Origin of the sequence: Sporolactobacillus shoreicorticis, assembly GCF_024125445.1 — a bacterium.
Classification (GTDB): Bacteria; Bacillota; Bacilli; order Bacillales; family Sporolactobacillaceae; genus Sporolactobacillus; species Sporolactobacillus shoreicorticis.
Genome location: NZ_JAMXWM010000002.1, coordinates 229,246 through 286,916 on the forward strand (window position 1 = coordinate 229,246; position 57,671 = coordinate 286,916).

Sequence of the window (57,671 nt, forward strand, 5' to 3'; positions counted from 1 at the left end):
TGGCAGCTTCCAAGTCATTTCAGATCGTCCGTTGCTGTCGTTAAAGAAAGTGATCGTCAATTGGTCCTTCAATTGATCCGAAAACCGAAAGTTCCCCTAAAAATTGAAGTTTCAGCAAGTACAATCAAAAACGCATCAGTAAAGGATAAAATTTACTTGTCCTATTCATCAAGTAGGCACTAACACGACAGATGAAATAACATTATTGCCTATATGCGTATTTATTATGGAGGGTCCTCATTGTCAAAATGAGGGACCCTCTTCTTACTGTTAGTTAAGCCTTCTTGGATATTGAGCATATAAAGTTGTTAAGTATGAAACTGCCGATGATTTTGTCGTCTACAGATGAAGACATGGAGCGGACCAATGAAATGTGAACGTGAAGACAAGAGATAATCAGATCACGATAATGGTTGAGTTTGGCTCATCATTTCGTATATGATTAATGTAAGCGGATACTTACTACGGATATCAATATGGGAGCGATCATCAAGAATGAGTGTAAAAGATAAAATTTTCCAGTATATCGTTCATCATTATGAAAAAAAAGAAATTACCGCATACGATGTGGCTGCACATTTTTCTATGAGCAGAAATACGGCAAGCAGTCATTTAAATCAACTGGTTAAAGAGGGAAAAATTAATAAAGACAACACACGTCCGACACATTTTTTTCTCAGAACAGTGAATGAGAATGATGATCAGAAAGCAGATACGTTCTCATCGTTTATCGGTTATCAATTGAGTATACGAAATGAGATTAAAAAATGCAAAGCAGCAGTAAATTATCCGAATGGGCTTCCTGTTTTGATTAAGGGAAATAGCGGTGTCGGGAAAAGCTATCTTGCGTCTCTTATTTATCGTTATGCGGTCGATCACAGCGTTATTGACGATCATGCCCCCTTTATTGTTTTGAATTGTGCCGATTATGCAAATAACGTTGAGTTATTGTCGTCCGTATTGTTCGGTTATCAGAAGGGCGCATTTACCGGAGCACAGGAAACAACATTGGGCCTGATTGATGAAGCGGATGGGGGTTATTTATTTCTTGATGAAGTGCATAATCTATCGGCTGAAAATCAGGAGAAATTGTTCATACTCATTGATCAGCATAAGTTCAGAAGATTAGGTGATAAAAAGAATTGGCAGCATGTTAATGTTCGTCTTATCATGGCAACGACTGAAGATATAGAATCGACACTTCTTTCAACCTTTCGGAGACGCATCCCCTTGGAAATTAATTTACCGGATTATGATAAACGTTCGTATATGGAACGGTTTAATATTGCTGCTTTTTTTTATAATGAACAGGCAAAAATTGTGCAGCATGATATCTATGTCGATAAAAAATATTTTGCAACCGTAATGAGTACACGTTATGACGGGAATATTGGTGAATTAAAGAATCGAATTAAAGTTCAAATCGCTGAAAATTTAAGTACGGCTTCTGACAATAAAATTGTATTAACCAAAACTGGCGCTTATAATCGATTGGCGTCGTTTGAAGTGGCATCCATGTATCGATTTATCTGGAATAATGAAAGTAAGCGGCAAAACTTTATTGGCTATCCTGATAAGCATGCAACCGCTGCAATGCAAATCGACCAGATTTTTGATTTTAAATCATTGATAAATCGGCTGCCTCGACTTATAGAAGATATAGAAAATGAATTAAGTTCTGCTCTTGCCAGCCATCATGGATTAAATATTGCGGATTTGATTCCGGAATTAACTGATATGCTGAGAAAAATGAGCAAAGTTGGCAAGCATTATGGACTTACATTTAACGATAAAGAAATCAATGAAATCGGTTTACTCATTTATATCTACGGCATCAATCCGTTGTTTATGTCGAGGACGTTTACTGTTCTTGAGAAAGATCTAATGATCTATTTTCGGAGCTTTACTATTTCAACGACGATGCTAAAAGCATGTTCAGGCCAGAATTGCCCATCAATGAGGAGTTGTCTGGCCGCAACGCTAACGGCATATGTACAGTTGCACAGTCACTTTAGTTCGAATGTTTTAGCGATTATTGTCATGCATGGGGAAAATAATGCAACAAGTCTGGCTTATACGGCGAATGAAATGATTGGCGACTATATTTATCAAGGCTTTGACATGCCAATTAATGTCGGAGTCAAAGAGATTATTCAGAGGGTCAATGAATACGTCCGGTCGATTGATACAAGTCATGGATTATTATTATTGGTAGACATGGGGTCCCTTGAGGAAATGTACGAAAAAATTATTCAAAACGTTAACGGCGATCTTTTGATCGTAAATAATGTCTCTACGGCGATGGTGCTGAATTATGGCTTGAAACTACATCAAGGCGTTCCGTTAATGGAATTAATTGAGTCTGAGATGGCTGATTTTGTTCCCCATAAACAATATTATGCTGGTTTATCGCAAAAAAAGAATGTTCTTATCTCTTGCATTTCAGGAGAGGGGATCGCCGTCAAGATGAAAGATATCGTATCAAAATATATAAATGCGCATGATGTAGAAATCATTACAATGGACTACCGCCATCTTATTGAGCTCATTAACAGGAACAAACCCCTGATCTTCAAAAATACAATTGCAATATTAACAACATCGAATTTGGATAATCGAATATTACCGATAATTAATATTGAAGAAATTGTTAACGGAATGTCCAGCCTGAATTCGCTCAGTCCCTTTCTGGTTAAAAATGTGAAAGATTGTACAAATGAAATTATCAAGCTTTTTACTTTGGAAGGAGCAAGTGAACGTTTGAATTTCTTGAACCCCGTAAAAGTAATTAATGAAGTCGATCGAGTTATTAAAGGATATGAGAAGTTCTATAATATTGAATTTAAGAATTTTCTGCGCATTAATTTATTTCTTCATCTTTCAGCAATGATTGAACGATTACTTAAGGGTGAAGGCATTGACGAGCCGCTTACTCCTTTCATTCGTAATCATAAAGAAGTATTTCAGGATTTTGTTGATTTTTCTAATCTTAATTTTAAAGAAATTCTTTCGACTTATAACCTTGTTATCCCCAAAGCGGAATATGCGACAATTTATCAAATTATTGCTCAGGTGGTAGCCAACAAAAGTTAGTGTCTGATAAATCATTTAGTGTCTGGTCATTGATCAGACACTATTTTTTGATTTTCTTTATTTTGAGGCACTTTTGATAGCTACTATGTTGGCACAATAATTGCTGGTAAATATATTGAAGGGAGGTGAGTGAATGTATCATATCATTCTTACTTCGCACGGAAAATTAGCAGACGGCATTTTGGACACACTGCACTATTTTACCGGCGATTTGTCACATGTTTCTTCCGTCTGTCTAGCAGATAAAAGTATTTATGATTTTGAAAAGGAAGCAAAGGATCTGGTTAATCACCTTCAGGGAGATATTCTGGTACTTACGGATATATTTAATGGGACGCCGTTTAAGACCTTTTTTACCCTGTTAAATGATCACGAATCGTCTGCTATCATTTCCAATATCACTTTCCCGACGGCGCTAGCTGCTGTGGTGTCAGACACTGGATCGTTGGACGATGTGCTGCCTCAAATCATGGCGTCGGCCGCACCCAAGTTGATGCTTCTGGGCGATCATGCATCATATATGTCGGAAGGAGATGAATAAGGAGCAACGAGCAATACACATGTATCGGCTGTGTGATTGGATTACTGGTTGAATAATGCACGTGCACGTCAATGAATACGAGGGAGGGAAAGAGCATGCATATTGCTTTATGGCAGATTATTTTAGTTATTTTGTTCGGATTCTTTATGAACTATGAACGATGGGTTACTGCATTGGGGTTATGGCAGGCATTAATGTGCGGTCTGATCACTGGCCTCATCTTAGGCGATGTTCAAACTGGGTTATTTGTCGGTGGAACGCTGCAATTAATGACATTGGGAATCAGTAGCTTTGGAGGAGCATCAATACCTGATTATCCCACGGCAGCCATTGTTGGCACCTATCTGGCGATTGCAACAGGTGCGAGCGGTAGTCTTGGCATAACCATTGGCATTCCTGTAGCGATTGTGATGGTTCAGCTGGATGTATTAAATAAGACGATTAACATTTACTTCCAACACAGGGCAGAAAAAGATGCTAAAGAAGGAATTTATAGTCGGCTCGGTTTGTGGCAATGGTGCGGAAACATCCTGACTATGCTGTCTACCGGTATTCCCATTCTTTTAGCCATCGTTTTTGGACAAAAGTTGGTCCAGCGGCTTTTTGAAATCATTCCGCATTGGCTGCTAAGCGGTCTTCAAGTAGCCGGTGGTCTGCTGCCAGCAGTCGGTTTAGGTCTGCTGCTTAAAACGATGCCAGTAAAAGCGCAATGGCCAGCATTATTGGTCGGTTTTGTGTTGACAGCCTATTTGAAAGTACCGATTTTGGGTGTTGCTCTCCTGGCTGTTGCCTGGGCTTTCATTAATTTTACCAATGAAAAGAAAAAACATGATCTGGAAATGCGTCTGTCGCATTCGTCCTTGAGGAACGTATCTCAGCTTTCAAATGGAGGAGGTATCGAAGGTGATGAATGATCAAATCAACGTTCCGGCTAATATTAAAAATAAAACACTCAGACGGTTTGTCCTTTTTGGGAGCTGCGGCTCGCTAAATTATGAAAAGATGCAGGGTTTATCCTATTGTTATGCGATGTACCCAACATTAAAATATATTTATAAGGATGATCCTGAGGCATTGAAAAAAGCCGTGCTGACGCATTTGCAGTTTTACAATACAAATGTTATGTTTACACCATTTATTATGGGTGTCGATATCGGCATTGAGGAAACACAAAAAAGAACCTCGTTAAAGACAATCCCGTCGATTAAAACCAGCCTGATGGGACCGTTGGCGGGTCTTGGTGATACATTGCTTCTTTCAGCGCCGAGTGCAATTTTTGGTGGCATTGCTGCATCGATGGCCGTAAAGGGGAATATACTTGGAGCGTTGCTCTGGCTGGCAGTCATGATCGTGATTAAATTACTGGTTATTCCATTTTTTAAAGCGGGCTACAGTTCTGGTGTGAAATTAATTTCCACGCTAAAGGATCAGTTGCAGAGTATTACCGGTTCAATTTCAATCGTTGGTTTGATGGTCGTTGGCTCGCTAATATCGACAGTTGTTACTGCAAATGTTACGGCGACTTATCATTCCGGGAAGCTTGCTTTAAAAGGTCAGGAAATTCTCAATTCAATTATGCCCGGATTAATTCCTGCAGCTCTTGTCTTACTTGTTTTTTGGTTGCTCGGTAGAAAATCAATGACTCCCGTTCGGATTATATTATTAGTTCTAATACTTGCTGTTGTTTTATCAGCAATCGGGTTTTTAGGATGAAAGGTGGACTGTTGAATGGACGAAATTATTGAGATTAGAGTTGATGATCGATTAATTCACGGACAAGTTGCCGGTCTATGGACGAATGCATTACAAGCAACACGTTTGATGGTTATTGATGATGCCGTATCTCAGAATGAGACGCAAAAATCTTTATTGCGAATGGTTGCCCCGGGATCCGTTAATACATCCATCATCTCGGAGGAAAAAGCATTTCTCAATATATCAGCCGGAAAATATGTGGGTCAGAGAGTTTTTGTAATCGTAAAATCACCGGTTGTAATTCTCAATTTGCTGAAACGAGGTCTGCCAATTAAGCGAATTAACATCGGCAATATTTCGGCAAGAGACGATACTAAAGTACTTAAATCGGGAATTTCCGTTACTTTGACGGAAGAAAAAGCGCTAAAGGAAATACTTGATGCAGGTGTCCAAATTACGACCATTCGCACGCCAACAGATCCCGAAGCCTTTTTGACAAAAAAAGATTTAAAAGAAAAGTCTTGAACGAAAAATAAAAAGAATGCTGGAAAACGGCATTCTTTTTTATCATCCATGCAAAAAGGGAGGACCCATTTAATGGCTTCTATTTTGAACAGCTATACTTTTGGCGATATGAACATCGACTATCTTCTTTATGAATCCGGCAATGTCGAATGGATCATCTATCCGGCTGAAATGAATGATCGGGTCCGATTACCAGAACGTAAAAAACACGATGGAATTGTTCAGATCAAATTGGTCGGCGATGATTATCCAAAAGGATTTGTCACAGGAACGACGATGCGCAACAGTCAGACGACACGTGATTTACACTACCGGAAACAAGAAAAATATGAAAATGAAGAAGCTGTACGGATCGATACAGTTTTAGAAGACAGGCATGGAAACCGTGTGACTCATCATGCAACCTGGTATAAAGGCTATCCGGTTATTGCAAGTGCTGTGACCTTTGAAAATTGCATTGATCAACTGCAGAAAATTGAAATGCTCTCCAGTTTCTCATTGAGTAATCTCAGTCCGTTTAATCATGAAAATCAACCGGGTAATCTATTTTTATCGCGCCTACGCAGTAAATGGGGAATGGAAGGACGACTTGAACGAAAGTCGATTGAGTATTATCAGCTTGAACCGTCCTGGAAGCCATCCGGGGCCGGTATCGAAAAATATGGTCAAATTGGATCAATGCCGGTCCGTGGTTATTTCCCCTACTTCTGCGTTGAAGATGAGCAGCATCAAGTTGCCTGGGCCGGTCAACTCGCGCATCCGGGTTCGTGGCAAATCGAATGGTATCGGCTTGATGAGGATCTATGCGTTTCAGGCGGGTTAGCTGATCGTGATTACGGCCAGTGGCTGAAAACAATCCGATCGGGAGAGTCTTTTACAACACCGACTGCATTGCTGACGGTGTGTTCAGGTGATCTTGATGACGCATCCGACAGACTGACCGCTTTTCAAAAGCGTGCACTTAAGTTGAGAGAACAGCCGAACGAGCAGAAACTCCCGGTCATGTTTAATGAATTCTGCACAACATGGGGAAATCCAACTGAAGCAACGATCACACGAGATCTTGAGCGGTTAAAAGATAAGAAAATTGATTACTATATCATCGACGCGGGCTGGTATGCCGATCAGACACTTGGTTGGGAGCGAAACATGGGGGAATGGGAGGTTAACCCGCAGCAATTCCCAAATGGCATAGACTTAGTTGTGCAAAAAATTAAAGAGGCCAAACTGGTACCTGGTATTTGGTTTGAAGTCGAAACCGTAGGACGTGATGCTTCGGTATTCACTCTGATTGATCATCTGCTGAAAAAAGATGGTGTGCCCATTACGACAGGAGATCGGCGTTTTTGGGATATGAGGGATCCATGGGTGCGCGACTACCTGCGGAAAAAAATCATTAATTTTATCCAAAACGGTCACTTCGGTTACTTAAAGATCGATTATAATGATAATTTTGGCGTTGGTTTTGACCATGCTGATTCATTGGGTGAGGGAAATCGCGAGCAGTTGTCAGCGACTCAGGATTTTTTCCGGGAAATCCATCAGCAATGTCCTGAATTGGTCATTGAGAATTGTTCTTCAGGGGGTCATCGATTGGAACCGTCAATGATTTCGCTGACCGATATCTCATCGTTTTCTGATGCCCATGAAACCGTATCGATCCCGATTATTGCTGCTAATCTCCATCGCGTGATGCTCCCACAGCAATCGCTGGTCTGGGCGGTGTTAAGGAAGAATGATACAAAGCAGCGAATCTTTTATTCACTGATCAATACATTTCTTGGAAGAATGTGTCTGTCCGGAGACATTCACGAATTAAACTCGGATCAATGGAAGACTATTGAAGATGGAATCCAATTTTATAACAAAATCAAGCCGATCGTCAGGGATGGAAAAACGTATCGATATGGCAAACCGGTCCTATCTTATCGGAATCCGGTTGGAACACAGGGAATTGTTCGATACCATACCGAAAAAAAGGAAGCTTTGATCATCGTACATTGCTTCAAAGAAGGGCGAAGGATCCACCTGCCGCTCAATTTTAAAAAGTACACTCTGATTGATTCATTTGGACAGAATCAACAAATTAAGATTGAGGAGAACGAGTTTGGGATCGAGTTCACATTCAGTGAGGATTACCAAGCCGTTGCCTTGATCATATCCGAAACATAGTGGTTAAATGATAAGTGAAGAACAGGTTGAATGTGCGTCTATGTGTAAAAAGTAAATATAATAAGCAATGAATGAAGCATGTTCAAAAAATATATTCAGGACTATGAACACGATATTGCAGTAGATAAATTTATGAAGAAGCAAAAAGGTCAAGGGCACTAGTCTTTGGAGAAAGTGAATACCGGCGCTTTAAGAAACGGGCCGGTAATTCAAGAGAATGTCCCAAAATCTTTTAACAAGGGCGGAGAGAAAAAAGTCTAACTTTTTCTGAGGCTACTGAAAAACTTATGCTATTTAAGTGGAACTGAATAATGCGATAAAAAAGGCGACTCAAAATTTTCATTTTCTGAGTTGCCTTTTTCTTTGAATCTGGGGTGCTTCCTCCCTTCTCGTTAGCCTATGAGCTTCAGTATTTTCTTTACATTCACCGTGAATAGCGTCGCGGATCCTTGTATGTTCATGCCAACCAGGCTCGAGGACCTCGCTGCATCATACCCGTGCCTATGTTTTTATTCACTATTCTTCGCTTCTAATTTATAGCGTTCTTTTGCTCTCTCTTTAAAGGTAAGCAAAGATGTTCAACTTAAGGAAGAAGTTCATTGAAGGGTGATTTTGATTTAAAGAATCTCTAAGTGAGTGTTTCATGGTTACTAAAAATATCGTTGAGCAGTCGACGCAGCGCTGGTGTTCCTAATTCACTTGGAATTGGCGATATTGGATCTACGCTGGTTGAATTCATATGAGTGTTTGAGTATAGATGACGGTAGGTAGTTGGAGTCACGCCGACATGTTGCTTGAAGGAGCGCATGAAGTGCTTAGGACTTTCAAAAAAGGATTGCTCCGCCACATCATTAATTGGCAGGATTGTGGTAGACAACAAATAACGAGCATAGATGATTTTCTGTTCCAAAATGTATGACTTGATACCGATACCATACTCGTTACGGAATTTGCGCGACAGATAGGTCGGATTGAGTTCAAATTGATCGGCAATGGAGGCAACCGTTGGATTGTCTGCCAGGTGCACACGGACCCACTCTGCAATATATTCCACGTTGGAAGGATTCTTTGCGTGCAGTAATGACTGAGTATTAAGAAAGTCGTTTGATAGCTCAGTCAGTAGCAGGCTCGTCATAAAATCGTTCTTGCGTCCCGAGTAACTTTTGACTGTAGACATTGTTAGTAGCTGACGAAAGAGTTGAAAAATATAGTGCTTGTTGTGAAGCATGAATTTGGTCGGTAAATAAATCAAGTGATTGATGCTTGTCGGAGTAACGTGAGCGGTGATGTCTTGAAGTCCCTTAAGATATTCCGGGTCAGTTTCAGAAGCTGGCTGACCTTTTGCAAGAAAATGCAACCAATCGATTGTGAACGCAACAGTAGAAGGAGTGTCACCGGTAATCTGAGTGAATGGTGGCAGAAGAAGGCATTCACCTTCATAAAGGGAATATTGTGTTCCATTGGCGATCAGACTGATTGTGCCGCTTGTTGCGATAATTAGCTCAAAATTGTGATCGAGAGCCATGGCCCGATGCTGCCATGAATGACCATCATCGTTAATAAACTCGCCTGACCAAATATAGATAGGTGGATCGATAGCATCGATTTTGTACATTGTTCTCATTTCCTTTAGAGGTAAGATTATGATACTTATTATACAGTTTCATCGGTTCAAAACATATATATAAAAATTGTATAATTAGAATATGGAAACGTTTCCTGTTTAATGCAGCGTGTCTATCTCGTGCACATCTACAGGCATGCTATATAGCAATTATTATTTGTATGAGGTGATTTTATTTGACTGACAAAATGAATTTTAGCATCATAGATTTCGGCGCAGAATCGAATAGTTCTGTTGTTCAGACCGCAGCATTTCAGCGGTGTATTGATGTTTGTCGGGATGCCAGCGGAGGCACGGTTATTGTACCGGCCGGTCAGTATACGATCGGCAGTATTAGGCTGTACAGCAACATTCGGCTGCTCCTTCGAACCGGCGCAGTGTTGAATGGATCGACCGACCTGAAAGATTATCAGACTTTTGATGAGGAGCCTGATATTCGCTATTTGCACGATGAGTACTTTGTCAAGGCGTGGCATTTGCCGCCGTACTACTTCCAAGCACTAATTACTGCGTATGATGCAACGAACGTGACTGTTGAGGCCGAGCCGGGAGCAATTATCGATGGCCATGACGTTTTCGATGTAAATGGTGAAGAAAAGTTCCGTGGACCGATGGGGCTGGTATTTGCCCGTGTCACTAATTTGCAGTTGCACGGATACACAATTCAGAATAGCTCGAACTGGTCTCATGTTATTGCTGGATGTGAACATGTGTCAATCAGTAGTGTGTCGATCATTGCCGGACATGACGGTTTCAATCTGCATCATTCCACTCATATTACTGTGAAGGATTGCATATTGAAGACCGGGGATGACTGCTTTGCTGGTTATGATGTTGTCGATTTGACGGTCACGGATAGTTGGCTGAACACGGCTTGCAATAGTATGCGAATCGGCGGCACTAATTTGCAGTTTAGTCACTGCATCTTTGTAGGTCCAGGCCGCAATCCGCATCGTTCGGAAAATACGTACTATAGCCATGCCTGTTTTAAGTACTATGCCATTGATGCGGATGAGGTACGTGATGAAGGCCACGACATTGTGATTTCAGATTCACTGATCACAGGGATTTGTCACCTTATGATGTATCGCTGTGGTGATAAAGTGATTATGCAAAACGGCCGTCCGTTACGCGAATTGACGTTCAAGGGTAATTTGATCGACCATATAGATGCGACTTCAGAGCTCATTGGAAATGGTGAACAAGTGCGCTTGAATTTGCACGATTGTCGAATCACCCCACCGGAAAATGGACCGCTACTGGTGATTGATAAATCCGTCGAGTTAAGCATTAAGAACGTGACATTTACGCGTCCGACTGTGATTGCGCAGCAGAATGGGGAACCGCTTCATTTCGATGGTTATACGGTATCCGCGTACATCAGTTCAAATGAACAAGGAGAGTGAACTTTAAATGACAGTAGTACTAGCACGAGTCGATCAGCGATTGATTCACGGAATCATCGTGAATCAGTGGGGCCAAGCGCTTGATGTAAAACGATACATGGTTATTGACGATGCAATCAGTCAGAATGAATCAATCAAAGCGGGTATGCGGATGTCAAAACCTGCAGGGACGGGTATGTCTATTATCGACACCGAAAAGGCTATTACAAATTTTAAGGCGGGCAAATATGATGCTCAGCGGGTTTTCATTCTAGTTAAGGAGCCTAAGACACTACTTAAGCTTATCAATGCTGGTGTGGGAATTCCAAAGGTCGATCTCGGTATCATTTTTAACGAAGATGGTCGTGAGCCTATCACGAAGTTTGTTGCTCTAAACGATGAGGAACGTGCTGATATTGGGATGATTCAACAAAAGGACGTTCCTGTTGTGATCCAGTATATCCCAGGTGATCCAGAACAGCCGTTTAAAGCAAGGTAAGGGGTGATTGAGATGGAAATTGTCCAAGATATTCTAATCATTGTCTTGGCCGGTCTGATGATGGTCGATGAGAATGGTCCGGTTATTATTTCATGGTTTCCAGTTATCGTTGGCATGATCGTCGGGATCATTATGGGCGATATGCAAACAGCTTTGGCCGTTGCGGGGACATTCCAGTTGATGATGTTAGGGGTTGCAGCACTTGGTGGGGCCTCGGCCCCTAACTATGGGCTTGCGACTATCATTGGCGGGTTCGTTGCAATTCGCACGGGCACAGGGATCAACTCTGCAGTCGCTATTGGAATTCCGGTTGGATTGTTGGCAATCCAACTGGAAGTTGTTGCCCGAATCATCTGCAACTTCTTAGCGCACTATATGGTCCGTTTAGTCAGAGAGAAGAAATTCATGAAGATGCGTAAGATCGCGATTCTAGGTCCAACCCTTTTCTTTCTACAGACGGCGCTGCCGACAGTAATCGTTGTAGTGGCAGGCCCCATTGTTGTGAAGCAATTGCTGAAAATAATTCCGGCTTGGGTTACCGATGGTCTGACTGTAGCCGGTGGTATGCTTCCAGTCGTTGGTATTGCATTATTAATGCACTACATGCCAGTTAAGAAGTTCCTGCCGTTCATAATTGCCAGCTTCGTGCTTGCAGCATACGTGAAAGTGCCGTTGCTTGGTATTGCCTTGATTGGTTTTGCGGCATCGTACTGGTACTTCTTCCAAGAAACAAAAAAAGGCAGTACCCCAGCTGTAGTAGGGGTCACTAACCAGAATGAGGAGAATGACGATTATGACGAATAAGAAAGCAGAGAATCAGTCTGCTACACCGCCGCGTTATAGGGTCACAAAAAAAGACCTCCGCCATGTTGCATACCGCTGGAATATGGTGCCAGCAAATTTGTTCAACTATGAAACCCAGCAGGGAACTAGCTTTGGGTGGACACTAGCACCACTCTTGCGGAAAATCTATCCAAATGATGATGAATACCAAGAAGCGCTTCTTAACCATTTTAATTACTACAATGCAACCCCCCAGATGACTAATCTTGTACTGGGTGCCGTTGTCGCGATGGAACAGAAGGATGGTATCAAGGCTAAGGATACAATTCAGTCTTTTAAAACTAGTATTATGGGACCATTGTCCGGCATTGGGGATACCGTGTTCTGGGTTCTATGGCCAACGATTATCGGATCGATCTCCGGATATATGGCTTTAAAGGGGAATCCACTTGGTGCGATCATCTGGCTCATTGTCAACATTTTGATCTATTTCCTAAAAATTTGGTTCGTACAACTCGGCTACACTTCTGGAACGAAAATTATAGATACGCTTGGCAATAAGCTTTCTATTTTTACCGATGCAGCATCAATCACAGGTTTGGCTGTAATCGGTGCCTTGATCGCAACAGTCGTGAAGATCAGCACGCCGGTTGTATTTGAGATGGGAAAGGTCAAGTTGAATCTGCAAACAGGTGTGTTTGATCAGATCATGCCTTGTTTGTTGCCAATGTTGTTGACAGTCGCACTGTATAAGCTGTTCAATCATAAAAGGTTTACACCGACGAGAGCAATTCTCCTGATTATCGCACTATCGCTTATCGGTACATTTTTCGGAATATTTAAATCATAAAGATAGAGCAGGTGGTTAGGAATGAAGAGAAAAATCATAGTCGCATCACATCATCGATTAGCAGGCGGCCTTCGGGATACACTTCGGTTCATTGGTGGAGAGGCTGCAAAGACCATTGAAGTGTTGACAGCTTATATCAATAGTCGACCAATTGACGAAGAAGTGGCGAGGCTAATGGAGGCTGACAGCGACACTGAGATTATTATTTTGACGGATATGATGGCCGGTAGTGTGAATCAGCAATTTATGCGGTATGTTTCGCGTGCACATACCCATCTGATTACAGGAGTCAACTTACCGCTAGCGCTGGCGTTTATGATGGAGACATCTAATAGCTACTTGACAAATACACGAGTACGTGCAATCGTAGCTGATGCCCAACATTCAATAATTTACATGAACGAAAAATCAGTCGAAGTCGATGCTGATGATGAGTAATAGTACAAAGTCGTGGTGTAAATTTTTGTGGGAACTAGATTTTTTATATTGATTAGGCATCGATAGCTTCTAGTATCGTAAACGCTTGAACTCGTTAGAATAACGTGATAAAGAGGTGACTTTATTATACTAGAAGATTTAAAAGTGGAGTTTATGAATCCAGCATGCAACTACTGAAGCATGATTTTCATGACCTTCAAAAGAATAATGTCAGCGGTATTTAAAAGGTATGTTTGCCATTAAACCGTTCGAAGATCCATACAAGTCCGAGTGATATGGGTGGGTATTAATTTGAACTGTTTCATATAGAAAGAATAAATGAGGCATATAAGCAGATTCGACAGTCTGTTTATATGTTTTTTTGGTTTATAAGAATTTTTTTAGTTTTTTTGCCAGCAGTGCAACTGACAGTTCTTTCATGTCGGGACTTAGTACGAAAGGGGACGCAAAAGAGCGGTCGCTTACTCTCTTTCATGCCTTGAAAGGGGGTGAGAAACGATGAAAACATCTTCACTCAATAAACATCGAAAATCAGTTTGACTACATCTGCAAACGTGCTATGGAGGACAAGCGTAAAGATTATCTGAAATACTTAGGACGTCTTGCTCAACGGGAGGCTTCTTTTTCCGACATTGGCGATTATATCACTAATCAGTTTTCAACGATTGACTCTCATCCTGCTGATTTTCATACGTTCACCCTGAATGGGCCTTCTCTTGCTGTAGAAAACAATTTGCTTGGTGAGGCCGCAGAATCTTTCAAACAGGAAACGTGACATTATCCTGCTTTACTATTTCATGAACATGAATGATACACACAAATTGCATAGTTGCTGAAAGTGACTGTTCAACCTTCTATCGACACCGAACAGTGGACTCGCTTTTATTATAAAGTTTTATGGAGGGACACCCTTATGAAAACAATTCATAAACTTAGTTCTCTCTAATGTGATTGTAGCAGCTACTGATGGTGATACAGACGCGATCAACTGCGTTGTGAAATACTACAGCGGTTTTATCGCCAAGGGCTCGCTTCGTCCGATGAAAGACGACTACGGGAATCATCGTATGGTGTGGATGAAATACTCCGTGGTCGGATTCATACCCAGTTGATTACCAAAATCTTATCTTTTGAAATCAGATAACTTTTTTCCCTTCATGGAGATCCATCAATGTACTCCACATTCCTTGATCAGGGAGGTTCGTCCTTCTATTCAAGCAATCTGCAACAGTTCGCTTGAATAGACTGACACATCAAGACCTGGTAAGGATAGCGAGCGGCTAGTGTTAGTATAGACAGCCCGACTGATCTCCGGGAAATAGGCTTGAAAGCATTGATGATCAAGGCCAATCTGAGTGGCTGGTCTTTGACACAGTTCATTCAACATTGTCTGAGGGGACAGCTGATCTCACGAGCAATCCTCGCGAAGCGTGTTGCTCGCAATGAAAGATCTGGATTTGCTACGGTTGGCAGACATTCGACTGTAATTTTTTCGCTTCCGCACCTAATGTGATTAGCATTTTCTTCGATTTTTGTGCCGTCCAGATAAATATTGCCACCACTGATAAGAGGCTATTCATAAAGTTGATCAACAACTTTATGAATAGCCTCTTTAGGTCAGCATTATTGATTTTTCAATCCTTAATTTCGAATATTCAGCAGCCTTTCTGCATGTTGAATTTGTTGTTCTGTTGGCGGTTCAGTACCTTCCAGTCTGTAGCGTATGCCAAGGCGATGATACTTTTCTATCCCTAAGGTGTGATACGGAAGGACTTCCACACGTTCGACATTATTCAATGTTTTGATAAAGGTGCCTAATGCGATTAAATCTTTATTGTCGTCGGTCCATCCGGGTACAAGGACATGCCGAATCCAAACGGGTTTGCCGATATCAGATAAGTAGCGACACATATCGAGGATATTGGCGTTGTCGAATCCGGTCAGTTTTCGGTGTTTCTCCGGATCAATTTCTTTGATGTCGACGAGTAAAAGATCGGTTACGTTCATCAATTCTTTGAACATAACGAAAAAAGGCTGTTGACGCGTGAAAGGCTGACCGCTTGTATCAAGGCATGTATGAATACCCAGTTTTTTTGCTTGGGTAAAAAGATCAATGGCAAATTCCGGTTGAAGCAGAACTTCGCCACCGCTGATGGTGATTCCACCGTCGCTGCCCCAGAAAGAGCGGTAAGGCAGTGCCTCGGAAAGCACCTGATCAGCAGTGGCACGTACACCGGTGCCTATTCGCCACGTATCTGGATTGTGGCAGTACATGCAACGCATCCGACATCCCTGAACAAAGACGACGAAACGAATGCCCGGTCCGTCGACGGCACCAAAACTCTCTGTTGAATGGATGCATCCGAGGATCGTATGATGATTTGTCTCTTTCTGTTCGGTAGTCACGGTTCACTCCTCCTCTCCGTGTCTAGACGAATCGCTCATTTAAAAAGTATTACTGTATTCGCACTCAGTTTAACATTTGTTTTCAATACATATAGCTGCATTGATTAAAGATTTTTATGGAATGTCCGTGAAATGACATCATCCTGCTGTTCTTTCGTCAAATCAGCAAAATAAACACAGTACCCGGAGACACGAATAGTGAGTGTCGGATATTGCTCCGGATGCTTTTGCGCATCAATGAGTGTGTCGCGACTGAGTACGTTAATGTTTAAATGATGTCCGTCTTTCTTTATATAACCGTCAATCATATTTACAAGTGTATTGCTGCGTGACTGAAGATCTTTGCCGAGCGTCGACGGAGTTACGGCAAATGTGTTGGATATGCCGTCGGTTGCATATTTGTATGGCAATTTTGCGACAGAAAGCAGTGAGGCGAGTGCGCCATGTGTTTCCGAACCATAGTATGGATTGGCACCCGGGGCAAACGGCTGTCCCTTTCGGCGTCCATTTGGCGTTGAGCCGGTATTATTGCCATACACGACGTTCGATGTAATGGTCAGCACAGACGTTGATAGTTTGGCACCGCGGTAGAGATGATGCCGGTTCATTTTTGTATAAAATTTCTTTACTAAATCAACAGCAATTTGGTCGGCACGGTCATCATTGTTTCCGTATTTCGGATAATCTCCGTCCACCTTATAGTCAACGGCAACTCCGTCCTCATCACGTATGATATGAACGGCGGCATATTTGATTGCCGAGATTGAATCGACGGCTACGGACAATCCGGAAATGCCGGTGGCAAAGGTTCGGTTCAACTGTGTATTTTTCAACGCCATCTGTGCCGATTCATAATAATACTTATCATGCATGTAGTGGATAACGTTCAGCGAATTGACATAAGTGTCAGCCAACCAGTCAATGATTGGATCGAACTTCTTCGTGAATTCATCATACGTAATGGTATCGCCGCTGATCGGTTCGTATGCCGGACCGACCTGCTGTTTCGTGATTTCATCGACACCCCCGTTAATTGTGTAAAGCACAGCTTTGGCAAGATTTGCACGGGCTCCGAAAAATTGCATGCCGTCTGCGATCGGCTGTGCAGAGACGCAGCAGGCGATCGCGTAATAATCTGTTCCCCATTGATTGCGCATTAGTTCGTCATTTTCATACTGCACAGTAGAGCTTTCAATGGATACCCGGGCGGCATAGTTCTTGAAATGTTTTGGCAGCCTTTCCGACCAAAGCAAAGTAATATTCGGCTCCGGTGCCGGTCCCATGTTCGCCAGTGTATTAAGAAATCGGTAAGAGCTTTTGGTGACCATGTGGCGGCCATCCATTGCGATTCCGGCAAGGGACAGGGTTGCCCAGATCGGGTTGCCGGAAAATAACGCGTTGTATTCAGGTGTACGAATGAATGTGACCATTCTTAATTTCATTGTAAAATGATCGACTAACTCCTGCGCCTGCTGCTCGTTCAGCACACCAAGTTGCAGATCGCGTTCAATATAAATGTCTATAAAGGCATCAATGCGTCCAATCGACATCGCCGCGCCATTTTGTTGTTTGATGGCAGCAAGATATCCGAAATAGATCCATTGCAGTGCTTCGCGAGCATTCGCAGCAGGTCTGGATAGATCAAAGCCATAACTTTCAGCCATTTTTTTGATGGCGTTTAACGCGCGGTATTGCTCGGTAATTTCCTCACGAAGCTGGATTGTGTCATTCGTCATTTCCCCATCACCGCTGTTATCAAAATCATTAGCCTTTTGCTGCATTAATCGATCGATGCCGTATAGGGCAATACGTGGAAAATCTGCAATCAGTCGACCACGTCCATAGGCATCAGGGAGGCCGGTAATGATTTTGTTGTGCCGGCATTTGCGCATGTTTTTATCGTAGACATCGAAGACCCCTTGATTATGGGTTTTGCGGTAATCAGTGAAAATATGATCAACATCCGGATTGATCTCAAGCCCATAGGAACTGAGTGCGTCTTTTGCCATCCTAATTCCGCCGAAAGGCATCAGCGCTTTTTTTAGCGGTCTATCGGTCTGCAGGCCGACGATTTTTTCAAGATTTTTGTCAAGATATCCAGGTTTATGAGATGTAATTGTTGAAACGGTCTTTGTATCCGCGCCAATGACCCCACCCTGTTCGCGCTCTTTCATTTTTAAAGCCAACAATTTATTATTTAATGTCGCAGTGGCTTCAGTCGCCTTTTCTAAAAAAGATTCATTACCATCGTAAGACGTATAGTTGCGGATGATAAAATCTCTTACGTTAATTTCATTTTGCCATGATCCTTTTTGAAAGCCCTTCCAAAAAGGATCAGTTAACGATGGATCTTGTACTGCCATCTTTCATTCCTCCAATTTAAATTTCTTTTATGGAACCATTATATCCTATAAAGAAATAAATTGCATTGCAATTATTGAAATTGTTTCTAAGTTTTTGTGACAATTGGAGCGAGAGGTAAGAATCGTCATGTCAGAAGACGTAAATGCTTAGGATGCATGGTTCATGAAAATGATGCAAATGTACGTTTCAGCATGGAGTGACAGCGTAATGAAGGGTTGCTGAAATACTTTACAGATTGGTATGTGTCGTTTATACTGGGGCTGAAATACGACATTGATGCACCGAATAATCGATGAGTAAAGGACTTGACTGAAGCTCCGTGGTTACACAGATCACGGATCATCATCATTGAATGGAGGCACCATGTATGGAACAGAAACTTGTTTTAGATCCCCAGAAGTTTGCTCAGATTGTCGTTCAGTCTCAGCCTGTTTCTGGCAGCAGCGAAGAAGAAATTGTTAAGAATAAGCTGAAACTGTATTTGACTGCTTATGTTATTGTTGAAAAATTCAATAAATTGGAGAATAGAGCTTTTTATAATTCTGAAGTAAAGAAACACAATGTTCCGAAACTATTTAAAAACATTCGAGATATCAGTGTCTATTGAGTGTGAAGGTACTTCCTGCTTGCAATACGAATCAGCAAAGAAGCTATACATGTGCAATTTTTCATGGTATAGCTTTTTTTGTTGCCACAAGCAACCCTGCAGAATTTCCCAATATAAAATCCATGAAAATTGAAATACTAGTATATTTAAATGATTGAATGTATTATAATAGTTGTTGGGCAGGATCTACAAAATAGTGGCCGCTCAGTTGATTGTTAACGGCTATCCCCATAGTCGAGAGGGGCCTTATATTGAATGATTGCTGTTTTTACGGACATTTTCTATAATTAGATCAAACTAGTCACTCGACAGAAAAGAATGATAATTAATGATGATTGTAAATCAACAAGAGTATGCCTATCGGGAAATTCGTGATCGAATCATGAATTTGATCTATGAACCAGGTGTCCGGATTTCTTTAAAGCAGATTGAAAATGATATTAGTGTCGGACGTACCCCTGTTCGCGAAGCGCTGATCCGACTTGGCAGAGAGGGTGTGTTGGAAACATTTCCGCAGCGCGGTACATATATTTCCAAAATTGATCTGCATTCTGCAATTAACGCCCGATATATTCGTGAACATATTGAACAGCTGGTGGTCATGGAAGCGACAGTCAAACTGACCGATGATGCGTGTGAGCGTTTTGAACAGATTGTCCGTCAGCAAATCACATTTTCGAAAAAGAAGGATCATGAACACTTCTTTGAAAAAGACGAGGATTTTCATCGTACCTTTTATGAAATAACAGATAAGTTGGAGATTTGGGACTGGCTGCAAATCCTCAATACCCATTTAAACCGTTTTCGCTGGCTGCGCTTAAGGGTAAAAGAACTGCAATGGGAAAAGATTATCAGTCAGCACGTTAACCTGCTGAAAGCAGTGTCAGAAGGTGATGTTGACGAAGCGAAGTTTCTGACATCGCAGCACTTACACATGATGATTAATGAAAAACAAGTTTTGATTGATCAATTTCCCGATTACTTTATTGACAGATCGTCCGTGTCCTTTCAAATGCCTGAAGATCTGAAGTTATATGAACAGTTCAGTGAGAAGTAAGGCAATCGCTTCACCTATACTATAGAATTCAAGACGTTTTGAGCAGTTGGGAAATGGCGGAATTTGTAGCGTTTTAAAAAATGAATGGTTAGTAATCTTCTTTGAAAACGCTATCAAAAAAATTATTGGGGGTTGTAACAATGACGGCATCATTACTTTATCCGGTTAACAACGGTTTTCGAAGAGACATAAAACTTGACGGTTTGTGGAAATTCAAATTTGACCCGAAGTCGGAAGGTGAAGAATTTAACTGGCAAGACGGGTTGAAAGATACGCTGGATATGCCTGTTCCATCGAGTTTCAATGATTTTTTTACAAAGAAGGATGAACGTGAGTACACGGGTGATTTTTGGTATGAGACAGATTTCTTCGTTCCGGAAGAGTGGGAGAACCGCAGGGTATCTTTACGTTTTGACGCGGCAACGCATCGTGCAACCGTTTATGTAAACGGTAACAAAATTATTAGTCATGAGGGTGGATTTTTGCCGTTTAATGCGGATTTGAAACAAGCAGTGTCGTTTGGCAAGAACAACAAGGTCGTTGTTAAAATCAATAATGAATTATCCAGAACAACATTGCCTTGCGGGGACACCGTGACATTGAAAAATGGGAAAAAAATGGTGCGCCCGTTCTTTGATTTCTATAATTATTCCGGATTGAACCGTTCCGTTCATTTGATCGCTCTTCCAGATGAATCTGTAGAAGACTATTCGGTTGCTTATGAACTCGATGGTGAGGACGCGATTGTCCGGTATAACGTGATGACGAATGGAATCCATGATGTTTCTGTTGCACTTTACGATGAAGATGGGGCAAAGGTAGCAGGAGCAACGGGAAGAGCAGGAGGCCTTCGAGTGAAGAAGGCGCATCTCTGGAATGTACTGGATGCTTACCTGTATCAGCTGAGAATTGAAATTGTCGATAATGACAAGCTTCTTGATGCGTATCATGAGGAGATCGGCATCCGGGTTGTTGAAATTAAAGGGACCGAAATATTGATTAATCAGAAGCCGGTTTATTTGAAAGGTTTTGGACGCCATGAAGATAGCGACTTCGCCGGGCGCGGCTTTAATCTTAATGCTGAGAAACGCGATTTTGAACTGATGAAATGGATTGGTGCCAATTCATTCAGAACGTCACATTATCCTTATGATGAAGCGGTCTACCGAATGGCGGACAGAGAAGGATTTCTGATTATTGACGAAGTACCGGCGGTCGGTTTTAAAATGGCGGCGGCAAGCTTTTTAGGCGGATTAAATCAATCTTTTTTTGACGGTGAATGGATCAATGACCTGCAGGTCAATCATTTGGCACAGATAAAGGAACTGATTCGTCGGGATAAGAATCATGCTTCGGTCATCGCATGGAGCTTGATGAATGAACCGGATACGGTTACAGACAGCTCGGTTCCGTATTTCAAAGCGGTTTTCGATGCGACGGTCGGACTTGATCCACAAAACCGGCCACGGACATTTGCGCTCAGTGAAGACGATACGATTACGACATCAAAAGTTCTGGAATTTCCTGACCTTTATCTGCTCAATCGTTACCCAGGCTGGTATCATACATGGGGCTATGAGATTTCCGACGGTGAACAGAACTTGAGAGATGAAATGGATCAGTGGAAAGAAGAGGGAATTAACAAACCGATTGTCTTCTCTGAATTTGGTGCTGATACGGAACCAGGCTTGCATAAATTGCCCTCCATTATGTGGAGCGAGGAGTATCAGGTTGAATGTGTTCAAATGTTTAATCGTGTGTTCGACAGCTATGAATTCATTAAGGGCGAACAGATTTGGAACTTTGCTGATTTCCAGACAGTTGAAGGGAACATGCGTGTCAACGGCAATAAGAAGGGCGTTTTTACACGTCAGCGTCAACCCAAAGCACTTGCATTTTATTTAAAGAAACGCTGGAGCGATCTTCCGCTTGATTATAAAGGATAAGATTTAACAGAAGTAACGAGTGAAAAACGGTTGTCAATGATCTCTTTTGACAACCCAAACTGCTGTCTTAAATCAATTGACGTACGGAATTGATATATCACTGATTCTTTTTGATGCCGCCGAAACAGACGGCCGATGACTATGACTGCGAGGAGCGTGTCTGATGCAAAAAAACGAGACTAATGTTGTTATTGATGGTGATGATCTTCGAACAGATAAGGCTGATGCCAATACATTTAAGGGGTTTGGATATATTAGTTGTAACAATTCGTCGCGACTGCTTGTTGATTATAAGTGGGAGCACCCGGAGAAATACAAACAGATTCTGAATCTTCTTTTTGGCGGTCCATCACCGCTAATGACTATGATAAAAGTTGAGATGGGCGTAGATGCCAACACTTCATCCGGAACCGAGCCCTCGACGATGCGAACAGCCAACGAAGAGGCCAATGTCCGAAGAGGCGCAGGTTGGCAGCTGATTGCCGACGCAAAACAAATCAATCCTGAGCTGAAAACCGCCGTACTGCGCTGGGGGGAACCCGGATGGATCAAGCAGGACTGGAAGGCAGCCCGTTCGGATCAGAAAATAAAAACGCGCGCTTTTGAATCCATGTATCAGTGGTATAAAAAATCAATTGTAGCGACCTATGAAACCTATGGTTATTTGATTGATTATATTGATCCGGATCGAAACGAGAACAAACTGGCAATGGTTGACTGGCTGAAATGGTTTGCAGAACGTCTGGCTCATGATAATGAAGGATTTCCTGATCAGTTTCCGATTCAGGCCTATCAGCAGATTAAATTAATCGCGGCCGACCAAAATTATGAAACCAATTTTGGCGATGAAATGGTGGCGGATACCGAACTGCGCAATGTGATTGATGCTGTCGGTTTTCACTATAATACGGATGACGGTCCGGAACGGCCGTTTACAAAACTAGCGGATCAGTACGACAAAGAAGTCTGGTACAGTGAAGGCATCGCACCGATGACGTTCGCAAAATATCGACAGAATGATTCTGCTGGAAGTGGCGTCGGCGGCAGACAAAGTATCCTTGATGTCGCCAACCGGCTGATTAAATCCTATTATAAATCGCGTCGCAGTCTCTACCTGTTCCAGCCGGCCGTGTCTGCCTATTATGCAGGTGTGAATTACAGTCACAAGGAACTGATCAGCGCGCAGGATCCATGGTCCGGCTACATTGACGTTGATGACGCGGGTCTTCAGATGATCCGCCACTTTACCGATTTTGCGGTTAGCGGCTGGGCAGATGGCAAGGAAAACGCAAAGGTATGGCGCTATATAACCTCTGCTTGTTTCAGCGGTGTAGGAGGGACGGAGAATCTTGATTTTGACACAGATCAGCCCAGTTACATGACGCTGGCAGCGGCGGACGGTTCGGATTACTCGGTCATTATCGTCAATGACAGCGCTGTTAACCAAACCTATCATTTCACGCTGAAAAATTTCCGCAAAGCGGCTGACAAGACGGTTTATCAATGGGAGACGCGCGCGCGTGACCAAAAGGAACAAGACTTTGATATTCGCTACAGACGGTTGACGGAAACGATCACGCCGAGTCAGCACGAATTCGTTGTTGAAATTAAACCCTATTCGCTTGTAACCGTGACGACACTGAATCCGGAGACAGTCGATCACTACCAACGCTATGTGTCGGATGTCGATCAGCATGTGCTTGACATTCAGCGGGACTCTATTCTCTATGAAGATGATTTCAACTATTCTGAGATGCCAAGTGATTATCTGACAAAACGCGGGGGTACGCCGCGCTATACGACCGATCAGGGCGGTGCTTTCGAAATTGTTCGGGAAGGTCCGGCGAATCATGTTCTGCAGCAGATGATTACTGAAGAATCACGTGCTCTTGACTGGGAATATTCTTATGCGCCCAATCTGACGGTTGGAGATAATCGGTGGATGAACTATAGTGTCGCGTTTACTGCCAAATTTGATCTTGAAACGAAGCAAAATTCGTCAACAGCTAATTATATAGGGATCGGTGTAAGGGAACAGACGGATATTAAAGGACGCCTTGAAGACGCTCCATATGTGTTCAAACTGTACAGTGACGGCTCATGGACAGTGGCAAAGTACGATCATGTTAAGCAATTCGGCTGTCTGCCCAACTTTGAAGCGGAGAAATGGCACGATTTGAAATTCGAAGCCCGCGGAAATCAGATTCAGGCATATGTTGACGGACGTAAAACGGTAAAGTGGACGGATGGTGACAACCCAGTGTATTCAGGGCGAGTGAAGCTGGGAAGCGGCTTTTATAAAACAAAATTTCGTCAATTAACGATCACGAAGATTGATGGATTTCCTCCTTATGCCAAAGAACGAATTGATGATATGGATGATCGGATCCATTATAGCGGTCACTGGGAGAACCATGCCGGCGCCAGCAGCAGTGACTGGAACCGAACATTATCGATTGGCCATGCCGAGGGGACGGAAACCTCCCTCACCTTTAACTTTACAGGGAAAGGATTTGCCTTGATCGGACCTAACTCGGATGACAGCACGCTGACGCTGTATCTTGACGGAAATTTGCTGAGCAGCAATGTTCATCCGGCTCCGGGCGGACATAAAACGGCGAATTATTTGCGTTTAGACCTATCCCCTGGATCGCATGAATTAAAAGCAGTGATCGAGTCAGGCACCTATGTTCTGGACGCAGTTGAAATCATCGGTTAAAGAAAAGAGATCATCACGTCAATCAATGATCTGAGTGAACGTTTCACTACTGGAGGTTTTCCTGTGAAGGATAAGACAGAGAATAAAATTTTTATAGCTTTAAAACAATTAGCCCCCTCGGCCACGACCACGCAGATCGCTGAACAGATTGGGCTGAGCCGGGCTGTGACGAGCAATTACTTAAATAAGTTGAATAAAAAAAATATCGTGACAAAAGAGGGACGGCGACCGGTTTATTGGTCGTTCACATCGAAACAGCAAAAATTCGCGAATGAATCAGAAAAACAAGGAAGGCAAGAAAAGGGCGCACATCATCATGAAGATGATGTGTTCCGTGCGTTCATCGGTGCCTGCGGGAGTCAGAAAAAAGTGATTCAACAGTGCAAGGCTGCGATTACCTATCCGCCGAACGGATTACCCATCCTGATTACTGGCGAAAGCGGTGTCGGCAAAAGTTTCCTGGCCTCTTTGATCTATAATTACGCAAAGCAAACGCAGATCATTTCGAAAAACGCTCCTTTCAAAGTATTGAATTGCGCCGACTACGCCAATAATCCGGAGCTTCTCTCAGGTATGCTTTTTGGTTACAAAAAGGGGAGCTTTACCGGTGCGGAAAATGATCGACCAGGCATTCTTGATTATGCTGATGGCGGCTATCTCTTTCTAGATGAAATTCACCGTCTTTCCTATGAGAACCAAGAAAAATTATTTGTGTTTATGGACAAGGGACATTATTTTAGACTTGGTGAAAGTGAGAGGTGGCGGCATGCCAAGGTACGTCTGATTTTCGCGACAACGGAGAATAGCAACACGATTCTTCTTGAAACGTTCAGAAGAAGAATCAGTGTAAAGCTGGTTCTCGCAGGACTGAATCAGAGATATGAATATGAAAAAATTGCACTGATTCGGCTCTTTTACAGCGAGGAAGCCAAGCGGTTAAACAGACAGTTCCGTGTGGATGACAGCGTATTGCAACTGCTGTCATCTGGACAGATCGAAGGAAATATCGGTGGCATTCGCAATGCCATTCAGCTTAGCTGCGCAAATGCCTTTGTCAAGGATCGAAAAAACACTAGATTAGAGATCACATTAGAGGAAATGCCTCAGATACCCGCGCATCTGTTTGAGCGGAATGCCGTATTTAATGAGATCGGATTAATTGTTGATCCGAATAATCAAGTGACTGATTTTCAAAAAAATCCTGTGCGACAGATACATCTTATCGAAAATCTAAATGATTTTATTCAAAAATTAAAAGATCTTGAAGCATCCGGTCCGTCCAGTGAATTGATTTTTGCCTTTAATAAACTGTCGAAAACGATCATGGATGAGCAGCATAGAGGATGGATCATTTCACCTTTATGGTCTGATTTTTTGTACGATAAGACCCACAGAGAAATGACACAATTTTTTTCAAAATACGGCATCACAGAAAAACAGCCTCTGGTACAGAAACTACTTCTTTATATGGAATTTTTTAACAGTTTCACCATCGATCTTCCAGAAGAACTTGATCTTCCACAGGTCATGAATATGCTGCGGATAAAATATCCAAAGGCTATTTATCTCGTAAGTATGTGGAAACAGAAAAATCAGTTGTTCAAGGAAATTTCGGGAGATATGATTGATGTTTTTTATATTCTATCAATCCATGATCAATTAGATGATAAAGTCAATCTGTCCGGATTGTTGATCGCTCACGGGAACAGTACGGCATCAAGTATTCAGGAAGTTGTTAACCGAATGTATGGCACTTTTGTATTTGAGGCCTTTGATATGCCTATTACCAGTTCTGTCTCCGATATTGTCGTTAGAGTTCGGGATTATCTGCGTTACTTTAATCGATCCAAAGGCTTGATTCTAATTGTCGATATGGGTTCACTGGGTAGACTGTATGCGACGATTAAACACGATATCAAAGGTGATTTGTTAATTATCAACAACTTGACTACTTCAATTGCGCTTGATGTGGGAATTAAAATGATTAATGATGTCCCATTTAAAGAGATCTCGGTAGCTGCCGCTGAAGATTACAAGGTCAAAACCCAATATTTTGAAGCAGTTGAAAAAAATATCATGATTTCTTGCATGTCGGGAATGGGGATTGCCGAACGTATAAAAGAGATCCTCTCATCTTTTATTTATCCTGACAAGCTAAGACTCATTACGTTGGAGTACAAGGAGATTCAAGAATTATTTTCCAGACAAAACACAGTAAATATTTCAAATACTGTGCTTTTAATCACAACAACTGATCTTGATCAAAAAAATCTTAACTTTCCTTGCTTAAATATTTATGACACACTCAGAGATAATGGTGAACAGATGTGGGAAATACTCGAATCGTTTATGAATCGTGACAGCTTCCAGCAAATGATGAAACAGCTGGTCACATTTTTTTCGATTGAAGGAGTTGCAGCACGTCTGGAAATATTAAACCCCAATATTGTGATCGCAGAATCAGAAACAATTATTTCAAATTTTGAAAGCTACTACTCGATTCGTCTTAATGGTTTTGAGCGAATAAACATATTTATGCACTTGTCCATGATGTTCGAACGGCTGATTTTAAATCACGGAGAACGAAATGTCGACGATTTTCAATCGTCGAATGCCAGTGAGCACGAACAAGAATTTTTCAAAGTCGCTCTCGGTATTTTAAACAGTGCTGAGAAAAAGTTTAATATAACGATTACCCATAAAGAAGTTCACTTGCTTTATGTGCTCTTGAAAAGAATAATATGATCGATGAACCCGTTTCGGGAGGCGCAAACTTCGGCCATCAACGCGTCTGGCACATAGTGGTCATTTGCCAACTCATCGTTCAAGTGTTTAAGTGTTCATCATTTTCTTTACCACACTGTTTAAATTGATCGTGTTGATGCCGACTAATTGATAAAACGCTTACTTATGCGTTTTCACCTGTGTTTATTCATTTGGCACGAAAATTGCTGTGCTATAAATGAAATGAGTGAAATGGAAAGGAGGTTCGATCAAATTGAAAAATCAACTATTCATTATTTCACATAATGACTTTGCTGAGGGAATTGTAAAGTCGGTTCAAATGATTGCCGGGAAGAATACGAATATAAAGGCGTTCGGTCTGCAAATGGGTGAACATCCAAGTACGATCACGGAAAAGATCGAAGCACGAATCAAACCGGATGAACGTGTATTTGTCTTGGCCGACCTGATCGGCGGGAGTGTAGAAAATGACGCAACAAGACTGTTAAACTATCCGAATGTTTGCTTGATTGGAGGCATAAATCTCCCCTTGGTTTTGGAAATTGTCCTTACTAATCCACAAACTGATGAACAAATTGATCACATTCTTGAAAGTGCTAAAGGTGGTTTGCGCCGCATTCGTTTGGAATCAGGAGAGAACAGTGAAGCGGAAAAAGCCGATAATTTCTTTCAATAAGGAATTATTTACTTTAAGTCTGTCCAATAAGTTATTCATTTTTTGAAGGGGAGTCCCGTCTGCGGCGCGTGAAGGAATATTTTCGTGTTTTTTGTTGATAGATGATAATAAAAGCTTCTTCCATTCAGTGACCGTTCATGGTGGAAAGTGAAGAAAGGATGAATAATATGCATAAGAACGGCGAATTATGGTTTGACATCAATCATCAACCGATCCAAGCTCATGGCGGCATGATTATGCAGTTTAATGGAACGTATTATTGGTATGGTGAACATAAAGGTGGACCGAATGTTCTTTCGAAATCAGGAGGACGGCGTGTTGATTTTATTGGGTTCTCCTGCTATTCTTCGAGTAATTTGATCGACTGGAAAAACGAAGGTCTGATTCTTAGAGCGGATAAAGAAAATAAGGAGAGCTTGCTTCATCCTTCTCAAGTCGGAGAACGGCCAAAAGTAGTCTACAATGAAAAAAATAACAATTTTGTCCTTTGGTTTCATAGTGATACTTGGGACTATAGCTATGCTGGAGCCAGTGTTGCTGTATCAGACAGTCCGACTGGACCTTTTCGCTATTTGAGGAGCTTTCACCCAAATGGACGGGACTGTCGTGATATGACCGTTTTTAAGGACGACAACGGCAAAGCGTATCTCTTTCACAGTACCGACTTTAATAAAACAATGTGCATCTCCGAATTAGATGAAAATTATACAGATGTGACCGGCTTCTATACTTTAAACTTTATTGAACAGCAACGAGAAGCGCCTACCGTACTGCATTATAAAAACTGGTATTACTCGGTTACCTCCGGCTGTACCGGATGGAAACCCAATAATGCCTTGTATGCCATTTCGAGGAGCCTTTGCAGTGGCTGGAAACTGATTGACAATCCCTGTACCGGTAAAAATTATCGAAAAACATTCTTCGGTCAAAGTACTTATCTTGGTGTAGCCGAAGGACAACCCTTCCTTATGCTTGATCACTGGAAACCGGATCATTTAATCAATTCAGGATACAGCATACTGCCGGTTTATCTTAATGAAAAAGAGATGGACATTCCATTCGTTCCGGAGTTTAATGGCTTTCAATAATTCAATGCAGGTGTTTAAGATTTGACTATTTGACAGGTACATCGACGATCAGCAGAATAACATATTTCTGAACGGCCCCCTAAATTGGAGAATTGACATTCGATTTAGGGGGTTTTACTATCGGTTAGGCTTTTTCGTGTCGATCGTATCGACAAACGCGCCAATCACGTAAAACGTGTCGATCAATGCGATGCTTGGAAATCAATCAGATCATAGCACGGCGATTGGACATGGGGAAATCGGATGCGTCAGAAAGATGGCCGATCCAAGCTTTGTCATCGCACAGTGAAGACTGATCATTGTGTTTAATTTTTTACTGATATATCTGTTTAATTTTACTAAATAAGAACTCTAATTTGAACAGAACAAATAAAAAATATGAAACCGCTTTCCATGAGCGCTTTTTTTATGTGTTTGAATAGTTGGCATATAATTTGCTGGCTAAAGAGAGAAGAGACAAAAGAAACAGCTAAGGAGGGATACGATTGATTTGGAAGCGTAATACTTATTAACTAACTGCAAAATGATTTTAATAAGTTTGCAACGGAACACGTCAAGGTGTTTAGGCGGTCTTAGAAAATGTCAATCTATGGACTGAATCGGATTTGTTCGCAACTACGAAAGAAAAATTCAGCACTGAAGTTTGGTTTTTTGATCACCTTTAGCCGTGACAGTTCCGTTTGGCAGCAACGCAGTTCATGAAGACAAGACGGTTTCATTATTCTTTTGTTTCTTTAGATTTGAAAACGGTTTAATAAAAAGTAAGAAGGAGGAGAATGTATGATCAGTATGCTTCGAATAGACGACCGACTCATTCATGGTCAGGTTGCCTTACTATGGTCCAAACAATTACAGATTCAGCGAATTATCGTTGCGAACGACACGGTAGCATCCAACCCGATTCAAAAAAACGCACTCAAACTAGCGGCTCCTGCGGGCATAAAAGTTGCCATTGTCAGGGTTGAACAGGCGATCAGGCTTGTTAACGACCCACGAAGTGAAACGATGAAAATTCTTCTTTTGGTTAATAATTCGAAAGACTTGCTTGAAATAGTCAACAATATTAACGAAAAGCCTAAGATCGATATCGCCAATGTAGGGCGAATTACTGGTGATATAAAGTCTAAAGTCAAACTTACGGAAACCGTATACTTTACTAATGAAGAGATTGATCAGATAAAACAGGCACTTGCTAAAAATAAAAACATGGTTTATCAACCACTTCCGGATGATAGCCCGGTTGAATTTGCCAGCTTGTTAAAGGAGAAGTGATCTTATATGTTATTACTTTATCAGGCATTAGTTGTCGCATTCATTGCCGCGTGGGGAAAATTCTGGGGCGCATACGGATCATTCGCACAGTTTCTAGGCGGATTTGATATCGTGATCCTTGCTTTGCTTCTAGGCGTCAATCCTGTGCAAGCCGTTATAGTTAACTATACGGTTGCGCTTGCTTTCTTTGGTGTGATGCAAATCGGAGGCGTGCTGCCTCAGGACACCGGTTACGGTGGTCTCATAGGGACGTCCATTGCATTAATCTTAGGTCAGACCGGTGCGGTTGCCGTCGCGATTGCCGTTCCGATTTCCATGTTGGCCGTTATTATTTGGAATCTGCTGAAATTCTGGTTTACTGCCAACGTGGAAGTATTTGAAAAGCATGTTGCCAATCGCGATGAAAAACGGTTCACTCGGCTCTGGTGGCTTCAAATTGCTGTTTATTTAGGTTCATACGCTATTATTGCTTTTCTTGGTATTCTGCTTGGGACTAATGGAATTAAGGCACTTATTGATATGATTCCGCCGATATTCCTGAAGGCCTTGGTAGTGGCTGCCGGTATGCTGCCTGCCGTCGGAATGGCAATGCTTTTGAAGTATGTATGGAACAACAGCTATATTCCTTATTTTATCGCCGGATTTGCGCTGGCCGCGTACCTGAAACTGCCGATCATGGGTGTTACTCTTTTCGCACTCGTCTTTGGTCTGATCGTCTTCTTCCTTGATCAGGAGCTAAGAAAAGTCCGAGTTAAAGCCGCCCCGGCCGGTGGCCTTTCTGATAATGATGAGGAGGGGTTTTTCGATGAATGAAGAAAATAATGCAGCTGTCAATGTTAAGAACCAAATGAACTACACGGCATCAGAGAAAAAAATGATTAAGAAGCTTTTCTGGCGAATGATGTTCTTGGGGTTTAACATGAGCTATACGCGGCAGCAAGGTGTTGCTTGGACTTGGGCTCACCGTCCAATTTATCGCACCATTTATAAGGATAATGATGATAAATACTGGGAAGCGATGAAGCGTAATCTGGAATTTTTCAATACGACACCGAACATGGCCGGCATCGTCTCCGGGCTTGCCGTTTCGATGGAACAAGAAAACGCGCGTTTGAAAGAATTTGATACGAAAGCAATCAGCGGTTTGAAAATTGGTCTGATGGGACCGATGGCCGGTATCGGAGACACACTTTTTTCAGGTGTTTTAGCACTCGTCATTGGTGCGATCGCACTCAGCTTTCAGAAAACAGGTAATCTACTGTATCTGGTGTTCGGGCTGGTCGGATTTGCAGTAAACATACTGGTGCGCTGGTATGGATTGAAATATGGCTATAAAATGGGTGCGAAATATATTCAGAAGGCTGTCGAGAGCGGCATCATGACCATGTTTACGAAAGCCTCAGCCATTGTTGGGGTTACGGTCGTCGGTGGAATGATTGCGACTCTGGTTAAGGTGCCCGTTGTTCTCAAGACGAAAATCAATGGTCAGACCTTAGACTTGCAAGCGATATTTGATCAGATTATGCCTTGTCTGCTGCCGCTTCTATTGTCACTCGGCTGCTTTTACTTTCTGCGGAAAGGTACGAGTCCAGTTCGGGTTCTGCTCGTTGTTGTTGTGGTCGGGTTCCTGCTGACGTTTGCCCAGATTACTGGAACCGTAAGTTGATTCTGGCAGGTGTCTTTTAAAGGATCAATGAACAGTTCGATTAATTAAAGTCAAAGAGAGCAATCGCCTGGTTGGACGATTGCTCTCTTAATTTTTATGGGGTCTGAGCCGCGTCTGCCATGATGCTAATGAATGGGACCTTTATCACTACTTGCGCGGGCGAGTGAGAAGTGACGGTAAATTGTTTTTTCGTGTTTCGATTGTGGAAAAGAAGACAAAGTGTGGGGCTTTATTGACGAATAATTTGTGGTTATGTCTGAAAAAAGGTGAATTTGTTCACTCTGTGGGGATGCAATAAACAGGTAAAAAAACTCCGGGTCATTGTGTTGACCCGGAATATGTTGTGATCATGTTGGCTATTTTGTTTTTCCGTTTCCCTAAATCTAAATCATTTTATCTAATGCGCGTCTCTGGACCGATTGTGCAGTCCATTTGCTTCGGAAATACGTTCTCAACTTTGATTTGTTCGCTACCAGCGATGATCCGGACACTCCTTTGCTTTCAAATTCGTCCTGAATTTGACAAAACAACCGCAAAGAGCACATGTATGGAGGTTCAGATGTGGGCAGTTTTTGCAGATAGCCATCCGTTCGGCCTTTGTCTGCTCATCAACGAGATCAAATTCGACAGACAGCTGTTCGGCGACCAATCGATTGACATCCAAATCCTGAACTTGTTGTTTTAACGTGCAATTGGCACAGCCCATGAGCTCACTTCCCAAATGTCAGTGTGATAACACTCATTGGCGGGGCAATTACCGTAACGGTGTTTTCCTGCATTTTATAGCCGGTGAATTTTTTCTTGATAACAACATTCGGATGATCAAATGTATTATGTGCATCTCTTGTCTCTGCGGCAATATACTCGCCCTGAAGCGGATGATAGGCATTGCCTACTTGAGTGAGTGCGATTTTTTCCGTACGAGACAAATCATAGTTGCAGATTGATAGTGTAAGCGTTTCACCTTTTTTTGAAGCTGTATACGAAATGGTGTCAGAAGAGGGATCGCTGTATGTGCCGATCAATTCACCATCCTGATGAGCTTTGTATAGGTCAAATACGTAATAAGTCGGTGTTTTCACCATTTGATCTCCCTCGGTCAGCAACATCGCCTGAAGCACATTAACCATTTGGGCAATATTCGCCATTCGAACTCGATCGGCATGCTGATGAAAAATGGTCAGAGTTACTGCCGCCACCATGGCATCACGGATGGTGTTCTGTTGGAACAAGAATCCCGGATTAGTCCCCTTTTCAACGTTGTACCAGCTGCCCCACTCATCAACAATCATCCCGACCTTTTTCTCCGGATCATACTGATCCATGATTTTGGCGTGACGGGAAATTAATTCATCCATACGTTTGGCACGCTTAATCGTCGTCTTCCACTCGTCTTCGGTAAAGCCGGTCGCGTTTCCTTTGTCATGCCACTCTCCAGAAGGAACGGTGTAATAGTGAAGACTGATCCCGTCCATAAAGTGGGCAGCGCGTTCCATAAGTACACGTGTCCACTGATAATTTCCTGAGTTTGCACCGCAGGCAATTTTAGAAATTCGCTGCTCTCCATATTTGCGTACGAATGTCTGATAACGACGATAGAGGTCGGCATAGTATTCGGGACGCATATTGCCTCCGCATCCCCAATTTTCATTGCCGATTCCCAAAAACGTGACCTGCCAGGGATCTTCCCGTCCGTTTTTTCTCCGCCAGGATGCCATAGGCGATTCGCCGGGCATGGTCATATATTCCACCCATTCCTGCATTTCCTGAACGGTTCCGCTTCCGACATTGCCATTAATGTAAGTATCACATGCCAACTGACTGCATAATTCAAAGTATTCGTGAGTACCGAAACGATTCGTTTCAGTGACGCCTCCCCAATTTGTATTCACAATGGTTTTCCGCTTGCTGGCTTCTCCGACTCCGTCCTTCCAATGGTATTCATCGGCGAAGCATCCGCCCGGCCAGCGAACAACCGGTACGTTGATTGCCTTTAATGCATTGACGACATCTGTACGGATTCCATTCTTATTGGGGATGGACGAGTCTTCGCCAACCCATAGTCCGCCGTATATTCCACGGCCTAAATGTTCTGCGAACTGTCCGTAAATATACTTGCTGATTCTCGGTCCCTTTTGATTAGTCAGCATGGTAATCTTCATGATGAATCCTCCTCTTTTTAAATACTGGTGAATCTAATGTATCTATTTAATTAACTGAACAATTTATTTATATAGGTAATTGTAACCGTTGTCAATATATATTTGTTTATTTTATTATTAAATAAATTTATTAAATAAACTTATTAGTTAATCATATTGGTGGTATACTATATAATAGTGAGATTAGAAGATATAAATTGAATGGGATGGATTATGATGCAGTTAGATATATCAGAGCGCTCTCTTGCGGTTTATGAAGTTCTCGCCAGCAGCGTGCGGCTTCGGATCATTCAGCTCTTATCACAGAAAAAAATGAATATAAAGGAATTGGCTGCTGAGCTGGGGATAAGCAGTGCAATTGTCGGCCGACATGTCCGGCAAATGGAAAATGCCGGTTTGGTCAAATCCGAAAAAATTCCCGGGAAATCCGGTCTGCAGAAAGTTGTTATTTTGAAAGTCGATCGAATTGACATTAAGTTTCCACGTAAAATCTATCCCGCATTTGAAACGATCACTTCACATATTCCAATCGGTCATTATTCTGACTTCAATGTCTCCCCCACTTGCGGGTTGGCCACTCGATCGGAACCAATCGGCAATTATGATGAGCCAAAGTATTTTATGGATCCGATGAAAAACCAGGCAGCTATTCTTTGGTTTACCAAGGGATTCATTGAATACCGTGTACCCAATTTACTGCCGGAGAAAAACGCTCTGCAGATGATTGATATTGTCTTAGAGATCAGTTCCGAATTTCCGTATTCCAACAATGAATGGCCATCCGATATCACGTTCTATCTTAACAGCATTAAGCTCTGCACATGGACCAGTCCCGGAGATTTTTCAGACACGAGAGGCCGTTTTACGCCGGACTGGTGGGCAAGTAATGTCAATCAATATGGGCTATTAAATACGCTGCGGATCACACAGGAAGGAACTTATATAGAGAATAAACAGGTTTCTTATGTCAAAATATCGGATTTTGATCCACAAACGACCATCTGGTCCTTTAAAATTGAAGTTAGCGAAGACGCAGAGCATGTAGGGGGTGTTACGCTATTCGGAAAAGGATTTGGAAACTATGATCAGGACATTGAATTTACATTGTACTATGGCTGAGTGTATACCGGTAAAACTTATGACCGCGATTTTGAATGATGGAATATAAAGTAAGGGACATTGGTCATTTTATTCGTGAAAACGTGTTAAGACAATCTATAATCCAAATGTGTTCCAATCATTTATGAAAACGTTTTAAATAAACGATGAAGTTGATGGATGGCATTGTTAACAGGTTTTCTTTGCAACACGTGACCTGCCTGCACAAGTAGCATGATGCAAAAGTAATGAGGAAAAATAAGGCGATGAGGGGAAGAATAAGATGATTATCTGGAATCAACAACACCATTTGTTCCATTTGCAGACAAATGAAACCAGCTTTGTTTTGCAACTATTGAACACGAAACATGTTGCCGTTGTCTATTGGGGAAAGAAACTCAATACGTCGTCGTTATCCTATATTGTAAACGATATCAAAAGAGCAAGCTATCTCTCCGATACGGATCTGATCAAGGATTTTAAGCTGGAACAGATTCCTCAAATTTTTCCCTCCTTTGGAAATACGGATATGCGCACGCCAGCATTTGAATTTGACTATGAAGATGGCTCAAGAATAACTGATTTACGCTATAAAAAGCATAGCATTAAAAAAGGAAAGAAAAAAATAAAGGGTCTTCCGACGGTGCTCGCTTCGGAACTCGAGGTCGAGACGCTTGAACTGTCATTGGTTGATCAGGTGAAGAATAATGAGGTTATCTTGTCTTTCAGCGTTTTTGAAAACTACAACACAATAACCGAATCAGTGCGTGTGGTTAATCATGATCAAAACAAGCTCTATATAAATCGCTTGATGAGTGCCAATATCGATTTTTTAGACGATCATTTTGATTTTCTTCATCTTTCCGGCGCGTGGGGAAGAGAGTGCCACGTTGTTCGGAGAAAAATGGAGCAAGGCGTTCAATCCGTTGACAGTAAGCGCGGGGCGAGCGGACACGGACAAAACCCTTTCGTTGCTTTGCTTGATCCGGCTGCTGATGAAACGCATGGCGACGTATACGCGCTGAGTCTTGTTTATAGTGGGAACTTTCTTGCCGGTGTTGAAGAAGACATGCATCAGAATGCGCGTTTTCAAATAGGGATCAACCCCTTCGACTTTCGGTGGACATTGAATCAAGGAGAGACTTTTTATGCGCCGGAAGCAGTCCTTGTCTATTCGGATCAGGGCATTGGGAAAATGTCGCGCACCTACCACAGACTTTTTATTGACTGTCTGATGCAAAGTAAGTTTAATCAGAGGGAGCGCCCGATTCTAATTAACAATTGGGAAGCAACTTATTTTGATTTTAATCGGGATGTGCTTCTTGGCATTGCGCGAGAGGCAAAAGAGGTTGGGATTGAGCTCTTTGTTCTAGATGATGGGTGGTTTGGCAGCCGCGATGATGATACGTCTTCCTTAGGGGACTGGACGCCTAACGAATCAAAGCTTGGCGGATCACTAAAAAGTCTTGCCGACGCAGTTAATGAGATCGGCCTGGGGTTTGGTATCTGGTTTGAGCCCGAGATGGTTTCGCCAAACAGTAAGCTTTATCGAGAGCATCCGGATTGGGCAATCCACGTTCGAGACCGAAAGGCTCAGCAGGCGCGTCATCAATATGTTCTTGACCTCAGTAATCCAGAAGTTCAAGCCTACATCATTCAGTCAGTGAGCAATGTATTGCGGGGTGCACCTATCACATATGTGAAATGGGACATGAATCGAAACTTGACCGATATTGGTTCGGACTATTTGGCGAGCGACCGGCAGAAAGAAGTTGCCCATCGATACATTCTTGGGCTCTATTCGATTTTAGATCGAATAACCGAGGCATTTCCGGATGTGCTGTTTGAGAGCTGCGCGGGCGGCGGTGGACGATTTGATCCCGGAATGCTTTACTATATGCCGCAGAACTGGACCAGTGATGATACCGATGCGGTTGAACGACTCTCCATACAGTATGGCACGTCACTCGCTTATCCAAGCGTTGCTATGACCTGCCATGTGTCCGTTGTTCCCAACCACCAGGTTGGACGGCTGACACCGATTAAAACAAGAGCCACGGTCGCAATGCAGGGCAATTTGGGTTATGAACTGAATCTAATGAATTGTGACGCGGATGATAAAGTGACGATAAGAAAACAAATCAGTTTTTATAAAAGCATAAGACAAGTTATCCAATTCGGCGATCTTTACAGATTAGAAGATAGAATTCATGACAGCAATGCACATGCGTGGATGCACTTATCAAAAGATAAAAAAACAATTGTGGTTGGCTATGTTCAAATTCTGTCAAAGCCGAATACAGTACCCAAACGGTTGCGGCTTGTCGGATTAAATGAAGATGATCTTTTTGAACTGTCGGAGACAAAAGAAGTACACAGCGGAGCAGAATTAATGTATATAGGGCTCGATCTCCCTAAGGTAAAAGAGGATTTCTGTGCAAAACAATTTGTCTTGACAAAAAAAGGCGAGCTGTCCAATAACAAGAAAGATTGACCTGGCAGTGATGCTGTATAACTGCGTTCGCAGTTGTGCTCTGTTGACACGAACAATCGCAGCGATGATGCAGAAAAATATAGATCAACAGTACATGGATGAAAATGAACAACCGGGCGTTTGTTTGCCCGGTTGTTCATTTTTATCAAGCACACCGTCGATCTTCATGTGTATCGTTATGATTCCAATGGTAAAACGCTGGGCGAAGGGCAGGATATTTGAAACGTTTTCTTCTGCATAGTCAAACAACAGCTCAGTGTTTTAATCAGATGGGCAACGTCCGATAAAGACCAATGCCAAATAAACGTCCGCCTTGCTGTTCTCCCGCCAAGAACATTAATTTAATCATATCTTTATTGGTTATCCATTCTTTAGGCAGAACATAATCATGATGGAAGAAGCCGTTTTTAATGTAGGGTTCGACTGTAATGGTCTTGTCTGTTTTCGGATCATCATTTACACGCAATATCATTTGCTTACCAGCATCAAGTGAATGAAACGTCAAGGTTAAAATAATTTCTTCGGTATCGGCAGGTATGGAAAAAAGATAGCTGAACATGCCATGCGGGTTCGCGACACGGAAGCTGCGATTGTGGAGCAGGCTAACATAGGATCGATCCTGAGCCAGCTGTCTGCCATATTCCGCATTATTATTATCAAAGGTGAACAATTCATCAATTGTCTGTCCGTTTACTTGGGACTTACTTTTTGGTGTGTCGGGAGAGTCAGCCTGTTGGATTGTGAAATAGATGCCATACCGCTGGTCATACATTTCATAGTAAGGTGTGAAAACAACGTCTTCTTCAATACCGGGAAGCCTGAAGCCAAACAATTTGTTGCTGAAGCAGCATCCAACGCGACTGAACTCAGAACCGGATCACGATCATTGACTGCTTCATGTGTATCAATCAATCCGGCAAATATTTTGTGCAAACAGTACCATGGGACCAAGACGTTTTCCTTTTGATCCACAGAAACATCCCGCCCCTCCACTTCGTCCAAAGCAACTTCACGAAACGCAGAAACATAGCCGCAATGTTCAGGGTGCTTTATTGCGTAGTTCGTCTGAGCGGCGGCAATACCTTCAATGGCTATATGCAGTTTATCCATGAGCATACGTTGGGTTTCGCAGTCCGATACTACATCAACCGCCTGCGCAAGTGCGGATATATAGTGGCCAAAGAAATGTCCGCGAAAATTAACCCTGTCACTGCGTTCCCAACCCTGATAGCCCTCTTCGGTCGGCGGTTCTAAGCCGGCAACCTTATACATTTCATGAAGAAAGCGTTCGGGCTCAAGTTTCAGAAGATAGTTCACGGTGTTGGTCTGCGCACGGATAATTTCAGAATCCGTAATGATGATTCGTTTCGTTTAAATATTCTTCATTGTTTTCTCCAATAATCAAATGTCTGATTCCGCACAAAGAAACCGTAAGACCGGAAGGTGCAGACTTGTGTGCATCTAATGTTCAAAATGTATTTTGTCTCATCATAACAGCGTTTTCAAAATCAATAGTTAAAATCTACAGATTAATTTCCTTTCTCCCAAGTGATCGGTTAACCTTCCTTTTTTTGAGACGAACGCATGCTAAAGCTACGAACATAATTGAATAAGAGTGTTCCTCAAGACTCAAGGCGGCTTCGGGGCATCCTATGTTCATGATCATCATCAACGATCAGGTGAATTGAGCGTTCAACTATTCTTTCCGTAGATTTCAATTTCTGTTAAAGCCGGAAATGGAGATTCGTCCTCCGCTTTGATAAGATCCTTTATTTTAAGCCATTCAATCTCACGAGATTGTACCGTAAAGGTTTGTGGTCCACGCACTTTTTCAAACGTAACAACTTCTTCAAATCCGTCTGAATATTCTACGGTTGCCTGTGTCCAGTAGCTGTCATGCGGATAATCGCCTCTCAGTACGAAAGAAAGTTTATCAATGACGACTTTACGACCAAATTCAATTTGAATAAATGCGTCAGCCTGTTTATTAATGCCCCACGATTGGTACGGATAGGATCCATGACATTCATTGGCAACCACACCATCAATTGCATTGCGGGCGAAGAATGTCGAATCATTACGTGTTTCCACATTTGCCCATGCGTGTGGATAGGCACCTGATTCTTGCTTTTGGTCATGTGAATTAAGTGCAAGATTACGATAACGGTTTATTTCCTCCTCGTTGGCAAACCGCGCGTTCATATATTTTTTCTCGCCCTTAAAAGCATTTTTTGGATAGGCGCGCAGCAGTTCTTCGTCTGAAGGGAAAATATATTCCCAAACCGTTCCCGTTAAATAGATAAAGGAAGGATTCAATGCTTCGTCCGCCTGCACGACAAGGTATTGCCCTGCTTTGTCAACAGAAATTCTGAGCCGATCACCGGTTTCTAAGGAACCAATGAAATCTAGATAGGTGCGATCATCATCAGTCCTCTCTTTTTTTACTTCTCCATCTGCGCCAAGTAATTGAATGGTTATCTCTGACATATATTATCCTTCTTCCGTTGTCAAATTTTTAATTTTGAGCAATTGAACGAACACGTATTGCTCGTTCAGACGTTTGTCATGACCATGACAGAATAATAGATTACACATGATTATTGTAAAGTTAACGCTTACAGAAAACAAGAAAAAATGAGCCGAAATCATGAACAGTTAAAAAGTCGGTTTAAGGTTTTCTGTCGTCCGCTCCCATGTCTTTGATGCTTATGTACGAAACAATGGTCAGGATGTGATGTGTTTCAAATTTTAAGCGAGTTGGCATGAAACGTGCATGAGGTAATCATGAACAGTTCGTTTCCGCCCTTTCTCAATTATCGTTTATTTGCACCATTGAAGCCTGTCTCTTAATGGTTATCGGTATGAATAACTGCTACACTTAAAAATAAAGAGGTATGCATTCATCCACAAGTAATTGAAAAGATTGGGTAAGGAACGGAAAGTTGTCAACAGGACTATATAGATAGTGCCTTTAACGATAAGTGATCGACTTGAGCACAAAAATATTAGGGGATAGGTTGTGTTTAAAAAAAATAAACACATGCGTTTAACTCAGGAAGGAAAGGAAATGGGATTTCTGGTGATTGATGAGCGATCCTGAGATTTGGGGAGAAACGAGGTGTTTGAATAGGCGTTCCAAAGTAGAAAAAAAATCACGCGATCACTTAAGTTATTTAATTCCGCAACAACGCATTCATAGGTCAGAAAAATCCTTTAGAACAGTTGAGGAGAGGTTCGTTTAATGAATCAACGCTACAAGTTAATGTGCATTGATGTAGATGGTACTTTAGTTGACTCAACTAAAAATTTACCTGATGAAAATAAAAAAGCAATTCAGTCAGCCCACAGAGCGGGCGTAAAGATTGCAATCGCTTCTGGCGGGTCCCCTTCGGCAGTAAGAGAAGTATTCGATAGTCTCGACATTGATGGATATGGTATTTGTTTGAACGGTGCATTCGTTAAAGACGACGATTATGAAGTTTCAAAATATGCTTTTAACGAAGAACAGGTCACGACAATCCGTGCGCTATCCGAGCAATTTGATGTTCAGACTTTTTTTACGACCCCTTTGTTAAATATCACGAACAGAGCTGTAGGCGACAGTCAAATGAACACGCTTCAAAAGTCCGTAGTCAGACAAAACGGATTAATTGTCTGTTCCGATCAGTATAATCTGGAAAGAGAGTTAAACACTCATATTGGTTCGATTTTAAAGGCGAGTATTAAGGAGCCAAATGAGGATAAATATCGAAAGGTGAGAAAGGCACTGGAACGCACAAAGCTTTTCGATGTTGCAAAGTCTGATACAGACTTTATTGATGTTAACATGAGAGGAGTCAATAAGTCGGTAGGAGTAAGGGATTTGGCAAACTATTTAAATATTGACTCATCAGCGATTCTTTGTGTCGGTGATAATGAAAATGATATTGAGATGATTAAGGCCGCGGGCATGGGTGTCGCCATGGCTAACGCCTGTGCCGAACTGCTTAAGGTATCTGATGCAGTTACTTTATCAAATGATGAATGCGGCGTTGCCAAGGTAATTTACGATTATATTCTCGCTTAGATTCCGCTCGCTTGGAACATGCAATGATTCATTCTGACAACAGCACGAGGTTCGGTTTGGCGACACCCATATTATTTTGTTGACTGCACATCAGCAGTGAAAATCAAACCGCAATCATTTAAATTATTCATAATCGGCATTAAAAAAGGATTTCGCGCTGATGGTTCCATTGATTGATCAATAATTCGCGATTTTCTCATTCTGCCGGAAGAACGAGAAATGTAACCCCTTTCAATATTAGCTTTTTCAACACATTGTGGCATGAGTCTTGCTTGTAAAAGAGTGACAAATGCGTTTATTAAACAGTTGATGAAAAAGGGGGTTAAATTTGGATGTGAAAAGATAGATGCTAGGGTCAAGCATTTAATGTGGCAGCAATCATTGAAAAAAACAGAAAGGGTGATGTGAAATGATCGAGCAGAGTACAAAGGAATGGAGTTCGAATCTGCTGAAAAAAATTGAAAAAAAAATTGAGGCGGAATGTGTGCGCCTTGGCGACGGAATTCCCTATATTCCTGAAAATGGAAGATATGAAGATATTGGAGCCAAGGATATTATCTGGTGGACAAACGGTTTCTGGGGCGGTATTCTTTGGCAGCTGTACCACGCAACGAAAAAAGAGATTTTCCGTACAACCGCAGAAAAAGTGGAGGCGCGTCTGGATCAGGCGTTCGATATCTATAAAGGGCTTCATCATGACGTTGGTTTCATGTGGCAGCCAACCGCAATTGCTGACTATCGTTTAACAGGCAATGAACGCTCCATGCAGCGAGGGCTTCATGCGGCGACTCTACTTGCCGGCCGCTATAATCCGCGCGGTAAATTTATTCGATCATGGAATAGAGATCGGGCAGGATGGGTCATCGTAGACAGCATGCTGAATATTCAAACACTGTTTTGGGCAAAAGACACAATTAAAGATCCTCGTTTCGGCTATATTGCCGAAGATCATGCGGACAAGGTGCAGAAGTATATTGTGCGTGAGGACGGCTCGGTAAATCATATTGCCGTATTCGATCCGACTAATGGTGAACTGCTTGAAACACCCGGAGGACAGGGGTATGCTTCAGGCTCTTCATGGTCGCGCGGCCAGTCATGGGCTATCTACGGATTCGCGCTCAGCTATTTGCATACGGGAAACCAGAAGTATCTTGACACGGCAAAGAAGGTCGCCAATTATTTTATAGCTAATGTTTCAACGACCGACTACATTCCTCTTGTTGATTTCAGGGCGCCGAGAGAACCGGTGAAATGGGATACCACGGCGGGAATGTGCGCGGCATGCGGGATGCTTGAAATCGCAAAGCACGTCTCAAGTTATGAAAAAGATTTGTACGAGGGAGCGGCAATCCGGTTATTAAAGGCGACTGAAGGAAAATACGCAAACTGGACTATTGAGGAAGACGCGATTATTGGCTACGGTACAGGTTCGTATCATGACGAATGTTGGACTCATGTGCCGATTATCTATGGTGATTACTATTTTATCGAAGCTGTGTTGCGTTTGCAAAATCTTGATTTTTTGTTGTGGTGAAGTTTTTTGAGAGAAAAAGGGCACCTTCTTAATTGAATCAATGACTGTGTAAGAGATTCTATTGTTTATAATTCTCACGTCTCAATTTAGATGGGAGCGTAAACATTTTTGCTTGACTGAAGGCATGCTGCGGATTCTAATAAATTTAGGTTAGGCATTGCCTATTTGATGGACAGGAGGAACGATTCTAATGAAAGTACAAAATCCAATACTCAAAGGTTTTCATCCGGATCCGTGCATCTGCCGCGTAGGCGACACTTTTTATTTGGCAACATCGACATTTGAGTGGTACCCTGGTGTCGAAATTCATGCCTCACAGGATTTGAAGAATTGGACGCTGGTATCGCGACCTTTGATTGATCAAAAGCATATAAACCTCCGCGGTATTCCTGACAGCGCGGGGATATGGGCACCGGCATTGTCTTATTCAGACGGTAAATTTTGGCTGATTTACACGATCTCATATCAAATCGACGGCAATTATAAAGATGTCAAAAACTATGTGACGGTCTCGGATCAGATCAGCGAAGGATGGTCGGATCCTATATTTCTTAATTCGTCAGGATTTGATCCGTCATTTTTTCATGATGAAGACAACAGGAAATACTTAGTCAATGTGTGTTGGGATTACCGGCCGCTTCCGGGTAAAACAAAATTCAGTGGATTGGTTCTGCAAGAGTACGATCATGACAAAAAAGCGTTGGTTGGAAAGCAGAAGGTGATTTACAAAGGAAGTTCAACCGGAGGATGTGAAGGCCCACATTTGATGAAAAAGGACGGTTGGTATTACATTATTGCTGCTGAAGGAGGAACGGGCAGACATCATTCGATCAGTGTCAGCCGCTCGAAAAATCTTTTCGGGCCGTATGAATTTTCACCCTTCTCACCATTAATGACCTCATATCACTATCCGGATAATGTGATTCAAAAAGCGGGGCATGGAAACCTTGTACAGACTTCAACAGGTGATTGGTTTCTTGTGCATCTTTGTTCAAGATATTATGGGGTTTCGAAGAGTTCGCCGCTCGGAAGAGAAACCGCGCTTCAGGAGCTGATTTGGGAAAATGGCTGGCCACGTCTGAAGCATGGAACCAATGAGCCTCAGATGACGGTGAACGTTCCGTATTCCACTACGGAAGAACCGAAAAACGAAACGCATGCTACATTTGATCGGCCGCTTGGTTCGGAATGGATGACCTTGAGAACTCCTTTTGATGATAAACTCTCATTGTCGGCGAATCCCGGTAAATTAAGACTGTACGGCGGCGACAGCTTGTCTTCTCTTTTTAATCAGTCATTGATTGCACGAAAATGGCAATCCGTTCATTTTTTGGCTGAGACTGCTCTGTCTTTTAAACCCAAAAGCTATCAACAGCTTGCGGGACTTGTCTGTTACTATAATACTAAATGTTGGATTTTCTTGAATGTGACACGAGATGAGTTCAGTAGTCGTCGTATTGTAAACATAACGGTCAATGATAATGGGACAATTACAGATCCGCTCAGGGGTCTTTATGGTTATATCCCGGAACAGTCGGATACGATCATTTTGCGGATGCTGGTCAAAAATGCGCGGATCAAGTGTTCATACAGCGTTGATGGTGAACACTTTTTCCAAATCGGTCAATGGTTCAATGGTGAGAAGCTTTCCGACCAATACCTTTCGGGATGGGCGTATACAGGGGCAGTTGTTGGGTTGACTGCCGTTGATTTTAATTTGAAGGACAGCTATGCTGACTTCGACTACTTTATCTATAGAGAAAACTAATGGTGATTATTACTGAATAATCATGCAGTTCCGCACTGACGATTCGGCATATTCGGAAGAGTGATTTAAAAAAAGTAAGGGCGTGAATTCAATCAATGAAACTGATTGCGGGTACTATTTGACGAATCACGAAAACGTCATCCCTATCCAAATGGATCGTTTTCAATTTCTTCAATTGTGTATGTCTCTTGTGTTTGAGATCAAACAATTTCTATAGTATGCGGAGGCGGTTGTGTGGGTTCAGGAACATTTGAAATTCGAGATCAATTTTATCTGAATGGTAAACCATTTAAAATTATATCGGGTGCCGTTCATTATTTTCGTGTCGTACCGGAATATTGGCGGGATCGACTCGAAAAATTGCGGGCGATGGGTTGCAATACCGTGGAAACCTATGTGCCATGGAACCTGCACGAGCCACAAAGAGGAAGCTTTTGTTTTGAAGGAATGCTTGATCTGACTCGTTTTTTGGAAATCGTTCAGGATCTGGGTTTACTAGCGATTGTCCGGCCTTCCCCATATATTTGTGGTGAATGGGAATTCGGGGGACTGCCCGCATGGCTTCTTGCTGAGGACGGCATGCGCCTACGTTGTACTTATCCGCCCTACATGAATGCCGTGAAACAGTACTATCATGAATTATTCCGCATTCTGACTCCAATGCAGATTGATCACAGAGGTCCGATCATTCTGTTTCAGGTTGAAAATGAATACGGCGCTTACGGGGATGAGGAGGCCTATCTTGAGGCACTTCGCGATGACATAGTCCAAAACGGGGTAACCGTTCCCTTAGTCACATCGGACGGTCCTTGGGGGGATTATCTGACTAATGGCAGTTTGCCGGAAGCGCTGCCCACTGCAAACTTCGGTTCCAAGGCAGATCTACAGTTGGACATATTAAGACAACATGTGGGCGACGGGCCGCTCATGTGTATGGAGTTTTGGGTCGGCTGGTTTGACGCATGGGGCGATGAGAAGCACCATACCACGAACATTGCAGCCAGCGCAGCTGATTTGAACGCTCTGTTGCAGCGCGGCAGCGTGAATATCTACATGTTCCACGGTGGAACAAACTTCGGGTTGATGAATGGCGCGAATTACTATAAAGCGCTTGCGGCAGATGTTACCTCATACGATTATGACGCGCCGCTTTCTGAAGACGGCGAACTGACCCAAAAGTATCAAGCGATGCGTGATGTTATCGGAACGTACACGAAATTACCACCGCTCTCTTTCTCAACCAAGATCGAAAAATACGCATATGGACTGCAAACGGTAAGTGAACGCGTATCACTCTTTTCTATAGTTGATGATCTGTCGTATTCCTTGGAAAGTCCATGGCCTGTTTCCATGGAAAAAGTCGGTCAGAGTTACGGTTATATACTGTACCGATCTTCTCTGAAAAAAGACACCGCAGTGGGAAAAGTCAAATTGATTGGAGCAAATGATCGGGCGCAGATCTATTTCGATGAGCGACATTTTGCTACCTTACTCGATCATGAGCTTGAGGCAGAGCATGAGATTCCCGAAGCGTTTCACCATTCAGAACAGATGGACATTCTTGTTGAGAACATGGGTCGGGTCAATTATGGTCCAAAGATGGAAGCTCAGCGAAAGGGAATTAATAATGCCGTACTGATTAACCGGCACGGACATGCGGGGTGGCAGATTTACAGATTGCCTATGAATTCTGAGATGGCCGCTTGTATTGACTTTTCAAAGGAATACAGGGCTGGACTTCCTGCTTTCTACCGGATTGTATTCCATATTGAACAGGTCGCAGACACGTTTCTGGATATGACGGGATGGGGAAAAGGGTGCGTCCTACTCAACGGATTCAATCTCGGCCGTTTCTGGGACAGAGGTCCGCAGACGCGGTTGTACGTTCCCGCCCCATTATTGAACAGGGGGGACAATGAATTGATCATCTTTGAAACAGAAGGGAAATCAATGCAACATATTCATTTTGAGGCATCACCGGGGTTAGGTTAAGAAGGAAATAGAAGCACGATCATAATAAGAACAGTTTAGCCGCTTAGCATCAAGTAGATAGCATTGCTGCTATCGTGTATTCATGTGGTAGTTAATCGAATCGTTTTGAATCTGGTCAACGAAACGCCTGATCTAACCCACGGGCTTTAATTCAGTAGGTCCCTTCGACGAGGAGGAGGACAGCCGCTTATAAACGGGATGTCCTCCTCTTTTTTACATCATTGTTTAGCAGATTAATTTTCCAATGGTTCAAACCGGTATTGTCCGGATGGCAGTTCAACGGTTCGAAAGTTTCCGTTGTGGATGGAAGCAACCGGCCTCCCATTAACCAACAAATGCTTCGATATGAGGTTATCAGTGAATGGAATCGAAATCATTGCCCGAGTATTCATCGGAATCGCAACATCAACGATCAGATCTCCTGACGAAGTATGCATGAACGCCGCGCGGATCGGCCCCTTGATACTTGGCGTGACCACAGAGGCTGATTCAATCATTCCGGGCTGCACTTTTATTTCGAACGTATCAAAACCTGGCGAAGTTGGATGAATGCCGAAAACTCCTTGCACAATCATACAGCCGGGCGTTGCCCCCCATGGATGCGAGAGCGTCAGATTTGGTTTATCCGCGTTGCTCCAGGCTTCGGGTGCAATGGTCGCATTCAGCTGATCCAGAACGGCCGCGAAGGTCTTGGCATCCTTTGAATGATCCGAGTTGAGCAGTAACTGAATAGCTAAACCGCCGGCGTTAGCGTTAAAGAGTCCCCGCAGAATAAAATAAGCAAAGTAGATACTGCCCTTGAATACACCTTCATTGCCGATGAAAGCGGTCAGTCGCGGATCGATCACTTTTGGGTCAATGACCTGATATGCTAAAGCGTAAGCGGAAGCATGAAGAGAACAATGCTTATTAATCGAACCATCTTCATTCATCGAATCAAAAAATGTCTGGGTTTGAGTATCAAAAAGCAAGTGAATCAAACGGTTTTTGATCAGTCTGGAACGATACAAATATATTGATTCATCGGCGTGATTTTCGATAACGGCCGCAATTTTAGCCATGATTGCATAGATACCGACATAGATCGCGTTAAAAGGAGTATTGTAAGTGCCCTCGACATAACCATCACGTTCGTTTTTCGGCCAGTCAATCAGGCCTATTCCTTTGACAAGACCAATTTGTTCATCAAAATTATCGGTTCCCTGTTCACCGCGCAGCAGCTTTTCCTTTAATATCGGATAGCGCGTTTCTAAAAGCTGAGCATCGCCGGTATAGAGATAATCCTGCCAAGCAAATTCAACATTAAAAAGTTTATAGTCTTCCGGCCAGGTTTCATTGTCCAGCAGATAATCAATAGAGTAACGTGCAAGCGAATATTGGTCGGATACAGCGTAACTTGTGTTTCCGTTAACGAGCAAATCGCCTTCATAAGGACGACGCTCACGTGCCTGCGAATCAACGTAAATATCTTGGTTGGTGGCCCTAATTGTATATTTTGAGAGTTCATATTCTCGATTTAGCAGATCACTGCTTGATGTGAAGGAGGAAACAGATGCATCAAACGGCTGCTGCAACGCCCAACCTTTGATTGAAGTGTGGGACAATGTTCCATCATATCCATGAATTTGAACGAAACGGAAACATTTCATCGTATACGTATAGAAATGCTGCTTTCCTTTTATAAGTGACCAAGTCTCATGGTAAACCGGTTCACAGGCCATATGATAGCGGACGGTGCCATCATCATTAAGCTGTTCACCGGAAAAAACATCGATTTTCTGATCTTTGTCGCTGTCCAGGTTCACATACAGACCGCCGATGATTTCTTTCCCGAGATCAACCAGCCAGTCACCGTTTGCAAGTTTTACAACCTTTTTTTGCGGTTCATGCGTTACTTTGCGCAAAGTATTTTCAGATGGAAAGGGTTGAAAAACCTCCGTTATCTGATCATAAATCATCTTCACGGAAACGGCAGGAAACCAGGCACTATCATCAAAATTACGATCTTCCCATCCGAACGGATAGGTGTTTGCATCGATGTCTTCCGCGGGCATGGAAAAATACTGAGTGCCGATTGTTCGCCCGGCAAAACCGAAAGCGGGTGATCCGTCCAATGACTTCCAGTGCCCGTCGTTCGTAAAAGTCGCGACTTGTTTGGAATGATCCTTAAAGAAAATGGTAATTTGCGCCAGAAACATGCCCTGCTTTTTCAAGCCGGCCGATTTGTCTCCGATGGTGTTATAGCCATCCTTAAGAAAAAGCGTTCCTGTTGAAAGAACAGCCGTCGTATTTTTTCCATTCTTAATTAAATCGGTCACATCAAATGAATTGTAAAACACACATGTGACGGGCGGCTTTCCTGCCTCGCGAATGCGAGGATGAGGACGCCCGGGTCCGTATCCGGCTGCTTTTCCGTTCACAAAAAGATCAAAGGTCTGTTGAATCAACGGGTTGCCATCTCTAGCGCTGGCGCTGATCACGACCTTTTCCACTTTTTCAATGTCCAGATCAAATGAAGGACTGCGCAAAAGGACAAAATTTCTTTGATACGTCGCCTCTTTCTTGTCCGGCAACCAAATTGCTCGAGTATCCGCCCATTCCTTCCCGACGGCTGTAGAAAAGGCGGCAGGCACTGCAAACGAGGTAATTTCACTGGCATTGTTTTTGATTCGGACGGTCCAGTAATACAATTCATTATCCTCCAACACGTTTGCCCGGTCTTTTATGGTTACTGCTGTATTTTTGCTGGAATAAACCCATCCGGAATCGAAGACATGCGGGCCTTCCTTGAAATCAGCAGCCCGTTTGAAAATGAGCAGCTGATAGGCGGTCTGATAAACATTCGATTTACTGTCGCGAACAGCCCACGAGAATCGCATGCCCTTTTTACTGACCCCGAGTGCATTGCTGAGTAAATTCAATTTCAACTGAAAAGGCATTTGCAAATCACTCTGTGTCTGGTTTGATCTAGTGCCTTTTGCTGCCACTGCATAGGATTTCATGAAGTATCCTCCTCGTGTGAAATGACCCTAATAAGCTTAATTCAATGAATAAGTAAATGGTCAGATATGAGGTAAGGTCAACCTTACCCCCATTCATGCATGCCACATGGTTGCTGTCGATTGCTTTTAAAAGATATAAAAAAAGGCAGTCAGTCAGAGTGAAATTAAAAAAATATGCTGCGCAAGCTTGCGGGAGAGCACGGGATTGAAAAAATCCTTATTCTTTATCCTTTGAAAAAAAACCAAAATAATTGTAGGCATTCCTATACGCTATATTTTCGACAATCTTACCAATATATGATTGATCATCAGGAAGCCGTCCGTCTTCAACCCATGTGCCGATTACCCGGCAAAGAACACGCCGGAAGTACTCATGACGCGGATAGGAGAGGAAGCTGCGCGAATCGGTCAACATGCCGACAAAATTTGCCAGCAAGCTCTGCTGAGCCATGATTTTCAATTGCTTTTCCATTCCGTCTGCCGTATCGTTAAACCACCAGGCACCGCCAAGCTGAAGCTTCTGAACCCCCTGTTTCTGAAAAGATTGCATTCCGGTTGCAAGAGTCATCCAGTCATTGTCATTGAGCGAATAAAGAATCATTTTCGGTATGCTGTCGGTCTGTTCGGCATTCATCAGCAGGTTCATAATCTGTCCGGCAATGTCAGACTGGAAACCAACCGAGTCAAAGCCGGTATCCGGGCCGAGTTTGGCGAACATCGGTGTGTTTGCGTTGCGGATGACATTCATATGAATTTGCATGGTCCAGTTTAATTCATGATAACGAGTCATCAACGCTTCCAGCAATGCGGTCTGATAAGCGGCTGTTTCTTCTTCGTTCAGTGGATCGCGTCCGATCAGTGCTTTATCAAACAGTGAATTGAGCTGCGAACGGCTGACTTTATGAAAGGTGAATGTATTCAAGCCATGATCGGACAAGCGGCAACCGACTTCGTGAAAGAAAGAAATACGCTTTTTCATAGCCTCAATCAGATGATCGAATGAATCGATTGACACATTGGCGGCTTTGCCGAGATTTTCCAAATAAGAATTGAAGCCTGGCGTGTTGATTGACAGAACTTTGTCCGGGCGAAAGGCAGGAATCACCTTGAAGCCATTTTCTTTCTCTTCTTTTTTCAACAACTCATGGTAATGAAGATCATCAGCCGGATCGTCGGTCGTGCAAACGGCTTTGACATTCATACGTTGTATCAGTCTGCGCGGTTTGAAATCGTCGGTTGCAAGCAGCGCGTTTGCTTTTTCCCAGACGGCGGGAGCAGAGTGGCGGCTGAATACATCGTCAATATCAAAAAAACGTTTCAATTCCAAATGAGTCCACTCATAGAGCGGGTTTCCAATTGCCTTCTCAATTGTTCCGGCCCAAGCAATCAGTTTCTTCTCATCGTCTCCATTGCCGGTGATCAGTTGCTCCGGAACTCCATTGGCACGCATAAGACGCCATTTATAGTGGTCACCGTATAATCCGTCGTTGATCCATGCGCGTGACAAGTTGGTGAAGTATTTATTGTCATAAATTTCTTTCGGATTCAGATGGCAATGGTAGTCAATAATCGGCATGCCTTCTGCGTACCGGTGAAAAAGTTTCCGAGCTGTCTCAGTATTTAGAAGAAAGTTTTCGTTAAGAAGCAAGGATCATGCATCCCCTTTTAATCATTTGATTTTTCCAGTGCTTCCCACAGTCCATTGAGATAAGTCATGCCGAGTGCACGATCGTACAGTCCGTAACCGGGACGCCCGGTCTCGCCCCAAATCATTCGTCCATGATCCGGCCGGATATAGCCGTCGAAATTCGTGTCATGAAGTGCTTTCATGATCTCAAACATGTCCAATGATCCTTCGGAAGACAGGTGCGCGGACTCATGAAAATCGCCTTCATTTCCAATAAATTTAATATTACGTGCATGAACGAACGGAATTTTGCCTTTTTTAGTGAATTCTCGAATGATTCCCGGAACATCGTTGTCAGGATTTTCACCAAGGCTTCCCGTACAGAGCGTAAAGCCATTGTTCGGACTGTCAACCATGCTTTCGATTCGCAGCATGTCATCGCGATTCTTGAAAATGCGTGGGAGACCAAACAGCGGGCGTGGCGGATCATCAGGATGAATCGCCATTTTGATTCTAACTTCCTCGCAGACGGGAATGATCGCCTTAAGAAAATAGGCCAGATTGTTTGCCAGTTTGTTTTCGTCCACACCTTCATAATCATTGAAAAGTTGTTTTACACGTGCGAGACGTTCCGGTTCCCATCCGGGTAAAACATACCCATTGGAGCTTTCTTCGACAGATTTGATGATATCGGCCGGATCCCCTTCAACCATTTTGTGTTCAAAAGCAAGATCTGTTGAACCGTCTGGCAGTTCATAGGCTAGGTTCGTGCGTACCCAGTCAAAAATGGGCATGAAATTATAGCAAATGACTTTTATTCCGTAGTCCGCAAGATTACGGATCGTCTCGATATAGTTTGCGATATACTGATCGCGGGACGGCAGACCAATTTTAATATCATCATGAATGTTGACACTTTCAATCACTTCTAGTGAGAAACCTGCGGCTTCCACTTCTTCCTTCAGCGCGGCGATGCGTGTTTTAGGCCAAACCTCTCCGACGGGAATGTCGAACAAAGCGCCGACGATTCCCTTGCACCCGGGGATTTGCCGGATTTCGGAAAGTTTAATTTTATCATCTTGTGAACCGTACCATCTGAATGTCATTTGCATTGGATGATGCCTCCTGTTGTCCTGTTAATATGCCTGCAAAGTGTCGTGAATGGTTTTGCGTACGGCACCGGGCCCTGCAATTAATTTTTCAAAAAAGCCTTCGATTTTTTCACCAAGTTCAGCCTTATACAAATCGACACCGAAGATGCCCGTGTTGGTTAAGATTGGGTGAAGAACCGTATGGACGTCAACCGGATTGCCAAGTTCTACACCGGAAACAAGCTGAGTTAGGCTGTCAAGAAGCGGATCCGGACGCAGCTCCAGATTTTCTCCTGCGTCATCTTTACCAATCAGGTAACGTACCCACGTTGCGATGACAAGAGGAATGAACGTCAGTTGTTTTACATCAAGCTCCGGGTGAGCAATGTAGGATTTTATTGTTTCACCGTAGCGAATGGCCAGCTTTTGCGATGTGTCGGTCACAATGCGCTGCGGTGTGTCCGGAGTAAACGGATTGGGCAGCCGTTTTTCGACGACCTGGTCGATAAATGCCTTCGGATTGATAATTTTCGGATCGGTAACCACTGGAAGGCCTTCGGTATAACCGACTTTCTTAATCAGCTGAACAAGATCCTCATCTTTCATTTCATCGGCAATTGAATGATAGCCAAGCAGACATCCATTGATTGCCAGTGCTGTGTGCAGCGGATTCAGACAGGTGGTGACTTTCATCTCGTCCGCATTATTCACAGTGTCACGATCAACCATATAGACTCCGCCTTTTTCCAATGCGGGCCGGCCATTTGGAAAATGATCTTCAATCACCAGATAATGGACTTCTTCCGTATTTACAAAAGGAGCTGTGTTCGTGTGTTTGGCCGTATGAATGATTTCCGTATCTTCAAAGCTGTCTTTATGCAGCAACTTGGCGACCTCTTCTGAAGGATTCGGCGTAATACGGTCAATCATACTGAGCGGGAAGCTGACTTTTGTCCCGTCTTCAAGATAGTCAATGAATGCGCGCTCTGCCTTGCTGTTTTCCAGCCACCCCTTTGCAATCGTCAGCACACTTTTTTTAAGTTTGTCACCGTTTTGCGAGAAGTTGTCGGTACTGAGCATAGCCAGCGGATGAGCACCGGCTTTAAAGCGTTCATAAAGCAAATAGGTGACCTGTGCCATTGTGTTTTTTGGCTGTAGGGGACCGGTTTCAATATCGCTCTGGACCAACTTTGTTAGATTTCCGTTAACATCAGTCAGTCCATAGCCCTTCTCGGTAATTGTAAAGCTGGCAATCTGCAGTGACGGTTTTTTGAAAACAGACACAACTGTGTTCCAGTCCTCCTGGGCAGAAGCGTTAAAATAGTAGCTCCCGGTCACGCTGGCGATTAATTCCTTGTCAAATTGCCCATCTGCACGTGTGATTACGGACAATGTGCGATTTTTAAACGCGTGATAAGTTTTGCTGATGACTTCATCATCCCAAGTATCGACAACCAAAATTCCCTTGTCATTCAGACCTTCATTCAGAAGGGTCTGGTTGACAGCGGCGTGGAGGCAGCGGAAGATATTGCCGCCACCGAAATGAATCCAAGTCGGCGCCTGATCGGTCGCTTTTTTAACTGAAGATTGATCATAAGTAGGAACTCTGATGCCTGCTGTTTTGAATGCATCCTTATTTTTCAGGTAATCATCGACAAGTCTAACCATTTTTTTTCTCTCCTTTTTCTGGCTAAAATAAATATTGATTCGTTATTTTCGGTCACAAGAGCGACCAATAGAATGGAGACACATACTTAAAAAAATAATTGATATATTAGTATTATTGATACACTTATTATTATAAAGGTGGTGAAAACGTTGTCAATGATTAACAACAAAGAATTTAGAACTTATTTCTGTGAAAATATCAAAATTAACGTTGGCATTTCAATGATATTTCAAAATTGGATTAATAAATATCTTTGGAAGCCTTTACATTGATATTTCAGACGATTATAATTCAAAATGTAGTTGAAAAGGGTATGAATGACTTAAAAATGGGATTATTGGGCAGGTGAGCCAACTATAAGTGTAAGCGCTTAAGCTGTTTTTACTGAAATACTAGTATTTCAAAATGCTGTTTGCCTCCCGTAAGATATATCCCTAACCGAGAAGAGGTAGAAAAATGATTTTACAATTGAAAAATCGTTTGCCAAGCAACAGATAACCTTTCTAGTTGATGTACGGAGCTCTGTTATTTACGAAAACATTTAATTAGAAAAATTATTGATGCAAGTTTCTATGAAACTTGCATATCGCGAGTGTTTGAAGATAGAGATGGGCGAAAATGGGTGCTGTTAGTATCCCGATTATAAGTTGGTAAATCATTTTTTAGAAAGGGATGAGCCGAAAAAATGGCTGAAAAAATCAGACAAATAAAATGGAGAAATATTATTGGCTATGGAGCCGCCGATGTCTTCGGAAACGGAGCGTTGGCTGTAGTCTCCACCTGGATGCTTTTTTTTTACACGACGTTCTGCGGGCTGTCACCAATCGAAGCAGGATCAATTTTGGCGATCGCGCGCGTTGTTGATTCTTTTATCAGTCCGGTCATGGGAAATATTACCGACCATTTCGGATCGACACGTCTCGGAAAGCGTTTCGGTCGACGAAGATTTTTCCTGCTTCTTGCCTGCCCACTCATGATTTTCTATGTACTTCTTTGGGTTACCGGACTTAACTATTGGTACTATCTAATCACATATATAATTATTGAAACGCTGACAGCAATTGTTATGATTCCTTATGAAACGCTTGCCTCGGAAATGACCAATGATTATAGCGAACGTACAAAAATGACGAGTTCCCGTATGCTTTGGGCCGCAGTTGCAACGTTGCTGACCGCCTGGCTGCCGGGAAGATTTTTTGCAATGCTGGGACAGCACAACCGTTGGGCATTTTTCGCAATGGGTGTATCGCTGGCAATTATCTTTATCATTGTTCTGCTCATCACGTATTTTTCAACATGGGAACGCCTAGATACCGTTAAAGAAAAAGCAATGCAAAAGACCAATGTGGATGATGATCTGTCGGCGATTGAGCATGTTGATGATCATGCCGTGGAAAGTCTCTATCTTGAGAAAGAATCATTTAGTCAGCGGATTGTTCATGGACTGAAAGATTTTATCTCCGCTTTTCGTGTGAAGTCATTCGCGCTTCATCTTATGATTTATTTACTTACCTTTACTGCACGTGACATTATCGGATCCATTTATGTTTTTTTTGTCATTTTTGCGATCCATTCAGATTCGATTACTGCATCCAATCTGCTGACCTTCGGCGGGCTCATCGGCATTCCTTGTAACTTTTTCTGGCCTTATATCATGACAAAGCTTGGGCCAAGCCGCTTGCTTCGCGTCATGTATTACACGATTGCCGGTATACTGGCTGCCTATGCCTGGCTCTATGTTTCACCACTCGTAGGGACGGTATCGGCGATCACTCTGCTGTATGTCCTGCAGATTGTATGGAGCATCGCGAACTCAGGTACAGGCTACGTTCCTTGGACCGTTTATACATTCATGCCGGATATTGATGAAATCGTTACAAAGAAGCGCCGGGAAGGACTTTTTGCAGGTATTATGACCTTCTCAAGAAAATCAACATCCGCGCTTGCGCCGCTATTGACTGGTATCGCGCTTCAGGCCGGCGGCTTTGTTGAAACAGCCAAAACGCAGACACAGCACGCGACAAATACAATGGTTTGGTTCCTAGTTGTATCGGTTGGCATTTTACTTCTTCTGGCATTGATCTGCACACTCTTCTTCCATGTTAGCAAAGAAAATCATGAGATTCTTGAGGGTGAGGTTGCACGGTTGAAAAATGGTGGTCTAATGGCGGATGTCGATCCTAAGACACGCGCAGTTGTGGAAAATCTGACCGGATTTCATTATCATCAGTTATGGGGAAACAATCGCTGGAGCTGATGGGGCACGATTTCTGTCTGTAGAGAACCTATTCAAACGAATGGATGATTGAAATCATTTTAAAAACGCCACAAAGAAAGGTTGCATGAATAATGGATGAAAAGTTCGTTCTGGATCCGAATAAATTCGCTGAGAGCGTTATTCGATCTCAGACCGTTGCGGGAAACAATGAGGAAGAGATTGTCAAAAACAAGTTGAAGCTCTATCTTACAGCCTATGTAATCGCTGGCAAATTCAATAAGTTGGAAAATCGAGCATTCTATAATAAAGAAACGCACAAAGAAGATTACGGGAAAGTTCTCAAGAACATAAAAGATTTAGGTATCTATTAAAAAATCAAATATTTATAGGGGATAAGAGAAACTTATCCTCTTTCTTCATTTGACGCAGGTCAAGAGGAGAGTAGTCGGGTTTGTCAAATATGTTTACTGAACAAAGATTATATAGGAGGATCTGTCACGATGACAATTCAATTATTTAACGCACAAATCAAAAACAATTCGTTGCGCACGAAGGTCGATGTAGAAGCGGCACTTTGCAACATTTTGGAGCCGGTCATGGACGTATTACGGAGACAAAATGAACCTGGTCATTTGCGTATCAGCGACAGTGGCGCAGTCTACGATCAGCTGCGGACGCAGGTTGAAGGCTTTTTACGTTTAACATGGGCGCTCGGTCCGCTTTTTTCCGATTCTAAGAAAGTCGTGCAGTACAAAGAATACTACGAATTGATCAGTCAGGGCATTCTCGCGGGAACAGA

General features: G+C 42.7%; 44 protein-coding genes and 2 pseudogenes (2 of these 46 only partly in view). 33 read left to right on the forward strand and 13 right to left on the reverse strand.

Features of this window, described 5'->3' with window-relative positions:
- From NIE88_RS02675 to NIE88_RS02705, 7 genes are all read left to right on the forward strand, one after another.
- On the forward strand, window positions 1–183 hold the end of the coding sequence (locus NIE88_RS02675) for an alginate lyase family protein (RefSeq protein WP_253058430.1). 2,100 nt of this gene lie to the left of the window's left edge; the window shows 183 of its 2,283 coding nt (coding positions 2,101–2,283); the start codon falls outside the window, past its left edge; it ends in the stop codon at window positions 181–183.
- Window positions 184–495: 312 nt separating this feature from the next.
- Window positions 496–3,093 carry a sigma 54-interacting transcriptional regulator gene (locus NIE88_RS02680; RefSeq protein ID WP_253058432.1) on the forward strand — a complete coding sequence of 866 codons (2,598 nt, stop codon included), beginning with the start codon at window positions 496–498 and terminating at the stop codon, window positions 3,091–3,093.
- A 133-nt stretch (window positions 3,094–3,226) separates the two neighbouring features.
- Window positions 3,227–3,634, forward strand: coding sequence for a PTS sugar transporter subunit IIA (locus NIE88_RS02685; RefSeq protein ID WP_253058434.1), 408 nt, complete (start codon window positions 3,227–3,229; stop codon window positions 3,632–3,634).
- 95 nt (window positions 3,635–3,729) lie between these two features.
- Window positions 3,730–4,548 carry a PTS mannose/fructose/sorbose/N-acetylgalactosamine transporter subunit IIC gene (locus NIE88_RS02690; protein ID WP_253058436.1) on the forward strand — a complete coding sequence of 273 codons (819 nt, stop codon included), beginning with the start codon at window positions 3,730–3,732 and terminating at the stop codon, window positions 4,546–4,548.
- Complete coding sequence (locus NIE88_RS02695) at window positions 4,541–5,347, forward strand: PTS system mannose/fructose/sorbose family transporter subunit IID (protein ID WP_253058589.1); 807 nt, start codon at window positions 4,541–4,543, stop codon at window positions 5,345–5,347. The genes NIE88_RS02690 and NIE88_RS02695 overlap by 8 nt, the downstream gene beginning before the upstream one ends.
- Window positions 5,348–5,362: 15 nt before the next feature.
- Window positions 5,363–5,854 (forward strand): PTS sugar transporter subunit IIB, encoded by a 492-nt coding sequence (locus tag NIE88_RS02700; RefSeq protein WP_253058438.1) that lies wholly within the window; start codon window positions 5,363–5,365, stop codon window positions 5,852–5,854.
- A 72-nt stretch (window positions 5,855–5,926) separates the two neighbouring features.
- Complete coding sequence (locus tag NIE88_RS02705; RefSeq protein WP_253058440.1) at window positions 5,927–8,026, forward strand: glycoside hydrolase family 36 protein; 2,100 nt, start codon at window positions 5,927–5,929, stop codon at window positions 8,024–8,026.
- Between the two features lie 392 nt (window positions 8,027–8,418).
- On the opposite strand, the pseudogene NIE88_RS02710 reads toward NIE88_RS02705, so the two are convergent.
- Window positions 8,419–8,589, reverse strand: a pseudogene (locus NIE88_RS02710) (IS5/IS1182 family transposase); the annotation flags it as partial.
- Between the two features lie 65 nt (window positions 8,590–8,654).
- Window positions 8,655–9,641 (reverse strand): helix-turn-helix transcriptional regulator, encoded by a 987-nt coding sequence (locus NIE88_RS02715; protein WP_253058442.1) that lies wholly within the window; start codon window positions 9,639–9,641, stop codon window positions 8,655–8,657.
- Between the two features lie 185 nt (window positions 9,642–9,826).
- On the opposite strand from NIE88_RS02715, the gene NIE88_RS02720 reads away from it, so the two are divergent.
- The 7 genes and pseudogenes from NIE88_RS02720 (at window position 9,827) to NIE88_RS02750 (ending at window position 14,749) form a co-directional block, all read left to right on the forward strand.
- Window positions 9,827–11,056, forward strand: coding sequence for a glycosyl hydrolase family 28 protein (locus tag NIE88_RS02720; RefSeq protein ID WP_253058444.1), 1,230 nt, complete (start codon window positions 9,827–9,829; stop codon window positions 11,054–11,056).
- 7 nt (window positions 11,057–11,063) lie between these two features.
- On the forward strand, window positions 11,064–11,534 hold the full coding sequence (locus NIE88_RS02725; protein ID WP_253058446.1) for a PTS sugar transporter subunit IIB: 471 nt from the start codon (window positions 11,064–11,066) through the stop codon (window positions 11,532–11,534).
- 12 nt (window positions 11,535–11,546) lie between these two features.
- On the forward strand, window positions 11,547–12,338 hold the full coding sequence (locus NIE88_RS02730; protein WP_253058448.1) for a PTS mannose/fructose/sorbose/N-acetylgalactosamine transporter subunit IIC: 792 nt from the start codon (window positions 11,547–11,549) through the stop codon (window positions 12,336–12,338).
- Window positions 12,328–13,167, forward strand: coding sequence for a PTS system mannose/fructose/sorbose family transporter subunit IID (locus NIE88_RS02735; protein WP_253058450.1), 840 nt, complete (start codon window positions 12,328–12,330; stop codon window positions 13,165–13,167). Before NIE88_RS02730 ends, NIE88_RS02735 begins: the two co-directional genes overlap by 11 nt.
- Window positions 13,168–13,188: 21 nt before the next feature.
- Complete coding sequence (locus NIE88_RS02740) at window positions 13,189–13,605, forward strand: PTS sugar transporter subunit IIA (RefSeq protein WP_253058451.1); 417 nt, start codon at window positions 13,189–13,191, stop codon at window positions 13,603–13,605.
- Window positions 13,606–14,164: 559 nt separating this feature from the next.
- Complete coding sequence (locus NIE88_RS22970; protein ID WP_444965490.1) at window positions 14,165–14,380, forward strand: hypothetical protein; 216 nt, start codon at window positions 14,165–14,167, stop codon at window positions 14,378–14,380.
- A gap of 151 nt (window positions 14,381–14,531) precedes the next feature.
- Window positions 14,532–14,749: pseudogene (locus NIE88_RS02750) on the forward strand (helix-turn-helix domain-containing protein).
- Between the two features lie 497 nt (window positions 14,750–15,246).
- Here the strand turns inward: NIE88_RS02750 and pflA are convergent.
- Together pflA and pflB are read right to left on the reverse strand one after the other, a co-directional pair.
- Window positions 15,247–16,011: a pyruvate formate-lyase-activating protein gene (gene pflA, locus NIE88_RS02755; RefSeq protein WP_253058453.1), complete on the reverse strand. Its 765-nt coding sequence runs from the start codon at window positions 16,009–16,011 to the stop codon at window positions 15,247–15,249.
- 104 nt (window positions 16,012–16,115) lie between these two features.
- Window positions 16,116–18,374, reverse strand: coding sequence for a formate C-acetyltransferase (gene pflB / locus NIE88_RS02760; RefSeq protein WP_253058455.1), 2,259 nt, complete (start codon window positions 18,372–18,374; stop codon window positions 16,116–16,118).
- Window positions 18,375–18,742: 368 nt separating this feature from the next.
- Here pflB and NIE88_RS02765 point away from each other — a divergent pair, with 368 nt between their 5' ends.
- The 10 genes from NIE88_RS02765 to NIE88_RS02810 all read left to right on the forward strand — a co-directional run bounded on the left by NIE88_RS02765 (window position 18,743) and on the right by NIE88_RS02810 (window position 32,151).
- Window positions 18,743–18,982, forward strand: coding sequence for a hypothetical protein (locus tag NIE88_RS02765; RefSeq protein ID WP_253058457.1), 240 nt, complete (start codon window positions 18,743–18,745; stop codon window positions 18,980–18,982).
- A 328-nt stretch (window positions 18,983–19,310) separates the two neighbouring features.
- Entirely contained in the window at window positions 19,311–20,039 is a 729-nt protein-coding gene (locus NIE88_RS02770; protein ID WP_253058459.1) for a GntR family transcriptional regulator, read from the forward strand.
- A gap of 140 nt (window positions 20,040–20,179) precedes the next feature.
- Complete coding sequence (gene uidA, locus NIE88_RS02775; protein WP_253058461.1) at window positions 20,180–21,985, forward strand: beta-glucuronidase; 1,806 nt, start codon at window positions 20,180–20,182, stop codon at window positions 21,983–21,985.
- A 163-nt stretch (window positions 21,986–22,148) separates the two neighbouring features.
- Window positions 22,149–24,704 carry a hypothetical protein gene (locus NIE88_RS02780; RefSeq protein ID WP_253058463.1) on the forward strand — a complete coding sequence of 852 codons (2,556 nt, stop codon included), beginning with the start codon at window positions 22,149–22,151 and terminating at the stop codon, window positions 24,702–24,704.
- A 63-nt stretch (window positions 24,705–24,767) separates the two neighbouring features.
- Window positions 24,768–27,449 (forward strand): sigma 54-interacting transcriptional regulator, encoded by a 2,682-nt coding sequence (locus NIE88_RS02785; RefSeq protein ID WP_253058465.1) that lies wholly within the window; start codon window positions 24,768–24,770, stop codon window positions 27,447–27,449.
- A gap of 253 nt (window positions 27,450–27,702) precedes the next feature.
- Window positions 27,703–28,125, forward strand: coding sequence for a PTS sugar transporter subunit IIA (locus NIE88_RS02790; protein ID WP_253058467.1), 423 nt, complete (start codon window positions 27,703–27,705; stop codon window positions 28,123–28,125).
- A gap of 167 nt (window positions 28,126–28,292) precedes the next feature.
- The gene (locus NIE88_RS02795) at window positions 28,293–29,213 is read left to right on the forward strand and encodes a glycoside hydrolase family 43 protein (protein WP_253058469.1); all 921 of its coding nucleotides are present in this window, start codon (window positions 28,293–28,295) and stop codon (window positions 29,211–29,213) included.
- A gap of 780 nt (window positions 29,214–29,993) precedes the next feature.
- Entirely contained in the window at window positions 29,994–30,485 is a 492-nt protein-coding gene (locus NIE88_RS02800) for a PTS sugar transporter subunit IIB (protein WP_253058471.1), read from the forward strand.
- 6 nt (window positions 30,486–30,491) lie between these two features.
- Window positions 30,492–31,298, forward strand: a complete 807-nt coding sequence (locus tag NIE88_RS02805; RefSeq protein WP_253058479.1) for a PTS mannose/fructose/sorbose/N-acetylgalactosamine transporter subunit IIC — start codon at window positions 30,492–30,494, stop codon at window positions 31,296–31,298.
- The gene (locus NIE88_RS02810) at window positions 31,291–32,151 is read left to right on the forward strand and encodes a PTS system mannose/fructose/sorbose family transporter subunit IID (RefSeq protein ID WP_253058481.1); all 861 of its coding nucleotides are present in this window, start codon (window positions 31,291–31,293) and stop codon (window positions 32,149–32,151) included. Before NIE88_RS02805 ends, NIE88_RS02810 begins: the two co-directional genes overlap by 8 nt.
- 469 nt (window positions 32,152–32,620) lie before the next feature.
- Here the strand turns inward: NIE88_RS02810 and NIE88_RS02815 are convergent, their stop codons facing one another.
- Window positions 32,621–32,857, reverse strand: coding sequence for a DUF6171 family protein (locus NIE88_RS02815; RefSeq protein WP_253058483.1), 237 nt, complete (start codon window positions 32,855–32,857; stop codon window positions 32,621–32,623).
- A 4-nt stretch (window positions 32,858–32,861) separates the two neighbouring features.
- Window positions 32,862–34,313, reverse strand: coding sequence for an alpha-N-arabinofuranosidase (locus tag NIE88_RS02820; protein ID WP_253058485.1), 1,452 nt, complete (start codon window positions 34,311–34,313; stop codon window positions 32,862–32,864).
- Between the two features lie 216 nt (window positions 34,314–34,529).
- Between NIE88_RS02820 and NIE88_RS02825 the strand changes: the two genes are divergently transcribed.
- Together NIE88_RS02825 and NIE88_RS02830 are read left to right on the forward strand one after the other, a co-directional pair.
- Entirely contained in the window at window positions 34,530–35,432 is a 903-nt protein-coding gene (locus NIE88_RS02825) for an ArsR/SmtB family transcription factor (RefSeq protein WP_253058487.1), read from the forward strand.
- A gap of 262 nt (window positions 35,433–35,694) precedes the next feature.
- Window positions 35,695–37,905, forward strand: coding sequence for an alpha-galactosidase (locus tag NIE88_RS02830; RefSeq protein ID WP_253058489.1), 2,211 nt, complete (start codon window positions 35,695–35,697; stop codon window positions 37,903–37,905).
- A gap of 265 nt (window positions 37,906–38,170) precedes the next feature.
- Here the strand turns inward: NIE88_RS02830 and NIE88_RS02835 are convergent, their stop codons facing one another.
- The 3 genes from NIE88_RS02835 to NIE88_RS02845 form a co-directional block, all read right to left on the reverse strand.
- The gene (locus NIE88_RS02835) at window positions 38,171–38,575 is read right to left on the reverse strand and encodes a hypothetical protein (RefSeq protein WP_253058491.1); all 405 of its coding nucleotides are present in this window, start codon (window positions 38,573–38,575) and stop codon (window positions 38,171–38,173) included.
- A gap of 20 nt (window positions 38,576–38,595) precedes the next feature.
- Window positions 38,596–39,267 carry a beta-L-arabinofuranosidase domain-containing protein gene (locus tag NIE88_RS02840; RefSeq protein ID WP_309247008.1) on the reverse strand — a complete coding sequence of 224 codons (672 nt, stop codon included), beginning with the start codon at window positions 39,265–39,267 and terminating at the stop codon, window positions 38,596–38,598.
- Window positions 39,268–39,597: 330 nt separating this feature from the next.
- Window positions 39,598–40,392: a hypothetical protein gene (locus NIE88_RS02845; RefSeq protein WP_253058495.1), complete on the reverse strand. Its 795-nt coding sequence runs from the start codon at window positions 40,390–40,392 to the stop codon at window positions 39,598–39,600.
- A gap of 754 nt (window positions 40,393–41,146) precedes the next feature.
- Between NIE88_RS02845 and NIE88_RS02850 the strand changes: the two genes are divergently transcribed.
- From NIE88_RS02850 to NIE88_RS02865, 4 genes are all read left to right on the forward strand, one after another.
- Window positions 41,147–41,971, forward strand: a complete 825-nt coding sequence (locus tag NIE88_RS02850; RefSeq protein WP_253058497.1) for an HAD family hydrolase — start codon at window positions 41,147–41,149, stop codon at window positions 41,969–41,971.
- A gap of 409 nt (window positions 41,972–42,380) precedes the next feature.
- The gene (locus NIE88_RS02855) at window positions 42,381–43,505 is read left to right on the forward strand and encodes a glycoside hydrolase family 88 protein (protein ID WP_253058499.1); all 1,125 of its coding nucleotides are present in this window, start codon (window positions 42,381–42,383) and stop codon (window positions 43,503–43,505) included.
- Between the two features lie 190 nt (window positions 43,506–43,695).
- Window positions 43,696–45,273, forward strand: coding sequence for a glycoside hydrolase family 43 protein (locus tag NIE88_RS02860; protein WP_253058507.1), 1,578 nt, complete (start codon window positions 43,696–43,698; stop codon window positions 45,271–45,273).
- 234 nt (window positions 45,274–45,507) lie between these two features.
- Complete coding sequence (locus tag NIE88_RS02865; protein ID WP_253058509.1) at window positions 45,508–47,265, forward strand: glycoside hydrolase family 35 protein; 1,758 nt, start codon at window positions 45,508–45,510, stop codon at window positions 47,263–47,265.
- 233 nt (window positions 47,266–47,498) lie between these two features.
- On the opposite strand, the gene NIE88_RS02870 is transcribed toward NIE88_RS02865, so the two are convergent.
- The 4 genes from NIE88_RS02870 to NIE88_RS02885 all read right to left on the reverse strand — a co-directional run bounded on the left by NIE88_RS02870 (window position 47,499) and on the right by NIE88_RS02885 (window position 54,653).
- Window positions 47,499–50,267: a family 78 glycoside hydrolase catalytic domain gene (locus tag NIE88_RS02870; RefSeq protein WP_253058511.1), complete on the reverse strand. Its 2,769-nt coding sequence runs from the start codon at window positions 50,265–50,267 to the stop codon at window positions 47,499–47,501.
- 217 nt (window positions 50,268–50,484) lie between these two features.
- Window positions 50,485–51,915, reverse strand: a complete 1,431-nt coding sequence (gene uxaC, locus NIE88_RS02875) for a glucuronate isomerase (protein WP_253058513.1) — start codon at window positions 51,913–51,915, stop codon at window positions 50,485–50,487.
- 17 nt (window positions 51,916–51,932) lie between these two features.
- Window positions 51,933–53,006 carry a mannonate dehydratase gene (gene uxuA / locus NIE88_RS02880; protein ID WP_253058515.1) on the reverse strand — a complete coding sequence of 358 codons (1,074 nt, stop codon included), beginning with the start codon at window positions 53,004–53,006 and terminating at the stop codon, window positions 51,933–51,935.
- A gap of 24 nt (window positions 53,007–53,030) precedes the next feature.
- Window positions 53,031–54,653: a mannitol dehydrogenase family protein gene (locus NIE88_RS02885; RefSeq protein ID WP_253058517.1), complete on the reverse strand. Its 1,623-nt coding sequence runs from the start codon at window positions 54,651–54,653 to the stop codon at window positions 53,031–53,033.
- A gap of 686 nt (window positions 54,654–55,339) precedes the next feature.
- On the opposite strand from NIE88_RS02885, the gene NIE88_RS02890 reads away from it, so the two are divergent.
- From NIE88_RS02890 to NIE88_RS02900, 3 genes are all read left to right on the forward strand, one after another.
- The gene (locus NIE88_RS02890) at window positions 55,340–56,911 is read left to right on the forward strand and encodes an MFS transporter (RefSeq protein ID WP_253058519.1); all 1,572 of its coding nucleotides are present in this window, start codon (window positions 55,340–55,342) and stop codon (window positions 56,909–56,911) included.
- Between the two features lie 92 nt (window positions 56,912–57,003).
- Window positions 57,004–57,243 carry a hypothetical protein gene (locus NIE88_RS02895; RefSeq protein WP_253058521.1) on the forward strand — a complete coding sequence of 80 codons (240 nt, stop codon included), beginning with the start codon at window positions 57,004–57,006 and terminating at the stop codon, window positions 57,241–57,243.
- Window positions 57,244–57,372: 129 nt separating this feature from the next.
- A protein-coding gene (locus tag NIE88_RS02900) for a DUF2264 domain-containing protein (RefSeq protein ID WP_253058523.1) crosses the window boundary here: on the forward strand, window positions 57,373–57,671 show its start. The gene runs 1,570 nt beyond the window's last position; the window shows 299 of its 1,869 coding nt (coding positions 1–299); it begins with the start codon at window positions 57,373–57,375; its stop codon lies off the right edge, out of view.

What these genes read in the sequence shown, in the direction of transcription:
- NIE88_RS02680 (WP_253058432.1), top strand. Translation starts at nt 496, where the DNA reads ATGAGTGTAAAAGATAAAATTTTCCAGTATATCGTTCATCATTATGAA.
- NIE88_RS02685 (WP_253058434.1), top strand. Translation starts at nt 3,227, where the DNA reads ATGTATCATATCATTCTTACTTCGCACGGAAAATTAGCAGACGGCATT.
- NIE88_RS02690 (WP_253058436.1), top strand. Translation starts at nt 3,730, where the DNA reads ATGCATATTGCTTTATGGCAGATTATTTTAGTTATTTTGTTCGGATTC.
- NIE88_RS02695 (WP_253058589.1), top strand. Translation starts at nt 4,541, where the DNA reads ATGAATGATCAAATCAACGTTCCGGCTAATATTAAAAATAAAACACTC.
- NIE88_RS02700 (WP_253058438.1), top strand. Translation starts at nt 5,363, where the DNA reads ATGGACGAAATTATTGAGATTAGAGTTGATGATCGATTAATTCACGGA.
- NIE88_RS02705 (WP_253058440.1), top strand. Translation starts at nt 5,927, where the DNA reads ATGGCTTCTATTTTGAACAGCTATACTTTTGGCGATATGAACATCGAC.
- NIE88_RS02715 (WP_253058442.1), bottom strand. Translation starts at nt 9,641, where the DNA reads ATGTACAAAATCGATGCTATCGATCCACCTATCTATATTTGGTCAGGC.
- NIE88_RS02725 (WP_253058446.1), top strand. Translation starts at nt 11,064, where the DNA reads ATGACAGTAGTACTAGCACGAGTCGATCAGCGATTGATTCACGGAATC.
- NIE88_RS02730 (WP_253058448.1), top strand. Translation starts at nt 11,547, where the DNA reads ATGGAAATTGTCCAAGATATTCTAATCATTGTCTTGGCCGGTCTGATG.
- NIE88_RS02735 (WP_253058450.1), top strand. Translation starts at nt 12,328, where the DNA reads ATGACGAATAAGAAAGCAGAGAATCAGTCTGCTACACCGCCGCGTTAT.
- NIE88_RS02740 (WP_253058451.1), top strand. Translation starts at nt 13,189, where the DNA reads ATGAAGAGAAAAATCATAGTCGCATCACATCATCGATTAGCAGGCGGC.
- NIE88_RS22970 (WP_444965490.1), top strand. Translation starts at nt 14,165, where the DNA reads ATGGAGGACAAGCGTAAAGATTATCTGAAATACTTAGGACGTCTTGCT.
- pflB (WP_253058455.1), bottom strand. Translation starts at nt 18,374, where the DNA reads ATGGCAGTACAAGATCCATCGTTAACTGATCCTTTTTGGAAGGGCTTT.
- NIE88_RS02765 (WP_253058457.1), top strand. Translation starts at nt 18,743, where the DNA reads ATGGAACAGAAACTTGTTTTAGATCCCCAGAAGTTTGCTCAGATTGTC.
- NIE88_RS02770 (WP_253058459.1), top strand. Translation starts at nt 19,311, where the DNA reads ATGATGATTGTAAATCAACAAGAGTATGCCTATCGGGAAATTCGTGAT.
- uidA (WP_253058461.1), top strand. Translation starts at nt 20,180, where the DNA reads ATGACGGCATCATTACTTTATCCGGTTAACAACGGTTTTCGAAGAGAC.
- NIE88_RS02780 (WP_253058463.1), top strand. Translation starts at nt 22,149, where the DNA reads ATGCAAAAAAACGAGACTAATGTTGTTATTGATGGTGATGATCTTCGA.
- NIE88_RS02795 (WP_253058469.1), top strand. Translation starts at nt 28,293, where the DNA reads ATGCATAAGAACGGCGAATTATGGTTTGACATCAATCATCAACCGATC.
- NIE88_RS02800 (WP_253058471.1), top strand. Translation starts at nt 29,994, where the DNA reads ATGATCAGTATGCTTCGAATAGACGACCGACTCATTCATGGTCAGGTT.
- NIE88_RS02805 (WP_253058479.1), top strand. Translation starts at nt 30,492, where the DNA reads ATGTTATTACTTTATCAGGCATTAGTTGTCGCATTCATTGCCGCGTGG.
- NIE88_RS02810 (WP_253058481.1), top strand. Translation starts at nt 31,291, where the DNA reads ATGAATGAAGAAAATAATGCAGCTGTCAATGTTAAGAACCAAATGAAC.
- NIE88_RS02815 (WP_253058483.1), bottom strand. Translation starts at nt 32,857, where the DNA reads ATGGGCTGTGCCAATTGCACGTTAAAACAACAAGTTCAGGATTTGGAT.
- NIE88_RS02820 (WP_253058485.1), bottom strand. Translation starts at nt 34,313, where the DNA reads ATGAAGATTACCATGCTGACTAATCAAAAGGGACCGAGAATCAGCAAG.
- NIE88_RS02825 (WP_253058487.1), top strand. Translation starts at nt 34,530, where the DNA reads ATGCAGTTAGATATATCAGAGCGCTCTCTTGCGGTTTATGAAGTTCTC.
- NIE88_RS02830 (WP_253058489.1), top strand. Translation starts at nt 35,695, where the DNA reads ATGATTATCTGGAATCAACAACACCATTTGTTCCATTTGCAGACAAAT.
- NIE88_RS02845 (WP_253058495.1), bottom strand. Translation starts at nt 40,392, where the DNA reads ATGTCAGAGATAACCATTCAATTACTTGGCGCAGATGGAGAAGTAAAA.
- NIE88_RS02850 (WP_253058497.1), top strand. Translation starts at nt 41,147, where the DNA reads ATGAATCAACGCTACAAGTTAATGTGCATTGATGTAGATGGTACTTTA.
- NIE88_RS02855 (WP_253058499.1), top strand. Translation starts at nt 42,381, where the DNA reads ATGATCGAGCAGAGTACAAAGGAATGGAGTTCGAATCTGCTGAAAAAA.
- NIE88_RS02860 (WP_253058507.1), top strand. Translation starts at nt 43,696, where the DNA reads ATGAAAGTACAAAATCCAATACTCAAAGGTTTTCATCCGGATCCGTGC.
- NIE88_RS02870 (WP_253058511.1), bottom strand. Translation starts at nt 50,267, where the DNA reads ATGAAATCCTATGCAGTGGCAGCAAAAGGCACTAGATCAAACCAGACA.
- uxuA (WP_253058515.1), bottom strand. Translation starts at nt 53,006, where the DNA reads ATGCAAATGACATTCAGATGGTACGGTTCACAAGATGATAAAATTAAA.
- NIE88_RS02885 (WP_253058517.1), bottom strand. Translation starts at nt 54,653, where the DNA reads ATGGTTAGACTTGTCGATGATTACCTGAAAAATAAGGATGCATTCAAA.
- NIE88_RS02890 (WP_253058519.1), top strand. Translation starts at nt 55,340, where the DNA reads ATGGCTGAAAAAATCAGACAAATAAAATGGAGAAATATTATTGGCTAT.
- NIE88_RS02895 (WP_253058521.1), top strand. Translation starts at nt 57,004, where the DNA reads ATGGATGAAAAGTTCGTTCTGGATCCGAATAAATTCGCTGAGAGCGTT.